At 71.4% G+C, this 57671-nt stretch carries 39 protein-coding genes (1 of these 39 running past the window's edge); 26 read left to right on the top strand and 13 right to left on the bottom strand.

What is annotated here, in order from left to right:
- The 3 genes from FHY02_RS21065 to FHY02_RS21055 all read left to right on the top strand — a co-directional run.
- A protein-coding gene (locus tag FHY02_RS21065; RefSeq protein WP_183926026.1) for a manganese catalase family protein crosses the window boundary here: on the top strand, nucleotides 1–338 show its 3' portion. The gene continues 529 nt to the left of window position 1, outside the view; 338 of the gene's 867 nt are visible here — the last part of the coding sequence; its start codon lies off the left edge, out of view; its stop codon occupies nucleotides 336–338.
- Between the two features lie 164 nt (nucleotides 339–502).
- On the top strand, nucleotides 503–3139 hold the full coding sequence (locus tag FHY02_RS21060; RefSeq protein WP_183926024.1) for a TonB-dependent siderophore receptor: 2637 nt from the start codon (nucleotides 503–505) through the stop codon (nucleotides 3137–3139).
- 179 nt (nucleotides 3140–3318) lie between these two features.
- Complete coding sequence (locus FHY02_RS21055; RefSeq protein WP_183926022.1) at nucleotides 3319–5349, top strand: hypothetical protein; 2031 nt, start codon at nucleotides 3319–3321, stop codon at nucleotides 5347–5349.
- A 150-nt stretch (nucleotides 5350–5499) separates the two neighbouring features.
- Here FHY02_RS21055 and FHY02_RS21050 read toward each other — a convergent pair whose 3' ends face one another.
- Nucleotides 5500–6999, bottom strand: a complete 1500-nt coding sequence (locus FHY02_RS21050) for a tryptophan halogenase family protein (RefSeq protein ID WP_311731902.1) — start codon at nucleotides 6997–6999, stop codon at nucleotides 5500–5502.
- Between the two features lie 266 nt (nucleotides 7000–7265).
- Here FHY02_RS21050 and FHY02_RS21045 point away from each other — a divergent pair, with 266 nt between their 5' ends.
- Both FHY02_RS21045 and FHY02_RS21040 read left to right on the top strand, forming a co-directional pair.
- Nucleotides 7266–9695 (top strand): DUF3772 domain-containing protein, encoded by a 2430-nt coding sequence (locus FHY02_RS21045; protein ID WP_183926018.1) that lies wholly within the window; start codon nucleotides 7266–7268, stop codon nucleotides 9693–9695.
- A 275-nt stretch (nucleotides 9696–9970) separates the two neighbouring features.
- Nucleotides 9971–11923, top strand: a complete 1953-nt coding sequence (locus FHY02_RS21040; RefSeq protein ID WP_183926016.1) for an EAL domain-containing protein — start codon at nucleotides 9971–9973, stop codon at nucleotides 11921–11923.
- 202 nt (nucleotides 11924–12125) lie between these two features.
- Here the strand turns inward: FHY02_RS21040 and FHY02_RS21035 are convergent, their stop codons facing one another.
- Entirely contained in the window at nucleotides 12126–13175 is a 1050-nt protein-coding gene (locus tag FHY02_RS21035; RefSeq protein ID WP_183926032.1) for a LacI family DNA-binding transcriptional regulator, read from the bottom strand.
- Between the two features lie 109 nt (nucleotides 13176–13284).
- On the opposite strand from FHY02_RS21035, the gene FHY02_RS21030 reads away from it, so the two are divergent.
- From FHY02_RS21030 to treY, 8 genes are all read left to right on the top strand, one after another.
- Nucleotides 13285–14499 (top strand): MFS transporter, encoded by a 1215-nt coding sequence (locus FHY02_RS21030; protein WP_260173049.1) that lies wholly within the window; start codon nucleotides 13285–13287, stop codon nucleotides 14497–14499.
- A gap of 40 nt (nucleotides 14500–14539) precedes the next feature.
- On the top strand, nucleotides 14540–15445 hold the full coding sequence (locus tag FHY02_RS21025) for a LysR family transcriptional regulator (RefSeq protein WP_183926014.1): 906 nt from the start codon (nucleotides 14540–14542) through the stop codon (nucleotides 15443–15445).
- Between the two features lie 229 nt (nucleotides 15446–15674).
- Nucleotides 15675–16733: an NAD(P)-dependent alcohol dehydrogenase gene (locus FHY02_RS21020; protein WP_183926012.1), complete on the top strand. Its 1059-nt coding sequence runs from the start codon at nucleotides 15675–15677 to the stop codon at nucleotides 16731–16733.
- A 239-nt stretch (nucleotides 16734–16972) separates the two neighbouring features.
- On the top strand, nucleotides 16973–17362 hold the full coding sequence (locus FHY02_RS22760) for a DUF2934 domain-containing protein (protein ID WP_221190377.1): 390 nt from the start codon (nucleotides 16973–16975) through the stop codon (nucleotides 17360–17362).
- 87 nt (nucleotides 17363–17449) lie between these two features.
- Nucleotides 17450–19552 (top strand): glycogen debranching protein GlgX, encoded by a 2103-nt coding sequence (gene glgX / locus FHY02_RS21010; protein WP_260173048.1) that lies wholly within the window; start codon nucleotides 17450–17452, stop codon nucleotides 19550–19552.
- Complete coding sequence (gene treZ, locus FHY02_RS21005; RefSeq protein ID WP_260173047.1) at nucleotides 19552–21237, top strand: malto-oligosyltrehalose trehalohydrolase; 1686 nt, start codon at nucleotides 19552–19554, stop codon at nucleotides 21235–21237. Before glgX ends, treZ begins: the two co-directional genes overlap by 1 nt.
- A 217-nt stretch (nucleotides 21238–21454) precedes the next feature.
- On the top strand, nucleotides 21455–23341 hold the full coding sequence (malQ, locus tag FHY02_RS21000; protein ID WP_183926006.1) for a 4-alpha-glucanotransferase: 1887 nt from the start codon (nucleotides 21455–21457) through the stop codon (nucleotides 23339–23341).
- Complete coding sequence (gene treY, locus FHY02_RS20995) at nucleotides 23338–25677, top strand: malto-oligosyltrehalose synthase (protein ID WP_183926004.1); 2340 nt, start codon at nucleotides 23338–23340, stop codon at nucleotides 25675–25677. Before malQ ends, treY begins: the two co-directional genes overlap by 4 nt.
- A 430-nt stretch (nucleotides 25678–26107) precedes the next feature.
- On the opposite strand, the gene FHY02_RS20990 is transcribed toward treY, so the two are convergent.
- Nucleotides 26108–26629, bottom strand: a complete 522-nt coding sequence (locus tag FHY02_RS20990) for a ferritin-like domain-containing protein (RefSeq protein ID WP_183926002.1) — start codon at nucleotides 26627–26629, stop codon at nucleotides 26108–26110.
- A gap of 228 nt (nucleotides 26630–26857) precedes the next feature.
- Here FHY02_RS20990 and FHY02_RS20985 point away from each other — a divergent pair, with 228 nt between their 5' ends.
- Together FHY02_RS20985 and FHY02_RS20980 are read left to right on the top strand one after the other, a co-directional pair.
- Nucleotides 26858–27502: a DUF47 domain-containing protein gene (locus tag FHY02_RS20985; RefSeq protein WP_183926000.1), complete on the top strand. Its 645-nt coding sequence runs from the start codon at nucleotides 26858–26860 to the stop codon at nucleotides 27500–27502.
- Nucleotides 27503–27511: 9 nt separating this feature from the next.
- Nucleotides 27512–28525 carry an inorganic phosphate transporter gene (locus FHY02_RS20980; RefSeq protein WP_183925997.1) on the top strand — a complete coding sequence of 338 codons (1014 nt, stop codon included), beginning with the start codon at nucleotides 27512–27514 and terminating at the stop codon, nucleotides 28523–28525.
- A 146-nt stretch (nucleotides 28526–28671) separates the two neighbouring features.
- On the opposite strand, the gene glpK is transcribed toward FHY02_RS20980, so the two are convergent.
- Both glpK and FHY02_RS20970 read right to left on the bottom strand, forming a co-directional pair.
- Nucleotides 28672–30168: a glycerol kinase GlpK gene (glpK, locus tag FHY02_RS20975; protein WP_183925994.1), complete on the bottom strand. Its 1497-nt coding sequence runs from the start codon at nucleotides 30166–30168 to the stop codon at nucleotides 28672–28674.
- An 11-nt stretch (nucleotides 30169–30179) separates the two neighbouring features.
- A complete protein-coding gene (locus FHY02_RS20970; RefSeq protein ID WP_183925991.1) occupies nucleotides 30180–30983 on the bottom strand; it encodes an MIP/aquaporin family protein in 804 nt (267 codons plus the stop codon).
- 110 nt (nucleotides 30984–31093) lie between these two features.
- Here FHY02_RS20970 and glpD point away from each other — a divergent pair, with 110 nt between their 5' ends.
- Both glpD and FHY02_RS20960 read left to right on the top strand, forming a co-directional pair.
- Entirely contained in the window at nucleotides 31094–32638 is a 1545-nt protein-coding gene (glpD, locus tag FHY02_RS20965; RefSeq protein ID WP_183925988.1) for a glycerol-3-phosphate dehydrogenase, read from the top strand.
- Complete coding sequence (locus FHY02_RS20960) at nucleotides 32635–33423, top strand: DeoR/GlpR family DNA-binding transcription regulator (protein WP_183925985.1); 789 nt, start codon at nucleotides 32635–32637, stop codon at nucleotides 33421–33423. The genes glpD and FHY02_RS20960 overlap by 4 nt, the downstream gene beginning before the upstream one ends.
- A 164-nt stretch (nucleotides 33424–33587) precedes the next feature.
- Here FHY02_RS20960 and FHY02_RS20955 read toward each other — a convergent pair whose 3' ends face one another.
- Nucleotides 33588–33986, bottom strand: a complete 399-nt coding sequence (locus FHY02_RS20955) for a hypothetical protein (protein WP_183925982.1) — start codon at nucleotides 33984–33986, stop codon at nucleotides 33588–33590.
- Between the two features lie 91 nt (nucleotides 33987–34077).
- On the opposite strand from FHY02_RS20955, the gene FHY02_RS20950 reads away from it, so the two are divergent.
- Nucleotides 34078–37293, top strand: a complete 3216-nt coding sequence (locus tag FHY02_RS20950) for a helicase-related protein (RefSeq protein ID WP_183925979.1) — start codon at nucleotides 34078–34080, stop codon at nucleotides 37291–37293.
- A gap of 496 nt (nucleotides 37294–37789) precedes the next feature.
- Here the strand turns inward: FHY02_RS20950 and FHY02_RS20945 are convergent, their stop codons facing one another.
- From FHY02_RS20945 to FHY02_RS20935, 3 genes are all read right to left on the bottom strand, one after another.
- Nucleotides 37790–39091, bottom strand: coding sequence for an OmpP1/FadL family transporter (locus FHY02_RS20945; RefSeq protein ID WP_183925975.1), 1302 nt, complete (start codon nucleotides 39089–39091; stop codon nucleotides 37790–37792).
- A gap of 231 nt (nucleotides 39092–39322) precedes the next feature.
- Nucleotides 39323–41650, bottom strand: a complete 2328-nt coding sequence (locus FHY02_RS20940; RefSeq protein ID WP_183925973.1) for a 3-hydroxyacyl-CoA dehydrogenase/enoyl-CoA hydratase family protein — start codon at nucleotides 41648–41650, stop codon at nucleotides 39323–39325.
- A gap of 1 nt (nucleotide 41651) precedes the next feature.
- Nucleotides 41652–42788 carry a thiolase family protein gene (locus tag FHY02_RS20935; RefSeq protein ID WP_183925971.1) on the bottom strand — a complete coding sequence of 379 codons (1137 nt, stop codon included), beginning with the start codon at nucleotides 42786–42788 and terminating at the stop codon, nucleotides 41652–41654.
- A gap of 181 nt (nucleotides 42789–42969) precedes the next feature.
- On the opposite strand from FHY02_RS20935, the gene FHY02_RS20930 reads away from it, so the two are divergent.
- Complete coding sequence (locus FHY02_RS20930) at nucleotides 42970–43557, top strand: alpha/beta hydrolase (RefSeq protein ID WP_183925969.1); 588 nt, start codon at nucleotides 42970–42972, stop codon at nucleotides 43555–43557.
- A gap of 123 nt (nucleotides 43558–43680) precedes the next feature.
- On the opposite strand, the gene FHY02_RS20925 is transcribed toward FHY02_RS20930, so the two are convergent.
- From FHY02_RS20925 to FHY02_RS20910, 4 genes are all read right to left on the bottom strand, one after another.
- A complete protein-coding gene (locus FHY02_RS20925) occupies nucleotides 43681–44679 on the bottom strand; it encodes a sugar kinase (RefSeq protein ID WP_183925967.1) in 999 nt (332 codons plus the stop codon).
- Between the two features lie 53 nt (nucleotides 44680–44732).
- Nucleotides 44733–45146 carry a thioesterase family protein gene (locus tag FHY02_RS20920; RefSeq protein ID WP_183925965.1) on the bottom strand — a complete coding sequence of 138 codons (414 nt, stop codon included), beginning with the start codon at nucleotides 45144–45146 and terminating at the stop codon, nucleotides 44733–44735.
- A gap of 188 nt (nucleotides 45147–45334) precedes the next feature.
- Entirely contained in the window at nucleotides 45335–46702 is a 1368-nt protein-coding gene (locus FHY02_RS20915) for an FAD/NAD(P)-binding protein (protein WP_311731901.1), read from the bottom strand.
- Complete coding sequence (locus FHY02_RS20910) at nucleotides 46699–47787, bottom strand: Gfo/Idh/MocA family protein (protein WP_183925963.1); 1089 nt, start codon at nucleotides 47785–47787, stop codon at nucleotides 46699–46701. The genes FHY02_RS20915 and FHY02_RS20910 overlap by 4 nt, the downstream gene beginning before the upstream one ends.
- A gap of 30 nt (nucleotides 47788–47817) precedes the next feature.
- Between FHY02_RS20910 and FHY02_RS20905 the strand changes: the two genes are divergently transcribed.
- The 7 genes from FHY02_RS20905 (at nucleotide 47818) to FHY02_RS20875 (ending at nucleotide 57459) form a co-directional block, all read left to right on the top strand.
- Nucleotides 47818–48714, top strand: coding sequence for an aldo/keto reductase family oxidoreductase (locus FHY02_RS20905; RefSeq protein WP_183925960.1), 897 nt, complete (start codon nucleotides 47818–47820; stop codon nucleotides 48712–48714).
- Complete coding sequence (locus FHY02_RS20900) at nucleotides 48711–49775, top strand: LLM class flavin-dependent oxidoreductase (RefSeq protein WP_183925958.1); 1065 nt, start codon at nucleotides 48711–48713, stop codon at nucleotides 49773–49775. The genes FHY02_RS20905 and FHY02_RS20900 overlap by 4 nt, the downstream gene beginning before the upstream one ends.
- A 390-nt stretch (nucleotides 49776–50165) precedes the next feature.
- A complete protein-coding gene (locus FHY02_RS20895; RefSeq protein WP_183925956.1) occupies nucleotides 50166–51413 on the top strand; it encodes an MFS transporter in 1248 nt (415 codons plus the stop codon).
- 112 nt (nucleotides 51414–51525) lie between these two features.
- Nucleotides 51526–52686: a glycoside hydrolase family 43 protein gene (locus FHY02_RS20890; RefSeq protein WP_183925952.1), complete on the top strand. Its 1161-nt coding sequence runs from the start codon at nucleotides 51526–51528 to the stop codon at nucleotides 52684–52686.
- A gap of 143 nt (nucleotides 52687–52829) precedes the next feature.
- Nucleotides 52830–54278: a xylulokinase gene (gene xylB, locus FHY02_RS20885; protein WP_183925949.1), complete on the top strand. Its 1449-nt coding sequence runs from the start codon at nucleotides 52830–52832 to the stop codon at nucleotides 54276–54278.
- A gap of 36 nt (nucleotides 54279–54314) precedes the next feature.
- Complete coding sequence (gene xylA / locus FHY02_RS20880) at nucleotides 54315–55625, top strand: xylose isomerase (protein WP_183925947.1); 1311 nt, start codon at nucleotides 54315–54317, stop codon at nucleotides 55623–55625.
- 253 nt (nucleotides 55626–55878) lie between these two features.
- Nucleotides 55879–57459, top strand: coding sequence for an aldehyde dehydrogenase (NADP(+)) (locus FHY02_RS20875; protein ID WP_183925945.1), 1581 nt, complete (start codon nucleotides 55879–55881; stop codon nucleotides 57457–57459).
- Nucleotides 57460–57671 lie beyond the last annotated feature (212 nt).

Here is a 57671-nt window from a genome sequence, read left to right as displayed (position 1 = left end):
GCATGAAGAAGATGCTCCACTTCATGATCGCGCGCGACACGATGCATCAGGAGCAGTGGCTCGCGGTGATCGAGGAGCTCGGCGGCGCCGCGACCCAGCTGCCGATCCCCAATTCCTTCCCGCAGGAGAAGGAGGACCAGGAGCACAATTACGATTTCTTCGTGACGTCGCTCGACGGCAGCTACCCCGAGGGACGCTGGACCAGCGGCCCGAGCATCGACGGGCGCGGCGAGTTCACGGTCTTCCGCAACGAGCCCCTCGGCGGCGAGCCCGACCTCGGCGCGGCACGGCCAGACGGCATGGCGCAGGTCGAGCAGACCGACGCGACCTCGGTCTGAGCCGCACGGCCGGCGCTACCGTTGCGCGCCGGCCACAGCTGCGGCGGGATCGTTCCGATACGGTCCCGTCGCATCTTTGAAATCGATTAACGCCGGCATAGAGTCGCGGTCGACGCCACCCCCATCGAGAGGGTGATGCGACCCACGTTCCTCAGGAGGGGAAGATGCCGCTACTCACCACGCGCCGCGCCGCCCTGCTCGCCGGCGTCGCGCTGCTGCCGACCGCGCCCGCGCTGGCCCAGTCCGTCGCCAGCCCCCCCGCCGCCAATGCCGCCGACCAGACCGGCACGCCCTCCCCCGCGCAGGACTCGCCCGATACGGCTCCCGGTACGGCGCCCGCGGCCGACAACGGCGACGGGCTGCAGGACATCGTCGTCACCGGCCAGACCTCGCGCGACCGTCCGCTGATCACCTCCTCCGCCGACATCACCTACGCCACCCGCGACGACATCGACCGCCGCGCGCCGCGCTCCACCGCCGACATGCTCGAGCTGGTGCCCGGCATCTTCGTCGAGGGCACCGCGGGTGAGGCGTCGAACAACTACTCGGTGCGCGGCCTGCAGGGCGGCGGGCAGCGCTTCGTTCAGCTCGAGGAGGACGGCATGCCGATCCTCTACGGCGGCGGCGGTGCCGACTTCTTCTTCCAGCAGGACCTCACGATCGACCGGCTCGAGGCGGTCAAGGGCGGCTCGTCGGGCGTGCTCACCGTCAACGGCGCGGGCGCGACGATCAACTTCATCTCGAAGCGCCCCAATCAGGAGCGGTTCGAGGCGATCGCGCGCGGCACCTATTATAATTACGGACTTAAGCGCGCCGATCTCTACGTCTCGGCGCCCTTGGCGCAGAACCTCGCCTTCAGCATCGGCGGCTATTACCAGAGCAGCCCGGGCGTGCGGCGCAACCCGTTCGACTATGACGGCTATCGCGTGAAGGCGATGTTGGAATACCGCTTCGACGACGGCGGCTTCCTGCGGCTGTCCGCCAAGCGCGGCGACATGAGCACGGCCTATTACGCCAGCATGCCGTACCGCTACGACAACGGCGAGCCGAGCGGTTTTCCGGGCCTCGACACGCAGCGCGACAATATCGGCGGTGACGCCTTTCGCAACATCGCGGTGCCGGTGTCGACGTTCGTCGAGAGCGACGGCATCCGCAACTTCCGCTACGATCAGGGCATCAAGTCGATCTCGAACCAGTTCCGGATCGATCTCGAGAAGCCGGTGACCGACACGTTCGACGTGTTCCTGCGGAGCCGCTATCTCGACTATTCCTACGACTTCAACGGCCTGTTCCCCGGCTCGGGCACCGGCAACGCCGGTCTGGCGAGCGCGGTGAGCTATTTGACTCCGGGCAGCGGCTCGCCGATCAACGACCTGCTCAGTGCCGGCGCGGTCGCCTTCCCGGCGCGGGTGAGCTTCGGCATCCGCAACCTGCGCACCGGCACGGTGATCGGCGCCAATCAGACGAGCGAGCTCAACGCGCTCAACGGCAACGGCTTCCTCCAGCGCACCACGCTCAACCACGATCGGCTCGACGCGCACGACTTCGGGCTCAACCTGGGCGGGCGCTGGGAATATCAGGGCGGCAGCTTCACCAACTCGCTCACCGCGGGCATGATGTATTACGCCGTCCACCGTCGCCAGAACCAGTCGGCGGTCGCCAGCGTCGTCAACGACGTGCGCAACAACAGCGACATCTACGACATCGTCGCGCTCGACGGCGGCAACAACGTGATCGGCACGCTGAGCGATAACGGGCTGGTCTCCTACGGCGACTGGGGCAACGGCATCCGCGTGCGCGACGACAATGCCGTGTCGCTCTACGCCAACGACGAGCTCGCGATCGGCAAGCTCCGCATCGACGGCGGCATCCGCTTCGAGAACATCCAGTCGACCGCGCGTGACGGCATCGACGCCGCGGCGATCGATGCGGCCAACCGGATCGACGAGGTACGGCCCGGCGTCTTCCAGCAACAGGTGCCGACGGGGGTCGGTGGCGTTGTCCGCTATGTCGGCCCTACCTTCGCGGGCCAATATACCACGCTCAACCGCAGCCAGGAGAAGATCGCCTGGACGGTCGGCGCCAACTATCTGATCACGCCGAACCTCTCGATCTACGCGCGCTACGCCGACGGCTTCCAGACCAACAGCGCCGACCCGATCACCACGATCAAATTGTACGAGGCCGGAATCCGCTACCAGTATCAGCGCTTCTTCAGCGGCTCGGTCACGGTGTTCCGCACCAACTTCGACGACCAGAACTACAATTTCGCCAACCCCGAGAACCCGGCGCAGCAACAGAACATCAACGCCGACCTGCGCACCAAGGGCATCGAGATCGACGCGGTGATCCGGCCGGTGCGCTGGTTCTCGATCGACGGCCAGGCGGTGTTCCAGGATCCGCGGCTCGAGAACCTCCAGCTCGATGGCGCTACCCAGGCGGGCTATGAGGGCAATCGCCCCGAGCGCACGCCCTCCACCTTGTGGACCGTGACGCCGGCGATCCAGCTGCCGAACGGTCTCGGCGACATCTTCGCGCGCTATAAATACGTCGGCAAGATCTTCGCCGATGCGGGCAACGGCGTCGCGCTGCCCGGCTATGGCGTCACCAGCGCGGGGATCAACGTCAACGTCACGCCGCAGCTGCAGGTGAGCTTCAACGCCGAGAACATCTTCAACGTCGTCGGCCTGACGGAGGGCAACCCGCGCCAGGGCCAGACCCAGGCGATCACCCAGGGCTTCTTCTACGCCCGCGGCATCGTCGGCCCGACCTATGGCGGGTCGGTCACGCTGCGGTTCTGAGGACCGGGGCGAGCGGAGAGGATGGGTCGTCCTCAGCCGCTCCCCCGCACTGTGCTCCTGCGCACGCAGGAGCACGGCGACGAGAGCGCGACGGCCGCGATCCTGGGCTCCTGCGTGCGCAGGACCACGGCAACGGCTACAGTGCTGATGCGTCTGCCACCCACAGCCGGAGCCCGATCATGACCCGCGCCGCCCGCCTCCTCGCCGCGCTGCTGCTTGCGGGCAGCGCCGGGGTGGCGCTCGCCCAGCGTCCGCCCGCGCTTGCCTATCAGCTGAGCGAGGGCGACAACCTCAACGCCTTCCTGCGCGACGGCGCCACCGCGGCGCACCTGCTGCTGCGCGAGGGCGCCGAGCCGCGTATCCTCGTCGCCTTCCCGGCGGGCAATAGCGGAGTCGGCCTCTGGTTCGAGCGCACCGCCGCCCCGGTGACGTGGCGGCTCGACCGCGCACCCGCGGCGATCACGCTCGCCGACGCGCGCGGCCGCCCGCTTCACGGCCTCCGCGCCACCGCCAGCGTCGCCGCGCCGCGGCTGGCGCTGCGTCAGGCCGTGCTGTCGAACGTCCGCTTCCTGCGCGACTATCAGAGCGTCGGGCGCTTCCCGCCCGAGTTGGCGGTCGCTCCCCGTTTCGGCCGCGACACCATCACCTACGCGCGCGACCGCGCCGACGGCGCGCCCGGCTACCGGCTCGGCTTGCGCGTGCTCGCCGGCCGGATCGAACGCGGTGCGCTGGTGGCGGGACGCGACGGCCGCATCCAGCTCGAGATCACCGCCGCGACAGGTGACACGCCGCTCACCGGCATCGCGCTGCCCGATCTGCTCAACGCTGACGCCGCCGACGATCCCCAGGCGCGCAATGCCCTGCGCTTCCTCAGCTATCGCGAGAAGTTCCTGGCGGGTTCGTGGCGCTTCGACACCTATTTCGGACGCGACACGCTGATGTCGGTGCGGCTGCTCATGCCCGCGCTCCAGCCCACCGCGATCGAGGCGGGGCTCGGCGCGGTGCTGGCGCGGCTCGCCGCCGACGGCGACGTCGCGCACGAGGAAGGCCTGTCCGAGTTCGCGCTGCTGGAGAATCGCAAGGCCGGGCGCACCGGAGACGCCGCCACACTCGACTATGCCATGATCGACGACGACTTCATGCTCGCGCCGGTAGCCGCCGCCTATCTGCTCGAACACGCCGACCCGGCCCGCGCGCGCGCCTTCCTGGCACGCCCGATCGCGAGCGAGGCGCGTCCGGGCACCAGCGAGCCCGCCGGCGCGGCGCTGCTGCGCAACCTGCGGCTGGTGATCGAGCGCGCGCGCGCCTTCGCCGAGGCACCCGCGGTGGACCGACTCGTCGCGCTGCGCCCCGGCCGCATGACCGGTCAGTGGCGCGACAGCGAGGAGGGGCTCGGGCGCGGGCGCTACCCCTATGACGTCAACGCCGTCCTGGTTCCCGCCGCGCTCGACGCCGCGGCCCGGCTGAGCGCGGCGGGGCTGCTCGAACCGTATGTGAGCCCGTCAGACCGCGCCGGCCTCGCGCGTGCCGCGGCGATGGCGGCGACGTGGCGCGAGCGCGCGCCGGCGCTGTTCCGCGTCGAGCTGCCCGCGCGCGCGGCGGCACCGAAGATCGCGGCCTATGCGCGCACACTCGGCGTCCCCGCCGCGCCGGCGCTGGCAAGCCTGGGTCAGGCGCCGCTGGTCTATCACGCGCTGTCGCTCGACGCGCGCGGCCGCGCGGTACCGATCCTCAACTCGGACGAGGGCTTCGCGCTGCTCTTCGGTGAGCCGCCAGCGGCCGAGCTGGAGCGCGACGTCGCCGCGCTGGCGCGTCCCTTTCCCGCCGGGCTGATGACCGACATCGGCCTGCTCGTCGCCAACCCGGCGCTGGCGGACGCGGCGACGCAGGCGCGCTTCACGCCCGCGGCCTATCACGGCGCGGTCGTATGGTCGTGGCAGCAGGCGTTGTTCGCCGCCGGGCTGGAACGGCAGCTGAAGCGCCGCGACCTGCCCGCCTCGACCCGCGCGGTGCTGACCGACGCGCAGGCACGGCTGTGGCGCGCCATCGCTGCGACGCGCGCGACGCAGAGCTCGGAGCTGTGGTCCTGGGCCTATCGCGACGGGCACTATGCGGTGGTGCCGTTCGGCGCGGGCAAGAAGGACGTCGATGAGTCCAACGCGGCGCAGCTGTGGAGCACGGTCTATCTGGCGGTTCGCCCGCCGCGGTGAGCGGACGGCGCTAATCTCTTCCGTCATCCCGGACTCGTTCCGGGATCCGCTCCTCCGCGCGAGCAACGCTTTCGGAATGCGCGGCCCGGTGGATCCCGGACCAAGTCCGGGATGACGGGGAGGATGAAAGCGGGAGGCGACCAACCATCCTCACCCCATCGCCGCGGCCAGCGCGTCGTCGTGCGTCGGCAGCGTCGGCGCGGCGCGCGCGATCAGCGCGGCGAGCGCGCGCACCTGCTCGATGTTGGCAGCGCCGTCGAGCGCGTCAGCGAGCGGGTGATAGCCCTCGGCCGCGATCCCCTGACCCTCCAGCACCGCCAGCCAGCTCGTCTCGCGGAACAGCTCGTCGGCCTCCAGCATCAGCCGCCCGCCGCGGCGGTACAGCGCCTCGCGCTCCAGCAGCGCGTCGGGCAGTGTCATCGCGCGGCACGCCTCCCACAGCGGATCGGGCTTCCCGCGCTGCGCGTGATAGTGGAGGATCAGAAAGTCGCGGATTCGCTCCATCTCCGCCGCCATCAGCCGGTTGTAGCGCGCCGCGAGCGCCGCATCGTCGCCGCGTTCGGGGAAAAGCGTCAGCAGCTTGGCGATGCCGCTCTGGATCAGGTGGATGCTGGTCGATTCGAGCGGCTCGAGGAAGCCCACCGCCAGCCCGATCGCGACGACGTTGCCGCGCCACGGCTCGGGCCGGGCGCCCGCGGTGAAGCGCAGGAAACGCGGCTCGCCCAACGCCTCGCCGTCGAGACCGGCGAGCAGCGTCGCCGCCGCCTTGTCGTCGGAGAGAAAGGGCGAGGCATAGACATAACCGTTGCCGGTGCGATGCTGCAGCGGGATGCGCCACTGCCAGCCGCCCGCGCGCGCGATCGAGCGCGTGTACGGCAGCGTCGGCCGCGTCGCCGCGCTGGGCACCGCCACCGCGCGGTCGCACATCAGCCAGTGCGACCAATCGTCGTAGCGCGCGCCCATCTCGCCCGCGATCAGCAGCGCGCGGAAGCCCGAGCAATCGACGAACAGCTCGCCCGCGAGCCGCTCGCCGCGCTGGGTGGTGAGCGCGGTGACGCGGCCGCTGCCCGCGTCGCGCTCGACCGTGGCGAGCCGACCCTCGACCCGCACCACCCCGGCCGCCTCGGCGAGCCCGCGCAGATGCGCGGCGTAGCGCCCGGCGTCGAAATGATAGGCATAGCCGAGCGTCGACAAGATCGAACGCTGCTCCGCCGCCGGCTTGCCGAAATGACCGGCGAGCGCCGCCTGCGTGGCCAGCGACAGCGCGGCGAGCGGCAGATCGAGCCCCTCCGCCCGCGCGCGCAGCCAGCGGTGGTGGAAGGCGACCCCCGGCAGCGCCGCGCCATAGTGGCCGAACGGGTGAAAATAGCGGTGCCCCGGCCGCGCCCAGTCGACGAACTCGATGCCGAGTTTGTAGGTCGCCCCCGTGGCCCGCAGGAACGCCGCCTCGTCGAGCCCGATCAGCTGGTTGAACCAGTGGATCGTCGGGATCGTCGCCTCGCCGACGCCCACGGTGCCGATCTCCTCCGACTCGAGCAAGGTGATCTCCACCGAGCGCCCAAGCTGGCGCGCGAGCGCGATCGCCGTCATCCAGCCGGCGGTGCCGCCGCCGAGGATCACCACGCGCCTCACCCGCTCCCGCTCCGCCACACCCGTCTCCCTTCGACGACGGTGTAGGGCGGAACGGCGCCGAGGGGGAGCGGGGAAGCGCAGGATCTCGCGTCGCTGTCGCGCGCCGGATCGGCGCCACCGCCGACGCACGCCTTCGCGACCGCCCCCCATTTCACTGCGCCACTGACGTGATGACGACGGGAAAAGACCGAGTGCGCGCGGAAGAGTAGGCGAGAAGGTGACGCCGGAGGTGGCCCCTCCCGCACTCTGGCCGCGCCCCCGCCCGCTCTGCTATCGCCGCGGCGATGACGTGCTCTCCGCTGTCCGCCCGGGTGCGCGCCGCCGCGCTGTTGCTGCTGGCGCTGCTCGCGCTTCTGCTGGCGCCGCTCGCCGCCGCGCAGGTCGACCCGGTCACCGCCGCCACGGCGCGGCTGATCAAGGCCGAGCGCGAGGTGCGCTCGGTCGACGGCGCGCTCGACCAGTCGACCGACCGCGAGGCACGCGACACGCTGCGCGAGCGGGTCAACGCCGCGCGCGAGGACGCCGCCGCCGCCGCCGACGACCTCACCGACCAGCTCGCGCTCGTCGACGCGCGCGCCGCGCAGCTCGGCCCTGCCGCCGCTGGCGAGGCGGCCGACCTCGCCGCGCAGCGCGCGCGGCTGGCGCGGCAGCGCACCGCGATCGACTCGAACAGCAAGCGCGGCCGGCTGATCGCGGTCGAGGCGCAACAGCTGGTCGAGGAAATCGACCGCACCGAGGCCGAGCAGTTCAGCCAGACGATCGCGGCGCACGTCCCTTCGCCGCTTTCCCCCGGCTTCTGGGGCGCGGTGCTGCAGGCCGCCCCGCGCGACCTGCGCCGGATCGAGGTGGTGGTCACGCAGGCGACGCGCCAGCTCGCCGCCGGCTGGCGCGAGGCGCCGGTCTGGCCGGCGCTGCTCGGGCTGCTCGTCGCGCTGGCGATTGCGCTGCCCGGCCGCGCCGCGGCGGTGCGGATCGGCCTGCGCTTCCTGATCGACGACGCCCCCGGCCATCGCGTACGCCGCTCGGGCAACGCGATCTGGCGCGTGCTGGTCGGCACGCTCACCCCGCTACTGGCCAGCTTCGCGCTGGTGCAGGGGCTGCGCTGGGCGGGGCTGGTGCCCGCGGCGGTCAACGGGCTGGCGGACACGTTCGTGCAGGCGAGCTCGTTCGCGGGCTTCACCGTCGCGGTCACGGGCGCGGTGCTGATGCGCCACCAGCCGAGCTGGCGCGTCGCGCCGATCGCCGACGATGTCGCGGCGCGGCTGCGACCCTTCAGCTGGCTGCTCGCCGCGGTCGCCTTCCTCTCCATCGCCGTCAACGCGTTCAATCAGATCGTCGGCGCGAGTGCCGCGGCGCTGAGCGCGACCCAGGTGCTCGTCGCGCTGCTCCACCTGCTGATCCTGGCCGCCGCGCTGGTCGCGCTCGGCCGGCTGCGCGCGGCGCGTGCGGAGGACGACCAGGCGCCGGCACGCGCCGGGCTGGGCGCCGCCTCGCTGGTGGCCTGGACGGTGGTCGTGGTGGCGACGTTCGCGCTGCTGCTCGGCTATGTCGGGTTGGCCTCGTTCATCGTCCGGATCGTCGCCTGGGCGACCGTGCTCGGCTGCGCCACCTTCCTGCTGATGGCGGCGATCGACGACGTCGCCACCACCGTTTTCGTGCGCGATGGCGGGCTCGGGCGCACGCTGTCACGCGCGCTCGGTGTGCGCGGCGCGCTGATCGAGCAGTTCGGCGTGCTCGCCTCGGGCGTGCTGCGGCTGACGCTGGCGCTGTTCGCGCTGGGGCTGCTCTTCTCACCGTTCAGCGGCGGCAACGGCGTCGCCGCGCTGGTCTCGCGGCTGGGCACGCTGGCGCAGGGCGTGCAGGTCGGCGGCATCGCGATCTCGCCGGGGACGATCCTGCGCGGCGTGGTGGTGCTGTTCGTCGGGCTGGCGCTGGTGCGCGGTTTCATGCGCTGGCTCGAGCAGCGCTATCTGCCCGCCACCGACCTCGACGGCTCGGGGCGCAACTCGGTCAGCCTGGTGGCGCGCTACGTCGGCGTCGCGCTGGCGGTGATCTGGGCGCTGGCCTCGCTCGGTATCGGCGTCGAGCGGATCGCGCTGCTGCTCTCGGCGCTATCGGTCGGGATCGGCTTCGGCCTGCAGGCGATCACCTCAAACTTCGTGTCGGGGCTGATCCTGCTGGCGGAGCGCCCGATCAAGATCGGCGACTGGATCCGCGTCGGCACCGACGAGGGCGACGTCAAGCGCATCAGCGTGCGCTCGACCGAGATCGCGCTGGCCGACCATTCCACGCTGATTGTGCCCAACAGCGAGCTGATCACCAAGTCGGTGCTCAACAAGACGCTGGCGAGCCCGCTCGGCCGCATCCAAGTGCAATTCTCGGTGCCGCTGGACAGCGACGCCGACGAGGTGCGCGCGATCGTTTCCCAGACCTTCGCCGACGAGAGCGCCATCCTCGACGATCCGGCCCCCGCGATCTTCATCGACTCGATCGCGGACGGGCGAATCTTCTTCAACTGCTTCGCGCATGTCGGCTCTCCGCGTGCCGCGTACAGCGCCCGCAGCGCGGTCTTCACGGTGCTGCTGCGCCGTTTTCGCGACAAGGGGATCGAGCTGGGGACGGTGCCGCAGCGGCTCGAGCTGCTCTCGCGCGATCCGGCGAACGGGTTGGGGCGCGCCGAGACGCCGGGCGGGGAGCAGCGCTCCTCGGTGTAGAGCCGCCACGAACGACGCGGTGAGTAACTTCCCCTCTACCTCCGTCATCCCGAACCAAGTTTGGGATGACGGAAGGGTTGGTTGATGCGCCGCATTCCCTCGAAGTGACGTCGGAGCGGGCAGCAGGCTCGCCGTCGCAAGAAGCGCCTGGGCCGTCACCCCGCAGACCGCCTGAATTGGAAGGAATCGCCGTCGCCGCGTTAGTGTATCGTCAGTCCATCCGCTCTATGGATCGCCGCGGGGGAAAGGGCGCGCGCGGTCTGGGGGTGGCGATGGTGAGGCGGCTGTATCGTTGGTACGCCGGGATCGGTGACGATCCGCGGCTGGCGATCGCCCAGGTCACCAACCTCTATCGCCAGGTGCCGCTGCTCTACGGCCTGCTGCTGATCAACTCGCTCGCGGTCGCGGTGACTCACCGCGGCAGTGCGCCCGCGCTGCTCACCGTGACCGTGCCCACGCTGCTCTTCGCCGTCACGCTGATCCGGCTGCTGCGCTGGGCCCGTGCCGGCCGCCGCAGCGTCGCGCCCTCCCCCGCCGCCGCGCGTCGCCAGCTGCGCACGATCACCGCCGCCGCTGCACCGATCGCCACCGCTTACATGGTCTGGTCGCTGCTGCTGATGCGCTACGGCGGCGCGGCGCAGCAGACGCACGCCGCAGTGTATCTCTCGACCACGGTGATGGGCTGCGTCTTCTGCCTGATGTCGCTGCCGCAGGCCGCGCTGCTGGTGGCGACGATGGTCGTCCCCCCCTTCATCGCCGCCTGCCTCGCGCATTATCAGATCATGTTCGCGGTGATTGCCACCAACGTGGCGCTGGTCGTCGCGGTGCTGCTGCGCGTGCTGTTCAACAGCTTCGACTATTTCCGCGACCAGGTCGCGGCGCGCGCCGCGCTGGAGCAGCAGCACGCCGAGCTGGTGCGGCTCAACGCCGAGAACGGCCGGCTGGCGCTGACCGACAGCCTCACCGCGCTGCCCAACCGCCGCCAGTTCCACCATGATCTCGACCTGCTCGCGGCCGCGCGCGACGGCACGCCCTTCGCGGTCGGGCTGCTCGACCTCGACCGCTTCAAGCCGGTCAACGACACCTACGGTCACCAGGTCGGTGACCTGCTGCTCGTCGAGCTGGCGCGGCGGATGCGCGCGATCGCGGGCGGCACCACCACCATCTACCGGCTCGGGGGCGACGAGTTCGGCCTGCTCACTCTGGGCGCGCGCGACGAGGCGGTCGCCGCGGCCGAGTGGCTGTGCCAGAGCATCGCCGCGCCGTTCAGCGTCGGCGAGCTGCGCGTCGCGGTGGGCGGCTCGCTCGGGCTGGCACTCTCGGGCGAGGTGGAGGCGGCGGGCGCGCTGGCGGGCGAGCTGTTCGATCGCGCCGACTATGCGCTCTACCATGCCAAGCGAGTCAACGGCGGCGGCACCTGCGTGTTCACGCCCGATATGGCGCGCGCGATCCGCACCGACCGCGCGATCGAGGCCGCGCTCCAGGCCAGCGCGCTCGACGACGAGCTGCGCGTCGTCGCCCAGCCGATCGTGGCCGCGGCGAGCGGCACGATCGTGGCGGTGGAGTGGCTCGCGCGCTGGCACAGCCCGCTCGTGGGCGAGGTACCCCCGGCCGAATTCATCGCCATCGCGGAGCGCTCGTCGCTGATCCACGAGATCACGCTGGCGGTGTTCCGCAAGGGCTTCGCGGCGGCGCGCGCGCTACCGGCCGAGCTGGCGCTGTCGTTCAACCTCTCGGCGTGCGACCTGCATTCGCCCGCGACGATGACGGCGATCGAGCGCGAGATCACCGCCTCGGGCGTGGCGGCCGAGCGGATCTGGATCGAGGTGACCGAGACCGCGGTGATGCGCGACCCGCCCGCGGCGGCGCGCGCGCTGGCGCAGCTGCGTGCGCGCGGCATCAAGGTGGCGCTCGACGATTTCGGCACCGGCCATTCCAGCCTCAGCAACCTGCACCAGCTGCCGCTCGACAAGGTGAAGATCGACCGCAGCTTCCTCGCCGACGACGAGGCCGCGCGCGGCTGGGCGGTGGTGGCGGCGGTGGTGGCCCTGTGCCGCTCGCTGGCGCTGGAATGCGTGGCGGAGGGCGTGGAGACCGAGGCGCAGCTCGACGCGCTGCTGCGGATCGGCTGCGGCGCGGTGCAGGGTTATCTGTTCTCGCCCCCGGTCGAGGCGGAGGCCGCCGCGACGCTGGTGCGCGAGTGGGAGCGGCGGCGCGAGGCGGCTTGAGGGAGGATGGGTCGGCGGAAGATGGCTCGGCACCCTCTCTCTTCGCCGTCATCCTGAACTCGTTTCGAGATCCACGGCGCCGGGCACCTGAGGCGTGAGGCGCCTGCGAAGCGGTGGATCCTGAAACGAGTTCAGGATGACGCCAGCGGCGGGTGGGTCGTCCCGGCTGCGCTTGGACAATTTCTATCGACGACACCTCCCCTCATCGCGGCGCCGCGGTCGAGGCGCGCACCTTGAGCTCGCCCGCGATCACCACCGGCGCGGCGGGTCGGGCCCGGCCGCCGAGCTGCGCGATGATCAGCTCCACCGCGCGCGCCGTCACCGCCGCGATCGGCTGCTCCATCGCGGTGAGCGGCGGGTGCGCGAAGCGCGCGATCGGCGTGTCGTCGAAGCTCACCACCGACAGGTCCTCGGGCACGCTGAGGCCACGCTCGCGCGCCGCGGCGAGCACGCCCAGCGCCATCTGGTCGCTGCTCGCCAGGATCGCGCTGGGCGGCACCGCCGCGCCGAGCAGCGCGTGCGCGGCCGCCTCGCCGCTCGGGAAATCGAAGTTGCCGACCGCGAGCAGCCCGTCGCAGCTCGCGCCGGCCTCGCGCATCGCGCCGCGCCAGCCGTCGGCCCGCTGCGCGCTGGTGGTATAATCCTCCGGCCCCGCGACGAAGCCGATGCGGCGGTGGCCGAGCGCCAGCAGGTGCTCGGTGGCGCGCCGCGCCCCCGCCTCGTCCGCCATCGACAGCGCGATGCCGGTGCCGCCGCCCTGCGCGCCGATCCGCGCGAAGGCGATGTCGTGCCGGTCGAGCAGCTCGGCGATGAGCGGGTTGTCCGAGTGCGGCGGAGTCAGGATCACGCCGTCGGGCTGGAGCGCCGCGATCGTCGCGGCGAGCTCGCGCTCGATCCGGTCGCTGTGCGTGTCGACCAGCTCGAGCAGCAGGCGATAGCCGTGGCGCGCGCAGGTCAGCATGCCGCCGAGCAGCATCTGGTCGACCCAGTCGGTGCCCTGTCGCGCGCGCCAGTCGCTGATCGTCCGCTCGCGATCGTTGAGCGCCAGGATCAGATAGCTGCGCGAGCCGCCCATCCGCTGCGCCGCCAGTGAGGGCACATAGCCCAGCCGCGTTATAGCCTCGCGCACGCGCTCGGCCATTGCCGGGCGCACGTTGGGCTCGTTGTTGATGACGCGGCTGACGGTCTGCAGCGACACGCCGGCGTCCGCCGCGACATGCTTGATCGTGACCGTCTGCCGCCGCCGTGCCATCCCCGCTCCCCCGATCGCCGTCGCCCGGCGGCGCCTGCCATAGCCAAGCGCGCGGCGCCCCGCCATCGCGTTGAGGTCGAGGGTGGCGCGTCGGTCGCGGAGCCCTATCATGCGCGTGTCCATGGCCGTTCCCGCTCTTCCCCGCCCCGCGCGTCCGGCGTGGTTCCTGCTCGCTTTCGCGCTCGCCAACATGGGCGGGGTGATCGCCTATCTGCCGCTGCTCACGTTGCTGCTGCCGCTCAAGATCCACGCCATCGCGGGGGACGCGCGCATCCCGCTGCTGAGCCTCACCGCGATCCTGGGCGCACTCGCGGCGAGCGCGGCCAACATCGTGTTCGGCTGGCTCAGCGACCGCTCGGTGGCGCGCGGCGGCGGGCGGCGGCGCTGGGTCGCGGGCGGGCTGGTCACCACGGCGGCGAGCTACGCGCTGGTCGCCTCGGCCTCCACCGCGGTGACGATCGTGGCGGCGGTGGTGCTGTTCCAGGTCGCGGTCAACGCGGTGCTCGCGCCGCTGCTGCCGATCATGGCCGACGAGGTGCCCGACGCGCACAAGGGCCTTGCCGCCGGGCTGATCGCGCTCGGCAACCCGGTCGCGGCGCTGCTCTCGGCGGTGCTGGTGGCGGACGAGGGGCTCGCCGACGCGACCCGCCTCGCGGTGGTGCCGCTGCTCGCGGCGCTGGCGCTGCTGCCGCTGCTGCTGCTGCGTGGCGACGGCGGCGCGGACGGGACCGCGCCCGCGACCGCACCGCTCCTGCCACGCCGCGACCTGCTGATCGCCGCGGTCGCGCGGCTGCTGATGCAGCTCGCCACCGCGGCGCTGTCGCTCTACCTGCTGTACGTGTTCGAGAGCATCGCGCCGGGCGAGCGCCAGCTCGTGCTCGCGCGCCAGGTCGGCACGCTGCTGACGATCTGCTACGTCATCCCGCTGCCGCTCGCGCTGCTGGTCGGGCGCTGGTCCGACCGCGTCGGGCGGCGCCAGCCCTTCCTCGTCGCCGCCGGGCTGGTCGCGGTGGCCGGGCTGGGCACGATGGCGCTGGCGGCCGGCACCACCGCTGCGGCGATCGGCTTCGCGACCTATTCGGTCGGCTCGGCGGTGTTCCTCGCGCTCCACTCGGCGTTCGCGCTGCAGCTGCTGCCCGACCCGCGGCGGCGCGGGCGCGACCTCGGGCTGCTCAACCTGACCAACACGCTGCCGGCGCTGCTCGGCCCGCTGCTGACCTGGACCTTGGCGACGCCGCGCGACTTCGCGCTGCTGCTGACGGTGCTGGCGGTGCTCACCGCGCTCGGCACCGGCGCGGTGACGCTGGTGCGCGCGCGGCGCTGACGCGGTTGCCAGCACGGCGGCGAGGTCGCACATCGGCGTCATGTCCACCGCCCGCGGCGACCTGCCCGATCTCAGCTACTTCCTCGTCATCGCGCGCCACCTGAGCTTCGCGCGTGCGGCGGTGGAGCTGCGCGTCACCGCTTCGGCGCTGAGCCACTCGATGAAGGCGCTCGAGGCGCGGCTGGGCGTGCGGCTGCTCCACCGCACCAACCGCAGCGTCACGCTAACCGCCGCGGGCGAGCAGTTGCGCGACTCGATCAGCGACCCGCTGCGCGCGATCGACGGCGCGATCGAGGCGCTCAACCGGTTCCGCGACGCGCCAGCGGGGCGGATCCGGCTCAACGTGGTGGTCGACGCGGCGCGGCTTCTGCTCGCGCCGGTGCTGCCCGGCTTCGTCGAGCGCTACCCCGATATCGAGGTCGACGTGGTCGCGAGCAACCGGTTGGTCGACGTCGTCGGCGAGGGGTTCGACGCCGGGATCCGCTACGGCGGCACCGTGCCCGAGGACATGATCGCGCTGCGGCTCTCGCGCGACATCCGCTGGGTGGTGGCCGCGGCGCCGGCCTATCTCGACCGCTTCGGCACGCCGGCGCACCCGCGCGAACTGGCGCAGCATCGCTGCGTGCGGCTGCGCCAGGGCGCCGGGCGCATCTACCACTGGGAGTTCGAGCGCGGCGACGAGGAGTTGGCGATCGACGTGCCCGGCGCGCTGACGATCGACGATACCGATCTCGGCCTGACGCTGGCGCGCGGCGGCGCGGGGCTGATGTACGGGCCCGAGCCGGTCTTCGCGGGCGCGCTGGGCGAGGGTACGCTGCGGCTGGTGCTGGAGGACTGGGCCGCGGTCGGTGGCGGCTATCACCTCTATTATTCGAGCCGCCGCCAGGTGCCGACCGCGCTGCGCCTGCTCGCCGATCACATCCGGGAGAGGCGGCCGCTGGGGTGAGTAGCGTCTCGATGTAGCCGGTCCGTGCTCCTGCGCACGCAGGAGCCCAGGCTCCCGAACGCTGCGCTTGTAGCTCTGCGCTCCTGCGTGCGCAGGAGCACACGGGAAGGCACCGCTGAGCGATCCTCATCACCGCGTTGAACGCACGTCCCGCCTGCGCTGGCGCCGCCGCGGTCCTATCTGAGGCCCGCGCGTCGCCAGGCGCGCCCACTTCTGAAGGGGAACAATCATGGCCACCAAAGCCTATGGCGCGACCGCCGGCGACAAGCCGCTCGAGCCGATGGATATCACTAGGCGCGAGCTCGGGCCGCATGACGTCCAGATCGACATCGCGTACTGCGGCGTCTGCCACTCCGATCTCCACCAGGTGCGCGGCGAGTGGGGCGGCACGCTGTATCCCTGCGTGCCGGGCCACGAGATCGTCGGCCATGTCACCGCGGTCGGCGGCGAGGTGACGAAGTTCAAGGTCGGCGACACGGTCGGGGTCGGCTGCATGGTCGACAGCTGCCAGCATTGCGCCTCGTGCGACGAGGGGCTGGAGCAATATTGCACCGGCGGCGGCTTCGTCGGCACCTACAACGGCCCGACCGCGGACGCGCCCGGCCACACGCTCGGCGGCTATTCGCAGGCGATCACCGTCTCGGACAAGTTCGTGCTCAAGATCTCGCACCCCGAGGAGCAGCTCGCCGCGGTCGCGCCGCTGCTGTGCGCGGGCATCACCACCTACTCGCCGCTGCGCCACTGGGGCGTCGGGCCGGGCAAGAAGGTCGGCATCGTCGGGATCGGCGGACTCGGGCACATGGGGGTCAAGATCGCGCACGCGATGGGCGCGCACGTGATCGCCTTCACCACTTCGGAGACGAAGCGCGCGGACGCCCGGGCGCTGGGCGCCGACGAGGTGATCAACTCGCGCAACAGCGAGGAGATGGCGGCGCATGCCGGCAGCTTCGACATGATCCTCAACACCGTCGCCGCGAGCCACGATCTCGACGCCTTCACCGGCCTGCTCAAGCGCGACGGCACCCTGGTGCTGGTCGGCGTGCCCGAGCATCCGCATCCGTCGCCCAGCGTCGGCACGTTGATCTTCGGCCGCCGCGCGATCGCGGGCTCGCTGATCGGCGGCATCGCCGAGACGCAGGAGATGCTCGACTTCTGCGCCGAGAAGGGCGTCACCGCCGACATCGAGATGATCCGCATCCAGCAGATCGACGAGGCCTATGACCGCATGCAGCGCAGCGACGTGAAGTACCGCTTCGTGATCGACAACGCGACGCTCGCGGAGGGGTGAGGTGCTAAATCCTCCCCGCTCGCGGGGAGGGGGACCGCGCCCGAAGGGCGTGGTGGAGGGGGTTCTCCACGAAGCGCAGCACTAGCGGAGAGCCCCCTCCACCATGCTGCGCATGGTCCCCCCTCCCCGCCATGCGGGGAGGATCTGCCGCTCCCCCGCAACGATTTTCTCAACCCCCTTGCGACGATCCCGCGGTTCGGGAGTTACAGCCGCGGAAAACCGGGAAAAAGGGAACGGGCATGTCGGACGATCGCGAGGGACAGATCCGCGAGCGCGCTTATCGCCTCTGGCAGGACGAGGGTGAGCCGCACGGCAAGCACGACGAGCACTGGCATCGCGCGCAGCAGGAATTCCCCGGCGAGCAGCCCGCCGCCACGCCCGAGCCGCAGGACGGCAGCGACACGCCCGCCGTCACCTCCGGCGACGAGACCACCGGCGCCGAGCTGACCAAGCCGCTCGCCAACGAGCCGGCGGACTCGCCCGCCACCACCATCCCCTCAGGCAGCCCCGAGGCCGGGGGCACCGCCAGCAAGGCGCCGCGCGCGCGTGGCGCGAAGGCCGCCGACTCCAAGGTGCCGGCTGCCACCGCAGCACCCAAGCGTCCGGGACCGCGCACCAAGCGCGCCTGAGGCGCGCCGCGGCGCCCCTCCCCGGCGCGAGACACTTTCCCTCTTCGGCCGCGGCAGCGCGGCCTCTCTCCTGTCGGGAGCATGATGTTGCACGACCTGCCGGACCGGCTGTTGCCGGGATCGCCCTATCCGCTTGGCGCCACGTTCGACGGCGAAGGCGTCAATTTCGCGGTCTTCTCCGCCAACGCCGACGCGATCGAGCTCTGCGTGTTCGATCCCGCGGGCAAGCGCGAACTGCGCAAGCTGATGCTGCCCGAGTGCACCGACGAGGTGTGGCATGGCTATCTCCCCGATGTCGGGCCGGGACTGGTCTACGGCTATCGCGCGCACGGCCGCTACGCGCCCGAGGAGGGGCACCGCTTCAACCCCAACAAGCTGCTGCTCGACCCCTATGCGCGCCGCATCCAGGGGCAGATCAAATGGACTGACGCGCTCCACGGCTATCGCATCGGTCACCGCCGCGAGGACCTGTCGTTCGACAAGCGCGACAGTGCCCCCGCCATGCCCAAGGCGATGGTGGTCGACGATCACTGGGACTGGTCGCGCGACCGCCGGCCGAACACGCCCTGGTCGGAGACGGTGATCTACGAGGCCCACGTCAAAGGCCTCACCAAGCTGATGGAGCTGGTCCCCGCGCGCGAGCGCGGCACCTATGCCGCGCTGGGCCATCCCGCGGTGATCAAGCACCTCCAGCGCATCGGCGTCACGGCGATCGAGCTGCTGCCGATCCACAGCTTCACGCAGGACCGCTTCCTGCAGGAGAAGGGGCTGCGCAACTACTGGGGCTATAACTCGCTCGGCTTCTTCGCGCCCGAGCAGTCGTACATGGCCTCGGACCATCAGGACGAGTTGCGCCGCGCGGTCCACCGGCTCCACAAGGCGGGGATCGAGGTGATCCTCGACGTCGTCTACAATCACACCTGCGAGGGGTCCGAGCGCGGCCCCACCCTCTCCTGGCGCGGGCTGGACAATGCCAGCTACTATCGCCTGGTCCAGGACAACCCGCGCTACACGATCAACGACACCGGCACGGGCAACACGCTCAACATGAGCAAAGCGCGCGTGATCCAGATGGTCGCCGACTCGCTGCGCTACTGGGCGACCAGCTTCGGCATCGACGGCTTCCGCTTCGACCTCGGCCTCACGCTCGGGCGCGAGGACTATGGCTTCGACCCCGGCGCGGCCTTCTTCGACGTGCTGCGGCAGGATCCGGTGCTCGGCCGGCTCAAGCTGATCGCGGAGCCGTGGGACGTCGGCCCGGGCGGCTATCAGCTCGGCAACTTCCCGCCCGGCTTCGCCGAGTGGAACGACAAGTACCGCGACACGGTGCGGAAGTACTGGCGCGGCGATCCGTCGCAGCGCGGCGACCTCGCGGCGCGGCTGTCGGGCTCGGGCGACCTGTTCGACCGGCGCGCGCGGCGCCCCTGGGCCACGGTCAACCTGCTCTCGGCACACGACGGCTACACGCTCGCCGACACGGTGATGTACGAGGGCCGCCACAACGAGGCCAATGGCGAGGACAATCGCGACGGCCATTCCGAGAATTACTCGCGCAACTGGGGCGCCGAGGGACCGACCGACGATCCCTCGATCAACGACGCCCGCGGCCGCGTGATGCGCTCGATGCTGACCACGCTGCTCGCCTCGCTCGGCACGCCGATGCTGGTGGCGGGCGACGAGTTCGGGCGCACGCAGGGCGGCAACAACAACGCCTACTGCCAAGACAATGAGATCAGCTGGCTCGACTGGACCGCGGCGGCGAGCGAGGACGGGCAGCGCCAGATCGACTATACCGCGCGGCTCACCGAGCTGCGCCGGCGCTATCCGGTGCTGCGCGCCGCTACCTTCCTCTACGGCCAGGACTCACCGGGCGAGGGCATCAACGACGTCGAGTGGTGGAACGAGCGCGGCGAGCGCATGACCCCCGAGGACTGGGACAATCCCGAGGGCCGCGCGCTGATGATGCGCCGCGCCACGCGCACCGAGGACGGCGAGGTCGAGGCGATCTCGCTGCTGCTCAACGCCAGCGCCGACCCGATCACCTTCCAGCTGCCCGCCCCGCAGGTGCAGCGCGTGGTGCTGCTCGACAGCGCCAAGCCCGAGCAGGGCGAGATCGAGGTGGACGACCACTACGAGGTCGCGCCGCAGGGCGCGGTGCTGCTGACCTGGCGGAGCGCGTTCCCGTCATGATGGCCTGGGGCCCCGAGCCGATCGATGGCGGCGGCACGCGCTTCCGCCTGTGGGCGCCCGACGCCGCGGCGGTGACGCTCGAGCTCGCCGACGGTGCGCCGGTCGCGATGACCGCGGGCGAGGACGGCTGGTACGCCGCCGAGGCGCCGGTCGGTGCGGGCGCGCGCTACCGCTTCCGCGTCGGCGACCAGGCCGTGCCCGACCCGGCGTCGCGCCGGCAGGACGGCGGCGTGCACGGCTGGAGCGTCGTCACCGACACCCGCTTCGATTGGCAGCACCCGCAGTGGCGCGGGCGGCCGTGGCACGAGATGGTGATCGTCGAGCTCCACGCCGGCGCGCTCGGCGGCTTCGCCGGGATGACCGAGCGGCTCGCCGACATCGCGGCCAGCGGCGCCACCGCGATCGAGCTGATGCCGCTGGGCGCCTATGGCGGCGAACGCGGCTGGGGCTATGACGGCGTGCTGCCCTACGCGCTGCACGAGGCCTATGGCACGCCCGACGCGCTGCGCACGCTGGTCGACGCCGCGCACGGGCTCGGGCTGAGCGTTTTCGTCGACGTGGTGTACAACCACTTCGGCCCCGACGGGAATTATCTCGGGCTCTACGCCAAGAGCTTCTTTGATGAGGCCGTCCACACGCCCTGGGGCGGCGCGGTGAACGTCTCGGCGCCGCCAGTGGCCTGCTATTTCGTCGACAACGCGCTGATGTGGCTGCGCGACTATCGCGTCGACGGGCTGCGCTTCGACGCCGTCCACGCCATCGCCGACGACGATTTCCTCGACGCCATGGCGGCCGAGCTGCGCGCCACGCTGCCGGGCCGCCACGTCCATCTCGTGCTCGAGAACGAGCGCAACGACGCCGCGCGACTCAACGACGGCGGCTATGACGCGCAGTGGAACGACGATTTCCACAACGTCCTCCACGTGCTGCTCACCGGCGAGACGAGCGCCTATTACGGCGACTTCGCCGATCGCCCCGCCGAACGGCTGGCGCGCTGCCTCGCGGAGGGCTTCATCTACCAGGGCGACCCCTCGCCCAACCACGACGGCAAGCCGCGCGGCACGCCGAGCAAGGGCCTGCCGCCGACTCGCTTCGTCGCCTTCCTCCAGAACCACGACCAGGTCGGCAATCGCGCGATGGGTGAGCGGCTGACGCTGCTGACCGCGCCCGACAAGCTGCGCGCCGCGACCGCGCTGCTGCTGCTGTGCCCGCAGGTGCCGCTGCTGTTCATGGGCGATACGGACGGCAGCGAGACGCCGTTCCTGTTTTTCACCGACTTCCACGACGAGCTCGCCGACGCGGTGCGCGAGGGCCGGCGCAAGGAGTTCGCCAAGTTCGACGCCTTCGCCGACGAGGCGGCGCGCGAACGCATCCCCGATCCCAACGCGGCGAGCACGTTCGAGCGCTCGCGCCCCGAGCCGGGGCCGCAGGCGGCGGCGTGGCGCGCGCTCTACGCCGACCTGCTCGCGCTGCGCGCCGAGCGGATCGTGCCCGGGCTGGAGGGTACGACCTCGCTCGGCGCGCGCGCCATTGGCGCGGCGGCGGTGGAGGCGCGCTGGCGGCTCGGCGACGGCACCACGCTGGCGCTCGCGCTCGACCTCGGTGACGATCCCGCGCCGCTGCCGACACCCGAGCGCGTGCTGTGGCGCGAGGGCGAGCGCTTCGTCGCCTGGGTGGAGGCATGAGCTTGGGGGCGGCCTCCTCCGGCTCGGCGGGTGGGGCAACGCTCCCCCCTCCTCCGTCATCCCGGACTTGTTCCGGGATCCACCCCTTCGCGCACCCCGCCGCCCCTGAGTTCGCGGCACGGTGGATTCCGGACCAGGTTCGGGATGACGGCAAGGGGTGGGGTGACGTCAGGGACGACATTATCGCGCGCCTCCCTCCCCGCCGCGGCCCCCTCGCATGACCGACCTCGCCGCCCGCGCCGCCGCTGCCGGCCTCGTCCGCGACTGGGAGGACGCCGACGGCAACGCGCAGCGCGTGCCCGACGACGTGCTCGCCGCCGTCCTCGACCGACTCGACCCGACGCCGCCCGAGACCCCCTTCCTCTCCGCCGACGCGGACACCGCGATCGATCTCCCCGCCGACGCCAGCGGAGCGGTCGAGCTCCACTTCGAGGACGGCGGCCGCGCCACCCCGAAGCGCGACGCCAGAGGCCGGCTCCCCCCGCTCGACCGCCCCGGCTACCACCGCTTGCTCGTCGGCGACCGCGCGTACACGCTCGCGCTCGCACCGCGGCGCTGCCCTGAGCCGCCACCGCGCAGCTGGGGCGCCGCGGTGCAGATCCCGGCGCTCCAGTCGCGCGAGCGCCGCGCGTTCGGCGACGCGGGCGCGCTGGTCGAGGCGGCCGAGGCGTTCGGCCGCGCCGGCGCGCACGCGCTCGCGATCAGCCCGACGCACGCGCTCTTCCCCGCCGACCCGACGCGCTTCAGCCCCTATGCGCCGTCGACGCGGCTGTTCCACAACGTCCTGCTCGCCGACCCCGGCCTCATCGGCGTGCCGCTCCCCCCGGCCCCCGCGCCGCCACTCATCGAATGGGAGAGCGCGGCGCGCGAGCGGCTGCAGCAGCTGCGCGGCGCCTATGACCTCGCCGGCGAGGCGGCGCGCTCGGCCGCGCTCGCCTTCCGCCGCCAGCGCGGCGTCGCGCTCGAGGCGCACGCGCGCTTCGACGCGCTCCACGCGCGGCTCGGCGGGCGCGGCTGGCAGGACTGGCCGAGCAACTATCAGGACCCGACCTCCGAGGCGGTGATCCGCTTCGCCGCCGAGCACGCCGACGATGTCGCCTTCTACGCCTTCCTCCAGTGGCTCGCCGATCTCGGCCTCGCCACCGCGCAGCGTGCCGCGCGCGAGCGGATGCAGGTCGGGCTGATCGCCGACCTCGCGGTCGGCATGGACGGCGGCGGCAGCCACGCCTGGGGCGCGCGCGACGAGCTGCTCACCGGCCTCACCGTCGGGGCCCCGCCCGACCCGCTCGGCCCCGACGGGCAAAATTGGGGGATCACCGCGCTCGACCCGTTCGCGCTCGAGCGCACCGGCTTCCGACCCTTCGTCGAGACGCTACGCGCGACGCTGGCGCACGCCGGCGGCATCCGCGTCGACCACGCGCTCGGGCTGCAGCGCCTTTGGGTCGTCCCGGAGGGCGAGAGCGCCGGGCGCGGCGCCTATCTCACGATGCCCGGCGACCACCTCCGCCGCATCCTCGCGATCGAGGCGCAGCGCGCCGGCGCGCTGGTGATCGCGGAAGACCTCGGCACCGTCCCGCCCGGCTTCCGCGACGAGCTCGCGCGGCGCTGCATGCTCGGCATGCGCGTGCTGCCATTCGAGCGCGATGCCGACGGCGGCTTCACCGATCCCGCCGGCTGGGACGAGATGGCGGTGGCGATGACCGGCACGCACGACACCCCCACGGTGGCCGGCTGGTGGAAGGGCCGCGACATCGACTGGGCGTGGAAGCTCGGCCGCCGCTCGCGCCATGCCAGCGCGGCCGGGGACAGGGCGCACCGCGACGAGGAACGCGCCGCCTTGTGGCAGACGATGGGCGGGACCGGTGCGCCGCCCGCGCAGCCCCCGCTCGACCGCGTGCTCGCGCACGTCGCCGCCGCGCCCGCGCCGCTCGCGATCGTGCCGGTCGAGGACCTGCTCGGCGAGGAGGAACAGCCCAACCTGCCCGGCACGGTCGACGAGCACCCCAATTGGCGCCGCCGCCTACCCGCCCCCACTGAGCAGCTGCTCGCGCAACGCGACGTCGCGCGCCGCACCGACCTGCTCACCGCCGAAAGACACGGATGACCCCGCGCGCCACCTATCGCTTCCAGTTCCACAAGGACTTCACCTTCGCCGACGCGGAGGCGCTGGTCCCGTACCTCGACCAGCTCGGGGTCAGCCACGTCTATGCCTCGCCGATCACGGTGGCGACGCCGGGCTCGACGCATGGCTACGACGTCACCGACTCGACCCGGATCAACCCCGAGCTCGGCGGCGAGGAGGCGTTCCGCTCGCTCGTGGCCGCGCTGCGCGCACGCGACATGGGCGTGATCATCGACATCGTCCCCAACCACATGGGCGTCGCCGGCGGCCACAACGCCTGGTGGACCGACGTCCTCCAGCGCGGCCCCGACAGCCCGCACGCGCGCGTGTTCGACATCGACTGGCGCCAGCGGATCGTCCTGCCCGTGCTCGGCGCGCCCTTGTCGGAGGCGCTGGGCAACGGCGACATCGCGGTCGAGCGTGCCGGTGACCGCTGGGAGGTGGTGGCCTATGGCGAGCACCGCTTCCCGATCCGCGACGAGGACCAGGACGGCGCCGAGACCAGCCCGCTCGCCCCGCTGCTCGAGCGTCAGCATTACCGCCTCGCTTACTGGCGCACCGCCAACGATCAGCTCAACTGGCGGCGCTTCTTCACCATCAACGAGCTCGCCGGCGTCCGGGCCGAGGACCCCGCGGTGTTCGAGGCGACGCACGCGCTCTACTTCCGCCTCCACGACGAGGGGCTGATCGACGGTGTCCGTGTCGACCATGTCGACGGGCTCACCGACCCGATCGGCTATTGTCACCGGCTGCGCGAGCGGCTCGGCGACGATGCCTGGATCATCGTCGAGAAGATCCTCGGCGCGGGCGAGCCGCAGCCGCACGGTTGGGCGATCGACGGGACCAGCGGCTACGACTTCATGGAGCAGGTCACCGCGCTGCTCCACGATCCCGCCGGCGCGGAACCGCTCGGCGCCTTGTGGGAGGAGATCAGCGGGCGCAGCGCGACCTTCGAGCCAGAGGAGTTCCAGGCGCGCCAAGACCTGCTGTCGTGGCAGTTCGCCGGCCAGCTCGACGGTTGCGTCGCGGCGTTCAACGCGCTCGCCGCGAGCGCGCCCGGCGGCGATGGCGTCACCCCCGCCGCACTGCGCCGCGCGATCGAGCGGCTGCTATGGGTCTTCCCGGTCTATCGCACCTACGGCACTGGCGACGCCGCGCCCGCCGGAGACGAGGCTGTGCGCGCGCAGGTCCGCGCCCGCGTCGCCGAGCTGATCCCGCCGGGCGAGGCGCCGATCACCGACCTTGTCCTCGCCTGGCTCGCCGGCGACGGCCCCGGCGATGCGGCTTTGGCCGCCGAGGCGGTGCGGCGCTTCCAGCAGCTCTCCGCGCCGATCGCGGCCAAGGCGGTGGAGGACACCGCTTTCTACCGCTACGGCCGGTTGCTCTCGCGCAACGACGTCGGCTTCGACGCCGAGACCTTCGCGATGCCCCCCGCGGCTTTCCACGCGGCGATGGAGGAGCGCGCGCGGGCGGTGCCGCACGCGATGCTCACCACCGCGACGCACGACCACAAGCGCGGCGAGGACATGCGCGCGCGGCTGGCGGCGGTGAGCGCGCGGCCGGAGGCGTGGCGCGCGTTCGCGTTTCGGTGGGTGGACGAGGACGAGGCGGTCGATCCCGCCGACGCCTACATGCTGCTCCAGACCTTGGTCGGGGCGTGGCCAGACAATGGGCCGGGCGACGGCCCCGGGGGCGACTTCGCCGAGCGCGTGAAGGGCTGGCAGCAGAAGGCGTTGCGCGAGGCGAAGCTGCGCTCGTCGTGGGAAGCGCCCGACGAGGCCTACGAGGCCGCCGCGGATGCGCTGCTCGACCGCTGGCTCGCCGACGCGGCGTTCGTGGCGGCGGTGGAGGACATGCTCGCCGAGCTGCGCCCGATCGCGGAGGCGAACACGCTGGCGCAGGTGCTGCTGCGCTACACGCTGCCGGGCGTGCCCGACCTCTACCAGGGAACCGAGTTGGCCGACCTCTCGCTGGTCGATCCCGACAACCGTCGGCCGGTCGACTATGATCGGCGCGCGCGACTGCTGGACGCCGCGGCGCCGGCGAAGCTGCGGCTGATCGCCGAGCTGCTGTCGCTGCGGCGCGCGCACCCGGCGCTGTTCCGCGACGGCGACTATGCCGCGGCCGAGGTGAGCGGCGCGGGTGCCGCGCACCTGCTCGCCTTCGAGCGCCGCGGCGATGGCCGGACCCTGCGCTGCGCGGTGGCGCTGCACGGGGCGAGGGACTGGGGCGACACGCGCGTGCGCTACGACTCGGGCGAGGAGATGGCGGCGAGCGCGCTGTTCGCCGCATCGCCGGTGACGGTCGCGGTGGTGTGAGCGGGCTGAGTAGCGGGACCTAGATCCTCCCCGGCACGGGGAGGGGGACCATGCGAAGCATGGTGGAGGGGGGCTTCCGCAGGCGCTGCGCTCCGGGGAGAGCCCCCTCCACCACCGCGCTGCGCGCGGCGGTCCCCTCCCCGTGCCGGGGAGGATTGGCGCCTCGACTCACCGCTGTCCTACACTTGGGCGGCCTGTCACATACGCGCGGCTCTGTCTCATCGTCGCCGGCCGCGATCGCGCCCGGCGACGCCCGTTAACCAAGATCACCGCGCCGCCCGCGGACTCAACATTCGCGCGAACCGCGCCAGCGACTCAACATTCGCAACATTCGCGGCCGCCGCCGCCCCGACCGGCAGGGCGAAACCCCAGTTCCGCCGTCACTTGGCCGAACGCGCCGTCACCGCGCGAACATTGAGCCCCGCCCGCCTTAGTGGCTCGCCGTCTCTCCCGCGGCGCGGCGCTCGACATATTTCAGCGTCAGCTCGGCATTGTGCTCGTCGACCCAGGCGGCCATCGCCAGCTCCTCGTTGAGCGACGCGGTCAGCAGCGACACCGGCTGCTGGAAGCCGCCGGCGTCCGCCAGCGTCAGCAGCGACTTGTAGCTCGCCGCCTCGAAATTCTCGAAAGCGAAATTGGCGAAGCTGTTCTTGAGGATCTCGTCGGGCGCGAACACGTGCGCCAGCGCCGCCATATTGCCGGTGAACGACAGCGCCGCGTCCTTGAGCACCGAATGGGTCTCGCCGAAGCCGGCGAGGATCTCCTCCAGCCGCTGGATCTGCTCCTCCGTCTCGGCACGGTGCATGCGCAGCTGCGCGGCGACCTCCGGATAATTGGCGAGGTGGTCGAGCTGACGGTCGATGAGCGCGAGCGCCTGATGCTCGACTCCGTGCGCGTTCTTCAACCCGGTCACGAACACCGACTGGACCGTTTCGTTGGAATAGCTTGGCATGCGTCTCTCCTTGCTCCCCCGATCAAGCTGGTGCGGCGCGGGATGTTCCTTTAAAAACAATGGCTTTGATGCAGGTTATCGGTTTTCGGGACGAAACCGCCGATGGCGCTGCAACCCAAGTGTCACATGTCTCGGCCATGGCGCCGCTCGGTTTTGCTTGGCGCCGCGCGCAACTCGTGCTTCGGGCTATCGGGACGGGAAACACCTTCGGGTGGGGATGGGAGTTCGATGTTCGCTTGGTTCCAGCGTCTTCTGCCGAGGACGGGCAATTTCTTCGAGATGTTCGAGGCGCACGCCGTGACCGACCTGGCGGGCGCACGCGCGCTCGCCAAGCTGGTCGGCGGCGAGTGCGATGCTGCGGCGATGATCGCGGAGATCATCGCCCACGAGCACCGCGCCGACGACATCACCCGTGACGTGCTCAAGACGGTGCGCTCGACCTTTCTGACGCCGTTCGACCGCGGCGCGATCGCAACGCTGATCGGCGCGCTCGACGATACGGTCGACGAGATGCAGGCAGCCGCCGCCGCGATCGACCTCTACCAGGTGCGCGAGTTCGCCCCCGAGATGCGCGAGATGGCCGCCGCCGCGGTGGAGGCGGCCGAGCTCGCCGTCGCGGCGATGCCGCTGCTGCGCGACGTCAGCCGCAACGGGCAGAAGCTGCACGACTTCACCGAGCAATTGATCCGCATCGAGGGCCGCGCCGACGAGATGCACGCCGCCGGGCTCAAGCGCTCGCTCGGCGAGTTCGGCCGCACCGATACCTTGCGTTTCGTGGTGGAGCGCGAGCTGTACAAGCATCTCGAGCGCGTGCTCGACGCCTTCGAGGACGTCGCCGACGAGATCGATGGCATCGTCATCGACCACGCCTGAGCCGCGGCCATGCACGAGCTCGCCTTTCCGCTGCTGGTCGGCCTCATCCTGGTCGCGCTGGCGTTCGATTATCTGAACGGGCTGCACGACGCCGCCAACTCGATCGCCACCGTGGTGGCGACACGGCTGCTGTCACCGGTGCAGGCGGTGGTGTTCGCCGCCTTCTTCAACTTCGCCGCCTATTTCCTGACGCTGGCGGTGCCGAGCCTCCACGCCGTGGCCGAGACGATCGGCAAGGGGCTGATCGCGCAGGAGGTGGTGACCCCCGCCGTGATCTTCGGCGCGCTCGGCGGGGCGATGACGTGGAACGTCATCACCTGGCTCAAGGGCATCCCCTCGTCGAGCAGCCACGCGCTGGTGGGCGGCCTGATCGGTGCGGGCGTGGCGCATGCCGGGCTGTCAGGCGTGAAATGGGCCGGGCTCAATAAGACGCTGATCGCGATCGTGCTCTCGCCGACGATCGGGATGTTCCTGGCGATGCTGGTGATGCTGCTGTCGAGCTGGGCGCTGCGGCGCCGCACCGCCAACCAGGCGGAGCGTTCGTTCCGTGTCCTGCACCTGATGTCGTCCGCCGCCTACTCGCTCAGCCACGGTCTCAACGATGCGCAGAAGACAATGGGGATCATCACCGTCCTGCTCTACTCGACCGGCTACCTGACCGGGCCGTTCGAGGTGCCGCACTGGGTCGCGATCAGCTGCTATGTCGCGATCGGGCTCGGCACGATGACCGGCGGCTGGCGGATCATCGAGACGATGGGCTCGCGGATCACGCGGCTGTCGCAGCACCAGGGGTTCAGCGCCTCGCTGGCGGGGTCGATCGTGCTGTTCGGCGCGTCGACGCTCGGCATTCCGGTGTCGACGACGCATACGATCACCGGATCGATCATCGGCGCGGGCGTAGCGCGGCGCGCCACAGCGGTGCGCTGGGGCGTGGCCAAGAACGTGGTGGTGGCGTGGGTGATCACCATCCCTGCCTCGGCCGCCGTGGGCGCGCTGGTCTACTCCCTGACCTTGCTGTTCTGAACCGCTCGACAGGTCGCTACGCCATGTGCTTCGAGGCGGCGCTTCGACGAGCTCAGCGCCTTCTCAGCATGAACGGTGCCTCCGTCGTCATCCGGTCGCGCTGAGGAGAGGCTGAGCCTGTCGAAGCCTCGTCTCGAAGTGCCCCCTCACCCCGTGGTCAGCGTCTTCGCCACGGCGACCTTCCACCCCGCCACCAGCCGCTCGCGGTCGGCCGCGGCCATGCGCGGCTCGAAACAGTCGCGCCGCGCCCAGGTGGCGCGCACCGCGTCAAGGTCGGCCCACACTCCCGTCGCCAGGCCGGCGAGAAAGGCGGCGCCCAGCGCGGTGGTCTCGAGATGCACCGGCCGTTCCACCGCCACCTCGAGCAGGTCGGCGAGGAACTGACACAGCCAGTCGTTCGCCGCCATGCCGCCGTCGACCCGGATCGTGGCGGGCGCGGCGCCGCCGTCGGCGATCATCGCCGCGGTGAGATCCATCGTCTGATAGCCCACCGCCTCCAGCGCGGCGCGCGCGAGGTGGGCCTGGGTGGCGCCGAGCGTCAGCCCGAAGATCGCCCCGCGAGCGTCCGGGTCCCAGTGCGGCGCGCCGAGACCGACGAACGCCGGGACCATGTAGACGCCGTGGCTGTCGGGCACCTGAGTCGCCATGTCGTTGGTCTCGCGCGCGTGGGTGATGACGCCGATGCCGTCGCGCAGCCATTTCACCGCCGCGCCCGCGACGAAGATCGAGCCCTCCAGCGCGTAGGTCATCGCGCCCTCGAGCCGATAGGCCGGCGTGGTCAGCAGCCGGTGCTCCGACTCGATCGCCTCGGCGCCGGTGTTCAGCAGCAGGAAGCAGCCGGTGCCATAGGTCGACTTGGCCATGCCGATATCGAAACAGGCCTGGCCGATCAGCGCGGCCTGCTGGTCGCCGGCGATGCCTGCTATCGGGATCGCCTCGTCGAACAGTCCTTCGGCGGTGTGGCCGAAGACGCGGCTGTTGTCGTGCACCTCCGGCAGCAGCGTCATCGGCACGTCGAAGAGCCGGCACAATTCCTCGTCCCAGCGCTGCGCGCGGATGTCGTAGAGCAGGGTGCGGCCAGCGTTGGTGACGTCGGTGGCGTGGACCTGCCCGCCGGTCAACCGCCACAGCAGGAAGCTGTCGATCGTGCCGAACGCCAGCTCGCCGCGCTCCGCCCGCTCCCGCGCGCCCGTGACGTGATCGAGGATCCAGGCGAGCTTGGTGGCGGAGAAATAGGGGTCGATCAGCAGGCCGGTCTTGGCGCGCACCGCCGGCTCATGCCCGGCCGACTTGAGCTCGGCGCAGAGCCTGGCGGTGCGGCGGTCCTGCCAGACGATCGCGCGGTGGATCGGCTCGCCGGTCGCGCGATCCCACACCACCACCGTCTCGCGCTGGTTGGTGATGCCGATCGCGGCCACGCCCGCCGCGCCGACACCGCTCTGCGCCATCGCGTCGCGTGCGACCTGGAGCGTGTCGCGCCAGATGTCCTCGGGATCGTGCTCCACCCAGCCGCCCTCGGGATAATGCTGCGCGAACTCGGTCTGAGCGGTCGCGACCGGGCGCGCGTCGCGGTCGAAGACGATCGCACGGGTGGAGGTGGTGCCCTGGTCGATCGCCAGCACGTGGTTCTTCGTATCGGCCATGATCCCTCTCCTCAGCGCCGCCGCGGCAGATACGGCTTGACCAGGAATTGATAGAGCCCCGCACCGACGACGCCACCCACCAGTGGCCCCGCGATTGGCACCCACCAATAATGGTCGGGCCCGGGGAAGGCGGACTCGCCCCAACCCAGCAGCCAGCAGAACAGCCGTGGCCCGACGTCGCGCGCGGGATTGATCGGCCAGCCTTCGAGGAAGCCCGCCGAGGCGCCGATACACGCCACCAGCAGGCCGATGATCAGCGCGCTGGCATTGGCCATCGGCGCGGAGGTGTTGAACTCGTCGGTGATGGCGAAGATGCCGAGCAGCAGGATCGCGGTGAGCACCACCTCGTCCCAGAAGGCGTGGACCGCCGTGATGTGCAATCCCGGCGCGGTGAAGAACACGCCCGCCGCCCCGCCCTGCGCGCGGGTGAGCGCGTGGCTCGCATTATAGGCGTCGATCACCGGGCCGAAGAGCTGGTAGACCAGCGCCGCGCCGATCATCGCGCCAACCACCTGCGCCACCACGTACGGCAGCACCTTGCGGCGCGGGAAGTCGCGGAACAGCGTCAGCGCCAGCGTCACCGCCGGGTTGGCGTGCGTGCCCGAGACCGCGCCGGTGACGTAGATCGCGATCGTTACCGCGAGACCCCAGGCGATGCACACGCCCCAGTAAGCCGTGGCATAGGGGCTGGGGTCGTACAGCGTGATCATCGCCGCCGCCGAGTCGCCGAGCGTGATGATGATCGCCACCGCGAGCATCTCCGAGATCAGCTCGCCGCGCAGCGTGCTGGCCACCGGCGCCGCATCCTCCGCCATGTCCCTCTCCCCGCGGCCCTGGTGACCGTTGCCGACTTTTGTCCGCCGGGTTCGAACGAACGTCAACATCTTCGTTTGAAGTCTCGGATGCCGCGGCTCATATTCGCGCCATGGCGAGCGGGAACGAGACACGCGACGGTTTCGACACCGACATCTTGGTGGTCGGCGGCGGCATCAACGGCGCCGGGATCGCGCGCGACGCCGCCGGGCGCGGGCTTCGCGTGACGCTCGTCGAGCAGGACGATCTCGCCGCGCACACCTCCTCGGCCTCGACCAAGCTGATCCACGGTGGGCTGCGCTACCTCGAATATGGCGAGGTGCGGCTGGTGCGCGAGGCGCTGATCGAGCGCGAGCGGCTGTGGGCGATGGCGCCGCACATCATCTGGCCGCTGCGCTTCGTGCTGCCGCAGACGAACTCGCCGCGCCCGGCCTGGATGGTGCGCGCGGGGCTGTTCCTCTACGATCATCTCGGCGGGCGCGAGCGCCTGCCCGCGACCGAGACGATCCGCCTCGCGAACGATCCGCGCGGCGACGGGCTGCGCCAGCGCGGCCGCGCCTTCGTCTATTCCGACTGCTGGGTCGAGGACAGCCGATTGGTCGTGCTCAACGCGCGCGACGCCGCCGACCGCGGCGCCACCGTCCTCACGCGCACCCGCCTGGTCGACGCCGCGCGCGCGGGCGGCGGCTGGCGCGCGACGCTATTGGGCGTAAGCGCGGACGCCGGCGGCGAGCGCACTCTCACCGCGCGCGCCCTTGTCAACGCCGCCGGGCCGTGGGTCGCCGACATCTTGTCGCGCGTGCCGCACGCGCGCGACGACCGAGGGGTTCGGCTGGTCAAGGGCAGCCATATCGTCGTGCCGCGGCTCTACGCGGGCGACCACGCCTTCATGCTGCAGAACCCCGACCGCCGCATCGTTTTCGCCATCCCCTATGAGGGCGCGTTCACCCTGGTAGGCACCACCGACGAAGCATGGGAGGGCGCGCCCGGCCGTGCCGCGATCGCGCCGCACGAGACCGACTATCTGCTCGAGACGATCGCGCGCTACTTCGAGGCCCCCGTCACGCGCGAGCAGATCGTGTGGAGCTACGCCGGCATCCGGCCGCTGTACGACGACAAGGCCGCCAGCGCTTCGGCGGTGACGCGCGACTATGTGCTCGACCTCGATCGCGGCCCCGCCGGCGCCAACGAGAACGCGCCGATGCTGAGCATCTTCGGCGGCAAGATCACGACCTATCGCAAGCTCGCCGAGCACGCGATGGCGGAGCTGGCCGAGACCTTCCCCGAGGCCGGCAGCGCCTGGACCGCGGGTGCGACGCTGCCGGGCGGCGACTTCCCGGCAGAAGGATTCGAGCCACTCCTCGACTCGCTGACGCGCGACTATCCCGCGCTCGACCGCGCGCTGCTGCGCCGGCTGGCGCGCGCTTACGGCACGAAGGCACACGTGTTGCTCGGGACGGTGCGTTCCGCCGCCGACCTAGGCGAGGAGTTCGGCGCTGGTCTGACCGCGCGCGAGCTCGATTATCTAATCGCGGACGAGTGGGCACGCACCGCCGAGGATGTGCTCTTCCGCCGCAGCAAGCTCGGGCTCCACGTCCCGCCGGGCACCGCCGATCGGGTCGACGCCTATCTCGCGCGCGCCCTGGCGCCGGCGTGAGCGGGGACGCGCCCGACGGCGGCGACCCCGCCGCCGAGCGCCACCGCCGCATCCTCGCGCTGGTGCGCGGCGCCGGGCGCGTGACGGTCGAGGACCTAGCCGCGCGTTTCGAGGTCACCCCGCAAACGATCCGGCGCGACCTCAACGTGCTGGCACGGCGCGCGCTGTTGTCGCGGGTGCATGGCGGGGCAATCGTGACCTCCGGGGTCGACAATCTCGCTTATGCCAAACGCCGCGGCGTCGCGACCGGCGCCAAGGCGGCGATCGGCGCCGCCGCCGCCGCGTTGATCCCGAACGGCGCGTCGCTCTTCATCAATATCGGCACCACCACCGAGGCGGTCGCGGGGCAGCTGGTGGCGCACCGCGACCTGCTGGTGATCTCGAACAACCTCAACGTCATCGATCTGCTGGACGGGCATGACGGGATCGAGCTGGTAGTGGTCGGCGGTCAGGTGCGCCGCGGCGACCGCGCGGTGGTGGGGGCGCTGGCGATGCGCTTCATCGAGAGCTTCAAGGTCGACGTCGCGCTGATCGGCGCCTCCGCGATCGACTCGGATGGCAGCCTGCTCGACTTCGCCGCCGACGAGGTGCAGGTCACCCAGACGATCGCGCGCAACGCGCGTCAGGTGATCCTGGTGGTCGACGGGTCCAAGGTGGGGCGCGCGGCGCCGGTGCGGGTCGGGCGGCTCGACATGGTGGACTATCTGGTCACCGACCAGCCACTTCCGGAAGAGCTGCTGCGCGCCTGCCACGAGCATCGCGTGCAGGTGATCGAGGCGGGGTGAGTCACGTTGCCGCGATTTTCCAATGCCTCGGCGTCATCCTGAACTCGTTTCAGGATCCACTGCGCCGCGAACATGTCGGCCGCTGGTACGCGGCGCGGTGGATCCTGAGACGAGCTCAGGATGACCCTAGTTGGTAGGATGACGCTAATCGGTAAGTTAACCCCTCACCGCCGCGCCGGACCCTTCACATAGGGCACGAAATCACCGAGCCGCAGGATCGGCCGCGGCACGCGCGAGAAGCGGTCGACGACCCGGATCTGGTCGTTGCGGCACAATTGGCCGCCGAAGCGCTCGGTGACCAGCACGTCGTCCCATCGCATCGTGTCGAGCCGGCCGATCGGCACGTTCACCCAGATGCGGCGGCCGTTGCCGTAGACGATCGCCTTGCCCGAGATGATCCGCTGCGAGTCGTTGGTGGTCGGGGTGATGCAGCGCACCGCGGGCTCGGCAGTGCGGCCCTTGAGCAGCTCGGCCAGCTCCGCGTCCGGGGTCTTGCGCTTCGCCGACGCTGGTGCCGCCGCGAGCAGCGCCACCATCGCCATCGCCACGCTCGCTCTCAGCATCGTACCACCTCGCGCCGCCTATCGTCCGCAGAGCAAGGGAACGCCGCCCCCGCAGGCTCGTTCCGCCCCCTAACTTCAGGGGTTTAGCCGAATGACCGAGACAGAGGCGGCAGCGCTCCCCGCGCTGACCGACCCATTGCCGACGCCGCAGCTGGGCGTCGCCGAGAGCGCCGCCGCGCTGGCCGAGCTACTCGGCGAACGCGACCTGTTCGTCGCCACCGTGGACGAGGCGCGCGGTCTCTCCCTGGCGCATGCGCTCGCCGCCGCGATGCCGGATGCCTGCGTCATCTTCTGCCCCGGCAGCGACGCCCTGCCGGGCGAGAAGGCCGCCGCCTCCCCCGCCAACGTCGGCCAGCGTGTCTCAGCGTTGCGTCGGCTGCGGCTGTTGACCAAGAACAAGAAGGGCGAGCGACCGCGCCTTGCCTGCATCACTACCGGCGAGGCGCTGGCGCGCGCCTATCCCTCCCCCGCGGCGTTCGAGGCCGAGCCGCCGACGGTGAAGCGCGGGACGGCACTCGATCTCGCGGCGCTCTACGACGGGCTGATAGCGATCGGCTATGTCGCCGACGAGCGCGTCGACGAGCCTGGCGAGGTGGCGCTGCGCGGCCAGGTGCTCGACGTCTTCCCCGCCGACGCGCCGCAGCCGCTTCGGGTCGAGGTGGCGGAGGGCAAGGTCGTCGGCCTGCGCAGCTACGACCCGGCGGACCAGCGCACGACCGAGGAGCTGGACGAGCGCGAGCTCGGGCGCGTGTCGGAGCCGGAGGTAACCGCGTCTTCCGCAGAGAAGTCCGGCACAACCACCACCCTGCTCGATCATCTCCCCGACGCGCTGGTCGTGATCGGTCCTGCGGCGGAGGAGCGGCGGCGCCGCTTCCTCGCGCTCGCCGCCGACACCGCCAAGAGATCGCCGCATCGTACGCTCGCCGACGTGGTCGACGAAGCGGCCTGGACAAAGGCACTCGCCGCACGCGACCAGGCCAGCGTCGATCGGGCTGGTGACCCGCCGCCGCGCTTCGTCGAGCACAAGGCGCCGCTGCGCGCCTTTGCCAAGCTCGCGCGCGCCGCACGTGAGGAGGGCGACCGGGTGGCGCTGCTCGGCAGCGAGCGCGACCTGCGCTTCCTGCGCCGTCGCGTCGCCAAGGCGCTCAAGGACGAGATCGCCCCGGTCAACTCCTTGGCCGAGGTCGCCAAGGCGAAGAAAGGCGCGCTCGTGGCACTCGCGCTGCCGGCGGACCGCGGTTTCCGGCGCGACGGCGTGGTCGCGGTCGCCGCCGCTGACCTGCTCGGCAGCCGCGCCGAGCGCGAGAGCCTCGCCACCGCCCCCGCCGACCTCGTCTTGTTCGAGACCGGCGAGATCCGCGTCGGCGACGTCGTTGTCCACGAGGAGCATGGCATCGGCGTCGTGCTCGGGCTCGAGAGCCTGCCCGGCGAGGACGACGGCGACGCGATCAAGCTGGGCTATGCCGACGACGGCGTGCGGCTCGTGCCGGTCGCCGAGGCCGATCGCATCTGGCGCTACGGCGCCGACGCGGACGCAGTGACGCTCGACCGGCTCGACGGGTCGAGCTGGCAGAAGCGCCGCGGCGAGATCGACGCGACCATCGCCGAGAGCGCGCGCCAGCTCACCGAGGTGGCGCGCGAGCGCGAGGCGCGCGAGGCGCCGGTGCTCGAGCCTGACGCCGCCGCCTACGAGCGCTTCGCCGCCGGCTTCGCCTTCACCGAGACCGCCGACCAGGCGCGTGCGATCGAGGCGGTGCGCCACGATCTCGCCTCGGGCCGGCCGATGGACCGGCTCGTCATCGGCGACGTCGGCTACGGCAAGACCGAGGTGGCGCTGCGCGCCGTCGCGATCGCCGCGCTCGCGGGCAAGCAGGTCGCGGTCGCCGCGCCCACCACGGTGCTCGCGCGCCAGCATCTGGAGAGTTTCGCGCGCCGGTTCGAGCCGCTCGGGATCGAAGTGGCGGGCCTGTCGCGGCTGAGCAGCGCGGCGGAGAAGAAACGCGTCAAGGCCGGGCTCGCCGACGGCTCGATCCGGGTCGTGATCGGCACCGGCGCGGTCGCGGGCAAGGGCGTCGACTATCACGACCTCGCGCTGGTGGTGATCGACGAGGAGCAGCGCTTCGGCACCGCCGACAAGGAGAAGCTGCGCTCGCTCTCCGCCGGCCACGTGCTGACGCTGAGCGCGACGCCGATCCCGCGCACGCTGCAGAGTGCGCTGGTTGGGCTGCAGCAGCTCTCGATCATCGCCACCCCGCCCGCGCGGCGCCAGCCGATCCGCACCGCGGTGGGCGACTTCGAACCGGAGACGCTGCGTGCGGCGCTGCTGCGCGAGCGCGCGCGCGGTGGACAGAGCTTCGTGGTGGTGCCGCGGATCGAGGACATGGCGGGGATCGCCGACAAGCTGGCGCGGCTCGTCCCCGAGCTGTCGCTGGTGCAGGCGCACGGCAAGATGCCCGCGGCCGAGATCGACGAGGCGATGGTGCGCTTCGCCGGCGGCGACGGCGACGTGCTGCTCGCCACCAACATCATCGAGGCGGGGCTGGACGTGCCGCGTGCCAACACGATGGTGATCTGGCGCGCCGACCGCTTCGGTCTGTCGCAGCTCCACCAGCTGCGCGGGCGCGTCGGGCGCGGGACGCGGCGAGGGCATGTGCTGCTCGTCACCGATCCCGAGCACGAGATCGCGCCCCGCACCCTCAAGCGGCTGCGCACGCTGGAGGCGTTCGACCGGCTCGGCGCCGGCTTCGCGATCAGCGCGCGTGACCTCGACATGCGCGGCGCGGGCGACCTGCTCGGCGACACCCAGGCGGGGCATATGAAGCTGATCGGGATCGACCTCTACCAGCAGCTGCTCGAGGGCGCGCTGCGCCGCGCGCGCGGCGAGGAGGTGGAGCGCTGGACGCCCGAGCTGCAACTGGAGGTGGGTGGCCGGCTGCCCGAGAGCTGGATCCGCGACGAGGAGATCCGCGTGACGATTTACGCGCGGCTGGCGCGGATCGACGAGGGCGAGGCGCTCGACGCGCTGGAGGAAGAGCTGGAGGACCGCTTCGGCGCGCTACCAGAGGAAGCGCGGACTCTGCTGGCGGTGGCGCGGCTGCGGGTCGACGCGCGCGCGGCGGGGATCGCGGCCGTGGTCGCGGGCCCGGCGGCGATCGCGCTGACGCCGCGGCCGGGCGTGGAGGTGGACGCCGCCGCGCATGGGCTGGAGGCGAAGGAGCGCCGGCTGCTGCTGCGCGAGCGGATCGACTCGCCGCATGAACGGCTGGACCGCGCCGGCGCGCTGCTGCGCGAGCTGGCGGGGGAGTGAGGGGGCGCTTTACGCCCACTCCCGCCTCGCGCGTGAGATCCATCCCGGCGCGACCGTGCTCCGGCGAACGCCGGAGCCCAGGGCCGCAGGAGCGACGCTCGTGGCTCTGGGCTCCTGCGTCCTTAGGAGCACGCCGCTGATCCATCAAAGATGGATCAGACCCTAAGCAGCACACCTTTCGCGCTGAGGAGAGGCTGAGCCTGTCGAAGCCTCGTCTCGAAGCGCCGCCACCCCAGAAGCGACGCTGCTTCGAGACGGCATTTCGACGAGCTCAGTGCCTCTTCAGCACGAACGGTGACGGGCGTTCCAACGCGCGAAGCCTTGGTGGAGCATGCCCATCATGGCCTATCGACTCCGTTCGCGCTGAGGAGAAGCTGAGCCTGTCGAAGCCTCGTCTCGAAGCGCTGTCACCGCGCGCGGAACGCTGCTTCGAGACGGCACTTCGACGAGCTCAGTGCCTCCTCAGCACGAACGGGCAGCGTCTTTTCCCCGAACCTCAGAACCGCACGCGCCCGCCCGCCGAGAACACCAGCGCGCGCGCGTCGGTCAGCGTACCGTTGACCAGCACCGGAGTCTGCGCCGCCGTCCCGGCATAGGCGGCGGTGGTGCGGTCGATCGTGGTGTCGGCGAAGTCGACGTAATTGCCCGCGAGGTCGAGCGAGAAGCTCGGCGTCACGTCGAAGGAGGCGCCCAGCGCGTAGTTCCAGCGGTTGGCGTCGGGTACGCGCGCGTCGCGCTCGCCGTCGCGCGTCGGAGTCAGCGCCCGCTGCACGCCGCCGCGCAGCGTCAGCCGCGGCGAGACCGCATAGTCGATGCCGCCGGCGTAGCTCCACGTGCTGCGGTAGTTCTCGGGCAGCGCGGCGTTGACCGGCGCGCCGAGGCGGATCGCGTCGAACTTCTCCCAGGTGTAGCGGATCGTCTGCGCGTTGAGCGTCAGCGCTGGCGTCACGCGGAAGCGGCCGCCGACGATCACCTGCGCGGGCGTGGAGAAGCTGGCGTCGACGCCGTTGATCTCGCGGTTGTTCGCCGCGAGCGGGCCGAGCAGGCCGCTGACGGTCAGGTCACCCTTCAGGTTGTGCTTGATCGCCGACTTGTAGCTGACGCCGACGGTCGCCCAGTCATTGTGCATCTGGAAACCGGCGCTCCAGCCCACGTCCCAGCCACCCCCGGCGAGCTTCTGGCTGCCGTCGGGCAGCGCCGCGGCCAGGTTGGGCAGCGCGTTGGTGAGGCTCGCCTCGGCATGCTCGACGTTGGCGGCGCCGCCGACGCGCAGCCAGTCGGTCACCGCGACGGCGACCGAGGGCTGGATGTCGAAGGTGCGCAGATAAGTACGGTCGGCGCTGTAGCGCGCCCAGCTGTCGCCGCTGTAGTCGGTGGTAAAGCTGTACGGCGAGGTGACCGCGAGGCCGACGGCGATCCGGTCGGTCAGCGGCACCGCGACCGCGCCCGAGGGCAGCACGCCGTTGTTGATCGGATCCTCGGAGGTGGAGTCACCGCCGACCGGCGCGAAGGTGCCGCCGGGGCGGCGGATCAGCGTGTTGCTGTTGGTCACCTTGCCCTTGGGGAGGATCACCGAGGCGCTGACCGTGGCTTCGGCACGTTCCTGCCCGCCGATCGCCGCCGGGTTCCACCACAGCGAGGCCGCACCGGTATCGGCCGCCTCGCCCGAGAAAGCGCGACCTGCGGCGCGCGCGGCCTGCTCCTGAAGGTAGAAGGCCTGGGCGTGCGCAGCACCGGCGCTCGCCAGCGCGCCCGTGGCGGCAGTGACGATCAGGGCCAGCTTCTTCGACGGGGACATGGGCGAACCTCTCTTGTGACGTTTTCTGTGATCTGCCTGCGGCCAGGTCGGCTGAACGCGCGGTGAAGGAAAATGTAAGGTGGCGTGGACGGTTTAACGTTCTCAGTAACTTACGTCCCCCACTTCCGTGATCCCGGACTTGACCCGGGATCCATCGTGCCACTCACACCACGCTTGTTGCGTCCGCGGCACGATGGATCCCGGCTCGAGGCCGGGTTGGCGGAGAGCGCGCTAGTTGCGCAGCGGCTTGCCGGTCATCAGCATCGCCTCCACCCGCGCGTGCGTGCGCTCGTCGCGCGCGCTCTCCAGGAAGGCGGCGCGTTCCAGCGACAGCAGCTGCTCCTCGCTGACCGCGTCGACCAGATCGGCCTCGCCCCCGGTCAGCACCTCGGCGAGCCGGCCCGCCACCACCACGTCATAGTCGGTGGCGACGCCCTTGCGGTGGAAGTCGGCGACCGCGCCAGCGATGCCGACACGCCCGCTCTCGCCCGGCAGACGATAGACCGGCGGCTCGGGCGGCTGGTAGCCGTCGACCAGCGCCAGCGCGCGCGCCTTGGCGTCGGCGAGCAGCCGGTCGCGGTTCATCGTCACGCCGTCGCTCGCGCGCAGGAAGCCCATCTCCCTGGCCTGCGCCGCGGACTTGGAGACCTGCGCGGTCGAGATCAGCTCGAACGCCTTCATCACCGCGGGCATCGGACCCCTGGGTATCGTCGGCAGCTTGGCGAGCCGGTCGAGCAGCTCGCCGTGCCCGCCCCAGCCCGGCACCAATCCGACGCCGCACTCGACCAGCCCGACATAGCTCTCGGCGTGCGCCTGCACCGCGTCGGAGTGGAGCAGCACCTCGCAGCCGCCGCCCAGCGCCAGCCCCGAGGGCGCGCTCACCACCGGGAAGGGCGCGTACTTGAGTGCCTTGAACGCGCGCTGTCCGGACGCGACCAGCTTCTCCACCTCGCCCCAGGCGCCCGCCTTCACCGCGAACAAAGCAAGCCCGAGATTGGCGCCGGCGGAGAAATTGCTCCCCTCGTTGTAGATCACCAGCGCCTTGAAGCGGCCCGGCACCAGCGCCACCGCCTGTTCGATCAGCGCCGCGACCTCGCCGTCGAGCGCGTTCATCTTGGCGGTGAACTCGAGGCACAGCACGCCGTCGCCGACGTCCCACAGCGCCGCCGAGGCGCTGGTCGCGACCGGCGCCGAGCGACGCTTGACGTCCTCGAGCAGCAGCACGCCCTCGGCGCGCGGCACGTCGTGGTACGCGCCATCGCCGCCGAGGTACTGCCGCACCCCGCCTTCGACGCGGTAGAACGGCCGGTCGCCGGCGGTGTCGAGGATCGCCGGCACGGCGCGGCCCTCGGCGCGCAACCGCTCGGCGAGCCTGCCGGGCCCAAGCCGGTCGATCAGCTCGAACGGGCCGAACTTCCAATTGTAGCCGAGCTTCATCGCGTCATCGATCGCGACCACGTCGTCCGCCGCCTCGCCGACCAGCATCGCGGCGTAGCTCAGCACATTGCCGAGGATCGTCCAGGCATAGTCGCCGACCTTGCCCGGCGCCGTCACCAGCGCGGCCAGATCTTTCTCCGCCGCGGGCGGCAGCGCGGCCGGCTTCTGCTCGGGGCGATAGTCGCCGCTGGCGAGATCAATAGCCAGCTTGGCACGGCTGCCGTCGGGGCGCTTGTCCAGCCGGTAGAAGCCGCCCTTGCCCTTGCGACCGGTGAAACCCTCGGCGATCATGCGATCGACCAGCGGCAGCTCGCGCACCGTCGCGAAGTACGGGTCGCCGGCGGGGAGCGTCGCAGACAGACTCTTCGACAGCAGCGGCATGAGGTCGATCCCGACGAGATCGATCAGCCCGAAGATGCCGGTCTTGGGCACGCCCATCGGGCGCCCGCCGATCTGGTCCGCTTCCTCGACCGTCAGTCCCTGGTCGAGCGCGGCGTTGACCGCGACCGCGAGCCAGTAGGTGCCGATGCGATTGGCGATGAAGCCCGGCGTGTCCTTCGCGCGGACGATGCGCTTGCCCATGAAGCGGTCGACGAAGGCCTCGACCTTCTCCGCCACGGCCGCGTCGGTGTGTGCGCCTCGCACGATCTCGATCAGCCGCATGTAGCGCGGTGGATTGAAGAAGTGGGTGATCAGGAAGTCGCGCCGGAACTGCTCCGAGCGGCCCTCCACCAGATGGCCGAGCGGGATCGTCGAGGTGTTCGACGACACCGCGGTGCCGGGGCGCTTGAGCTGCTCGAGCCTTGCGTAGAGCGCCTGCTTGATGTCGAGCCGCTCGACGATCGCCTCGACGATCCAGTCGCACTCGGCGACGCGGTCGAGATGGTCGTCGATGTTGCCGGTCTCGACCAGCCGCGCCGCGGCGGCCGACATGAACGGCGCGGGCTCGGTCTTGAGCATCTTCGCCACCGCGCCCTTGGCGACCGCGTCACGGTCGGTCGCGTCCTTGGGCACGATGTCGAGTAGCAGCACCGGCACGCCCGCGTTGGCAACCTGCGCGGCGATCCCAGCGCCCATCACGCCCGCGCCGATAACGCAGACCTTCTTCACAGCCTCGCTCATGTCACGCGCGCTCCAGCACCGTGGCAATGCCCTGCCCGCCGCCGATGCATTGCGTCGCCAGCGCGTAGCGGCCGCCCTCGCGCTCGAGCAGCGCCGCCGCCTTGCCGACGATGCGCGCGCCGGTGGCGCCGAGCGGGTGGCCGATCGCGATCGCGCCGCCGTCGAGGTTGATCGTCTCTTCTTTGAGGCCCAGGTCGCGGATGCAGGCGATCGCCTGGCTGGCGAAGGCCTCGTTGATCTCGACGACGTCGAGATCGCCCGCGGCGATCCCGGCGCGCTCCAGCGCCTTCCTCGAGGCGCCGATCGGCCCCAGCCCCATCGTCTCGGGCGCGCAGCCGGCGACACCGACCGACACGATCCGCGCCAGCACCTTGAGCCCGTGCTTCGCCGCGAACTCTTCGGAGGTGACCAGCACCGCGCTGGCGCCGTCGGTGAGCGGCGAGGAAGTGCCCGCGGTGACCGAGCCGTCGGCGCTGAACGCGGGCTTGAGCCCGGCGAGTACCTCGGCGGTGGTCTCAGGGCGGATGATGCCGTCCTGCGTCACCTCGCCCTTCTTCGTGCGGATCGGCACGATCTCCTCGGCGAGCCGTCCCTTGGCGCGCGCCGTGGCCGCCTTCTGCTGGCTGTTCACCGCGAACGCCTCCTGCTCGGCGCGCGTGATCTGATATTGCTGCGCGACGTTCTCAGCGGTCTGGCCCATCCCCATGTACGCGCCCGGGCTCTTGGCGGCGAGCTCGGGGCTGGGCAGCGGGTTGTAGCCGCCCATCGGGATGCGGCTCATCGACTCGAGCCCGGCACAGATGAACGCCTCGCCCGCACCGATCTGGATCTGCCCCATCGCGATATGGATCGCGCTCATCGACGAGCCGCAGAAGCGGTTCACCGTCATGCCGCCGACCGACAGCGGCAGGTCGGCGAGCAGCCCGACGAGGCGCGCGACGTTGAGCCCCTGCTCGCCCTCAGGGAAAGCGCAGCCCAGGATGATGTCCTCGATCGCGGCGGGATCGACCTTCGTCTTCTCCAGCAGCCCGCGGATCACCTGCGCGGCGAGGTCGTCGGGGCGGACCCGCGCCAGCTCGCCCTTGCCCGCGAGCTGGAAGGGCGACCGGGCGTAGCCGGCGATCACGACGTTGCTCATCTCATACCTCTCGAGTCCGAGTTCGTTGGATGCCGCTTACGTCAACGTCAACGCACGCTCAAGCCGCGATCGGCTCGCTTCGCTGCGATGATAGAAGAACTGCTGCGATGCCAAGTGCATCTGGACTCGTCTCCGCGATCGGATAGCCTAGCCTGCGAACGCCGATCCGTGGGAGACGATCATGTTCGCCATCGCCGACTCGGGGCCGTTCGCGGTGCTCGCGATCAACGACTCGGCGCGACCCGTGCCGACCTGGAAGACGATGTTCGGCTGGCCCGCCGATGATCCGCGCGCGCTGCCGCTGTCGGTCCGCTCGCGCGCCGACCGCAAGATCTGGGCGGCCAAGGTCGACCAGGCCGTGTGCGCGACGCAGCGGCCGGTGCTGCTGATCGCCGACGGGCTGGGCTGTGCCGCGAGCGCCTGGTGGGGGCGGCTTTCGCCCGCCGACTATGTTTCGCGGATCGCGGGCGCGCTGCTGTTCGCCCCACGCGGCGAGGAGACCGGCGCCGACGGCGATCCCGGCCTGTTCGCCTCGCCGGGTACGCCGCTGCCCTTCCCCTCGGTGGTGATCCAGCCGCAGCACGACGAGGCGGCGATCCGCTCGACGCTCGACGCCTGGGGCAGCCAGCTCATCGCCGGGCGGCGGGTCCGCAGCGTCGCGGACGAGCGCGGCGCGTGGCAGCAGGCGCAGCGCTTGTTCCTGCGCGTGACCCACCAGGTCGCGGCGCACGAGGTCGCGCGTGCCGAGGCGCTGATCGGACGACGGTAGCGGACGCCCGCCGAGCCGCTGGATCCGTGCTCCTGCGCGAGCAGGAGCACAGAGCCGCGGCGTGGGCGTGACTATCACTGGGCTCCTGCGTGCGCAGGCGCACGGCGCGGTGCGTTCAGGCCCCTACCGCCGCACGTCCAACTCACCGCTGAGGAACGCGTCGAGGTCGCTCTCGCGGAACAGCCCGGCGTCTCCCGGCAGCGAATGTTTGAGCGCCGCGAGCGCCAGCCCGCTCCGCGCCGCCGCCGCGGCGCCCTCGCCCCGCCGCAACGCGTGGAGCACGCCGGCGGCGAAGGCGTCGCCACCGCCGATCCGGTCGACGATCCCGGCGAGCACCACTTCCTCGCTCGCGACCGCCCCCTCGCGCGTGTCGATCCGCGCCGAGAGCCGGTTGAGGTCGACATGCTCGACGTGCCGCGCGGTCGAGGCGATCGTCCGCAGCGTCGGGAAGGCGTCGAAGGCCGCCTCGGCAGCGCGCCGCGGATCACCGGCGAGATCGTCGCGGCCGAGCAACAGCGCGACGTCGCGGTGGTTGCCGAACATCAGGTCGGCGTGGCGGACGATCTCGCCGAGGATCGCGCGTGGATTACCGTCCCAGCGCGCCCATAGCTTGCCGCGCCAATTGCCGTCGAATGAGACCGCCACTCCACGCGACGCCGCCGCTTGCGCCACCGCTACCGCGCTGCGGGCTGGCACCGGACCGAGCGCGGGGGTAATGCCCGAGAGGTGGAGCCGGTCGACGCCGTCGAGCAACCGGTCCCAGTCCCACGACTCGGCCGGCGCCTCGGCGAAAGCGGAGTGAGCGCGGTCGTACACCACCTCGGTCGCGCGCAGCCCCGCGCCGGTGGTGGCGAAATAGAGCCCGATCCGCTCGCCGCCGAGCGCGACATGAGAAACGTCGACCCCGTGTGCGCGCAACGTGCGGAGCGCGGCGCGGCCGAGATCATTATCGGGCACGCGGCTGGCGAAGGCGACGTCATGGCCGAGGCAGGCAAGCTGGGTGACGACATTGGCCTCGGCACCCGCGACCCAGACATCGAGCCGCGGCGACTGGAGCAACAGCTCGCGCCCCGGCGGCGACAGCCGCAGCATCACCTCGCCGAACGCCAGCAGTCTGCCCATCGCTCTCCCCTAACCCGTTGCGCCGCCGTGTGTCGGGGCTCGGGACAGCGACGTCAACCGCGCGCGGTGCCGGGCTCGGCGACGAAGCGCGCGATCACGTCCTTGGCGAGACGCGCCGGGCGCTGCGTCGCGGCGTCGAGACAGCACCACACGCTGCTCACCTCGGCGACGATCTCCTCGCCGCGCTTGAACAGGGTGCTGAAGAAGGTGCGCGCGCCCTGCGCCTTCTCCGCGATGACCTCGGCGACGATGCCGTCCTCAAGAAAGGTCGGGCGGCGGTAGGTGATCTCGTGCTTGAGCGCGACCCAGAGATGCTGCGCCACCGCCTCGGGCGGCGCGACGCGCTCCCAATAATCCATCACCGCGGCCTGAACCCACTTGAGATAGACAGCGTTGTTGACGTGGCCCATGAAGTCGATGTCCTCGTCCGCGACATGGACGGGATATTCGTGCGCGTGCGCGGTCATGAGTCGGTCTTCCAGTGACGAGCGCGGAGCGTACGGGATCGCGCCGCGCCGCACAATCCGCGCCTGACCCGCGCTGCACTGTTATGATGCGGCGGTCCGGGCGCTTCCATGCTCCCGAACGCGGACGTTGCCGGCGTTGACGCCGCGCTTGCGGCTCCAGGCTCCTGCGCCCGCAGGAGCACGGCTCCTCACAGCCCCTCGCCGCCGACCCATTGCGCGTTGGCGAGGCGGCGCGCGAGCGTCCAGTTCTGCTGCCGGATATCGGGCACCGCCACTACCTCCCAGAGCTCGCCGCGCGTCATCGGCCCGATACAGTAGAGCCGGTCGCTGATCCCGCCGTCGGCGGCAACGACGCGCGACTGGCGGTCGACGTCGAGGCCGATCCGCAGCGCGTCGGGCCGGATCATCCCGGCGGCGAGCAGCTGGCGGATCAGCGGCTCGCGCGAGCGCAGCAGATCGCCCTGCGGTCCGGTGCAGTTGACGATCCGCGCCGCGCGCGTCGTCGTCACCGCCTCACCGCCGCGCGCACGCCAGTGCAGCAGCGCGTGCGTGCCGTCCGCCTCGGCCGCCACCAGCTTGCCCGCGGCGAAGCGCAAGCGCCCCGCCTCGACCAACGCGTGGATCCGACCCGCCACCGCGGGGGCGAGCCGGTGGCGGTGCACGTCCCAATAAGGGCGCAAGTGGCGGAGGAAGCGCGCGCGCGTCGTCGCGTCGGCGCTGCCCCACATCATCTGGGTCACCGGGCGCAGTTCGTCGACAGCCGCGCGCCAGCCGATCGCCTCGGTGCGGTCGCGCACCGCGCGCACCAGCGCCGAGAGCGTCGCCGCGGGCCGCTCGCTCAGCCCCGGTCGCGGCGCGCCGTCGGCGTGGCGGCGCGGCACCAGCCCGCGCCGCGACAGCGCGAGGATGCGCCCGCGGAACCCCGCGGATTCGAGCAGCAGCGCGGCATCAATTGCTGTCAGCCCGGTGCCGACCAGCACCACCTCGTCGTCGTCGGACAGCCCCTCGGCGATGTCGCCGGACCAGGGGTCGGCGCGGTAGCAGTCCTCCGGCAGCGTCGCCGGGTCGAGCCCGGGCGGGCTGTGCGGCGGCAGGTTGCCGAGCGCGAGCACCGCGACATCGGCCTCGACGCGCCCGCCCTCGGCCAGCGTCAGCGCGAAGCCGCGCGAGTCGCAGTCGAGCGCGCAGACCTCGCCGGTCACCAGCGTCAGCCGCTCCGGATGCGCCGCGGCGGCCTCCTCGAGCATCGCGCGGAGATAGCGGCCGTAGGTCTTGCGCGGGACGAAGGTGGCGCGGTCGCCCAGCCGCTCGCGCTCGAGCCAGCGGACGAAATGGTCGGGGTCGTCGGGCAGCGCGCTCATGTTGCCGGCGCGGACGTTGAGCAGATGCTCGTCGTGCGCGGCGCTATAGGCGACGCCGCGCGCGACCTGAGCGGGGCGTCGCTCGATCAGCGTCGCGCGAGGGCCATCGTGGCGGACGAGGTTGATCGCGAGCAAGGTCCCCGAGAAGCCGCCGCCGACGATCGCGACATGGTCGCCCGGCTGCACCAGCGTCACAGCCCCAGCTCCCGCATCTCGACCACGCGATGCTCGCGCGCGCTGATTTCGGCGGCGACGCCGATCGCGACCGCGCGCAGCCCGTCTTCCGCGCTCACCTGCACCGGCGCCTCGCCGCGCACCGCGGCGGCGAAGGCGAGATGCTGGTAATAGGTCGCCCCCTCGTGGCTGCCGGCGGCGTGCGCGACCGGGTCGATCGCCACGGTCGTTCGCTCCACGCGCTTGGCGTTGCCGAAGCCAGTGCGCGGCGAGAACACCAGCTCGCCCGGCGGGATCAGCACGTCGAGCCGCGCGGCGTCCCCGGTGGCGCTCATCTCCTCCTGGTGCTCGGCGCCGTCGGCGAACATGCAGAGGTCGAGCAGGGCGCGGACGCCGTTGCTGAAGTCGACCGTGGTGTAGCTGTTGTCGATGATGTCGGGGCGCTCGCAGCCGTAGCGCTCGTCCAGGTGGTTGACGTCCATCGCGCCAGAGCAGTGAACGCGCACGGGCTCGGCGCCGGTGATCACACGCATCAGGTCGAAGAAGTGGCAGCATTTCTCCACCATCGTGCCGCCGGTGTTGCGGGCGAAGCGGTTCCAGTCGCCGACCTTCTTGAGGAAGGGGAAACGGTGCTCGCGGATCGACAGCATGCGCAACGCGCCGACGCGCCCGGCGTGCACCTGCGCGATGAACGCCGCGGCCGGCGGCATGAAGCGATATTCCATGCCGGTCCAGAACGGCGCCGCGCGCGTCGCTGTCCGATCGACGATCCAGCGCGCATCGTCGAGCGTGGTGGCGAGCGGCTTCTCGCACAGGATCGCGGCGTCGGTGGCGAACAGCGGCTCCAGCACGGCACGGTGGGTGTGGTTGGGCGAGGCGATCACGATCGCGTCGACCTGGGCGTCGCGCGCCAGCGCCTCGGCCGAATCGTAGGCGGTCGCGCCCGCTGCGGCCTCGCCGAGCGCGTCGCGCGCCCAGTTGAGCGAGGTCGGCACCGGGTCGGCGAGCGCGACGACGCGCGCGCCGGGCACCAGCGCGATGTTGTGGAGGTGCTCGACCCCCATCATCCCCGTGCCGACCAATCCGTACCTGATCTCGGCTACCATCACGCCCGCCCCTGTGCCATGCCGCCGCGGATGACGACGCTGCGCCTATCGAACCAACCGCGCCCGCTCGGCAAGAGCGGGCTGACCGTCTCACCGCTCGCCTGGGGCATGTGGCGCCTCGCCGGCGAGGACACCGCGCCGGTGCGCGCGCTGATCGATGCCGCGCTCGAGGCCGGGATCTCGCTGTTCGACACCGCCGACATCTACGGCGCCGACGTGCCCGCCGGCTTTGGCTCGGCCGAGCAACTGTTCGGCCGCGCGCTGGCCGAGGATCGTGCGCTGCGCGACCGTATGGTGATCGCGACCAAGGGCGGCATCCGGCCCGGCGTCCCGTACAACTCGAGCGTCGACTATCTTGCCGAGGCGTTCGACGCCTCGCTGCGCCGCCTCGGCGTCGAGGTGGTCGACCTCTACCAGGTCCACCGCCGCGACTTCCTCACCCACCCGCAGGAGGTCGCCGCCGCGCTGACCCGCATGGTGGAGAGCGGCAAGGTGCGCGCGCTGGGCGTCTCCAACCATTCGGTGCACGAGCTGGAGGCGCTCCAGTCCTTCCTCGCGCAGCCGCTGGCGAGCACGCAGCCCGAGTTCTCGCCGCTGCGCGCCGCGCCGCTGTTCGACGGCGTGCTCGACCAGGCGATGCGGCTCGACCTCGCGGTGCTCGCCTGGTCGCCGCTCGGCGGCGGGCGGCTGGCCGACCCGTCGCACCCGGCGGCGCGGCTGCTCGCCGAGCAGGGCGCCGCGTTCGGCGTCGACGCGGCCACCGCGGCGCTGTCCTGGGTGATGGCGCACCCCGCGCGCGTGATCCCGATCATCGGCTCGCAGAACCCGGCGCGCGTGCGCGCCGCCGCGGACGCGTACAAGGTCGAGTGGACGCGCGCGCGCTGGTATGCAGTGCTCGAGACCGGCATGGGGGAGAAACTGCCATGACGCGCCCGCCTTGCGAGGTAAGCTGGTTCTCGGCGTTGTGCGACGACGATTACGAGTTCCTCGGCGTTCCGGACGAGCGGCTGCGCTCGTCGTGGGAGCATTGCCGCGACATCGTGCTCCAGGCCGAGACCGGCGGGTTCGACAATATCCTGCTGCCGTCGGGCTACACGCTCGGGATCGACACCACCGCCTTTGCCGCGGGCATCGCGCCGCTGCTGCGCCGGCTATGGCTGCTGATGGCGGTGCGTGTCGGCGAGAGCTGGCCGCCGCAGCTCGCGCGCCAGATCGCGACGATCGACCGGATGCTGGGCGGCCGGCTGACCGTCAACATCATCTCGAGCGACCTGCCGGGCGAGACGCTGGAGAGCGCGCCGCGCTACCGCCGCACGGTGGAGGCGATGCACATCCTGCGCACGCTGCTCGACGGCAAGTCGCTCGATCACCAGGGTGAGTTCTGGCAGCTCCAACTCGACCCGCCCGGCATCACCACCACGCTGGGGCGCTGTCCGCTGCTTTATTTCGGCGGCCTGTCGGAGGCGGCGCGCGACGCCGCGGCCGAGCAGGCCGACGTCTATCTGATGTGGCCCGACACGATCGAGGGCGTGCGCGGCATCGTCGCCGACCTGCGCGCGCGCGCCGCGGCGAAGGGGCGGACGCTGCGCTTCGGCTATCGCGTCCATGTCGTGGTGCGCGAGAGCGAGGCCGAGGCGCGCGACGCCGCGGACCGGCTGCTGTCGCGGCTCGACGATGCCACCGGCGCCGCGATCCGCGCGCGCTCGCTCGACTCGCAGTCGGCGGGGGTGCGGCGCCAGGCCGAGCTGCGCGAGGGCAGCGACGACGGCTATGCCGAGGCCAACCTGTGGACCGGGATCGGGCGCGCGCGCTCGGGCTGCGGCGCCGCGATCGTCGGCGACCCCGATCAGGTGCTCGCCAAGCTGGAGGCGTATCGCGCCGAGGGGATCGATGCCTTCATTCTCTCGGGCTACCCGCACGCCGCCGAGGCCGACCTGTTCGCGCGCCACGTGCTGCCGCGGCTCGACCACGCACCGCTGGCGCGCTAGGGTGGTGCGGCAGGGTGCGCGGGCACGGGGAGTGGCGGAATGGGCGCCTTGGCCCCGCCCTCCCCTCCCGCTCCGTTATTCGAGGCTCCTCCGTCATCCCGGACTTGTTCCGGGATCCACCGTGTTCCGAGCGCAGCGGTCGTCGAGCCCATGGGCGGGTAGCCCCCGGAACAAGTCCGGGGTGACGGAGGACGTTCGCGGACGAGCCGTATCGCCGAACTGGGACAAGCCGGCTCACCTTGATGCCGCTTACACCCTCGCCCGTCACGCCGGGCTTGACCCGGCATACATGGCGCCGCGTACACAACAGGCGTGGAGCGCGCGGCACCATGGGCCCCGGCTCAGGGCCGGCGTGACGAGGAGGGGGGCGATCGTACCGGCCCGCGCCAGATGACCCGCAGCCTCGCCGACCTCGGCTCCGCCCGTCGCTCCCTCCTCTTCGCGCTCGTGATCACCGCGGGCGTGCTCAACCTCGTCGACCGCCAGATCATCGCGGTGCTCAAGCCGCAGATCGCCGCCGACCTCCACTGGAGCGACGACGATTACGGCACGCTCGCCGCCTGGTTCCAGGCCGGTGCGGCGGGCGGCTTCCTCGTTACCGGCTGGATCGCGGACAAGCTCGGGGTGAAATGGGCCAACCCGGTCGGCGTCGCGGCGTGGAGCGTCGCCGCGCTGCTGCACGGCTGGGCGCGCACCACGATCGAATTCGTGCTGGTCCGCGTCACGCTAGGCGCCACCGAGGCGATGGGCACGCCCACCGCCACCAAGACCGTCGCCGCGGTACTGCCCGCCAACTGGCGCTCGGCCGGCTTCGGCGTCAGCAACGCGGCGAGCAGCCTCGGCGCGATCCTGGCGCCGCTCGCCATCCCGGCCGCGGCGCTGCTGCTCGGCTGGCGCGGCACCTTCGCCGCCGCCGGCGTGATCGGGCTCGGCTGGGCGCTGGCCTGGCTGGTCGCCACGCGTGGCCTGCGGCTGGACTCGCCCGCAATGGTGCCGGGCGCGTCGGCGCCGGTCGACTATGGCCCCATATTGCGCGAGCGGCGAACGTGGGCGGTCGCGGGCGCCAAGCTGCTGTCCGACGCGACCTGGTGGCTGCTGCTGTTCTGGCTGCCCGATTTCTTCCACCGCCGCTTCGGGCTGAGCGGGGTCGAGCTCGGCGTGCCGCTGGCGCTGGCTTATGGCGGCGCCGCGCTCGGCTCGCTGCTCGGCGGCGGGATCGCGACTCGACTGCTCGCACTCGGGCATCGCGCCTGGACGGTGCGGCGGGGGGTGATGCTGGCGGCGGCGCTGTGCGTACTGCCCGTGCCGCTCGCGCTGGCGACCGCTAGCTATCCTGCCGCGGTGGCGCTGATGGCGCTCGCGCTGGCGGGGCATCAGGCCTTCTCCACCAACCTGTTCGCGCTGATCGCCGACATCGTGCCGCAGCAGAAGGTCGGGCGGGTCACCGCCTTCGGTTCGTTCAGCGGCAATGTCGGGGGTGTGGTGATCTCGAAGGTGGCGGGCGTGGTACTCGCGGCGGGGCTCGGCTACCTGCCGCTGCTGCTTTTCGCCGCGGTATCGTACCTGCTCGCGCTGGGCTGGATCGTGCTGCTGCTTGGCACCGCGCTGCGGACCGGGCGTGCATCGTCCCGTGCCTGATCGAACGCCGCACTTTCGCTCGATCAAAGCTGTTGCGCGGACCGCATGGTAGCGCTAACTATCTCACCGACGCGGGCGAAGATCCGCTGCGAACCGAGAGGAGTACGCCCGAATGCGCCCATCCCGATCCACTGTCCGCCGGCTGCTGCTCGCCGCGCTCGCGCCGCTGCCGCTGATCGCCTGCTCGTCGCAGGAGAGCGGCTCCGCCGCCGCGGGCAACAACGCGACCGCCGAGACCGCCGGCTGGGACCAGGAGCGCGCGCCGGACGGTCGGTCGTATCTCTCACAGCCGCTGGTGCGCGACATCTACACCGCGGATCCCTCCGCGCACGTCTGGCCTGACGGTAAGCTGTACGTCTATCCCAGCCACGACATTCCGACCGAGACCAAGGACGACGATCTCGGCAACCAGTACGCCATGCGCGACTATCGCGTGCTGCGGCTCGACGAGCCCGGTGGCAAGGTGACGGTCGGCCCGGTCGCGCTCGACGTGAAGGACGTGCCCTGGGCCTCGCAGCAGATGTGGGCGCCCGACGCGGCCTTCAAGAACGGCACCTACTACCTCTATTTTCCGGCGCGCGACCGCACCAAGGATCGCAACGGCCTGGGCGCGTTCCGCATCGGCGTCGCCACCTCGAACAACCCGATGGGCCCGTTCAAGGCCGAGCCCGAGGCGATCAAGGGCAGCTACTCGATGGACCCGGCGGTGTTCACCGACGCCGACGGCACCTCGTACATGTATTTCGGCGGCATCTGGGGCGGCCAGCTTCAGCGCTGGAAGGACGGCAAATACGATCCCAACGGCAGCGATACCGATCTGAAGCAGGACGACCAGCCCGCGCTCTCGGGCAAAGTCGCCAAGCTCAACGCCGACATGAAGAGCTTCGCCGAGACCCCGCGCGACGCGGTGATCCTCGACGAGAAGGGCAAGCCTGTGCTCGGCGGCGACCATGAGAAGCGCTTCTTCGAAGCGTCGTGGGTCTTCAAACGCGGCGGTCAATATTACTACACCTACTCGACCGGCGACACGCACTTCCTCAACTATGCGATCGGCAAGACGCCCTACGGCCCGTTCACGTACAAGGGCCATATCCTGGAGCCGGTGCAGGGCTGGACCACGCACCACTCGATCGTCGAGTGGAAGGGCAAATGGTGGCTGTTCTATGCCGACACCCAGCTGTCGGGGAAGAACCACCTCCGCAACGTCAAGATGACCGAGCTGAAGTTCAACCCGGACGGCACGATCCCGACGATCGACCCGTTCGTGAAGTGAGGCGCGCGGCAGTACGTCCAAGCTGTTCCCCGGCTAAGGCCGGGGCCCAGTTACGGAACGTGCGGGCTGACTCGCTGCCGCCTTCCCACCTGGATCCCGGCCTTCGCCGGGGCACGACCAACGCATCCGAAGGCTAGAATACCATGTTCCTCGGCATCGACATCGGCACCTCGGGCGTGAAGGCGGTGGTCATCGACCCCGCGGGCGCGATCGTCGCGCAGGGTACCGCCGCGCTCACGGTTCAGCGCCCGCACCCGCTCTGGTCCGAGCAGGACCCCGAGGCGTGGTGGCAGGCGACCGAGGCGGCGGTGCGCGCGCTCCCCGCCGAGGTGCGCCGCTCGGTGCGCGGCATCGGGCTCGCCGGCCAGATGCACGGCGCGACCTTGCTCGGTGCCGACGACCGCGCGCTGCGTCCCGCGATCCTGTGGAACGACGGCCGCTCCTTCGCGGAGTGTGCGGAGCTGGAGGCCAAGGCGCCCGAGCTGCACCAGGTCGCCGCCAACCTCGCCATGCCCGGCTTCACCGCGCCCAAGCTCCTCTGGGTCGCGCACCATGAGCCCGAAGTGTTCGCCGCGATCCGCACCGTGCTGCTGCCAAAGGACCATGTCCGGCTGCGCATGACCGGCGAGAAGGCGAGCGACGTGTCCGACGCCGCTGGCACGCTGTGGCTCGACGTGGCGAAGCGCGACTGGAGCGACGACCTGCTCGCCGCCACCGGGCTCAGCCGCGAGCAGATGCCGCGCGCGGTCGAGGGCAGCGACGTCGCCGGCACGCTGCGCGCCGAGATCGCGGAGCGCTGGGGCATGGACCAGGTGCCGGTCGCGGGCGGCGGCGGCGACAATGCCGCGGGCGCGGCGGGCGTCGGCGTGGTCAAGGACGGCGACGCTCTGCTGTCGCTCGGCACCTCGGGCGTGATCTTCGTCGCCACCGCCGAGCTGCGCGCCAACCCGGCGGCCGCGGTCCATGCCTTCTGCCACTGTCTGCCGAACCTGTGGCACCAGATGGCGGTGCATCTCTCCGCCGCGGTCTGCGTCGACTGGGCGGCGCGGCTGATCGGCGCGGCGGGGGCGGCCGAGCTGTTCGCGCGCGCCGAGTCGGCGGGCGTCGGCAACGGCCCCGAGCTCTTTCTCCCGTATCTCTCCGGCGAGCGCACCCCGCACAACGACGCGCAGGTGCGCGGCGGCTTCCTGCGGCTCGACCATGACACCACGCCCGAGCGGCTCGCCCAGGCGGTGCTGGAGGGCGTCGCCTTCGCGCTGGCCGACGGCGTGCGCGTGCTGCGCGAGTCGGGCACCGCGGTCGAGCGGCTCTCGGTGATCGGCGGCGGCGCGCGCTCGCGCTACTGGGGCGAGACGCTCGCCGCCGCGCTCGAGGTCGAGCTCGCCTATCTCAAGGGCGGCGAGGTCGGCCCGGCGATGGGCGCGGCACGGCTGGCGCAGCTCGCGGTCGACGGCGGTACGCCCGCCGAGGTCTGCGTTGCGCCGCCGGTCAGCCACGTCGTCGCGCCCGATCCCGCGCTGGTCGACCGGCTTGCCCCCAAACGCGCCGCCTTCCGCGACGCCTACCCCCGCATCGCGCCGCACGCGGCCTGATCTTACCCACGAACCACCACGCCAAGGAGCGCCTGCATGGCCACCGACTTCTTCGCCGACATCCCCCAGATCAAGTACGAGGGGCCCGACAGCGACAACGAGCTCGCCTATCGCTTTTACGACAAGGACCGGGTCGTGCTCGGCAAGCGCATGGAGGACCACCTCCGCTTCGCCGCCTGCTTCTGGCACACCTTCTGCTGGCCCGGCTCGGACGTGTTCGGCGGCGGCACGTTCAACCGCCCGTGGCACGCCGGCGCCAACGACAGCGCCGCCGCGGCGCAAAAGCGTGAGGTGGCGTTCGACTTCTTCGGCAAGCTCGACGTGCCCTATTACTGCTTCCACGACGTCGACGTGATGGCGGACGCGCACGGCGTCGCCGAGCATCGCCGCTACTTCGCCGAGGCGGTCGACCATCTCGAGAAGCTGCAGGCCTCGTCGGGCCGCAAGCTGCTGTGGGGCACCGCCAACCTGTTCAGCCACCCGCGCTTCGCCGCCGGCGGCGCGAGCAACCCCGACCCTGAGGTCTTCGCGTTCGGCGCGGTGCAGGTGCGCGACGCGCTGGAGGCGACGCATCGGCTCGGCGGCCAGAACTACGTGCTGTGGGGCGGTCGCGAGGGCTATGAGTCGCTCCACAACACTGATCTCAAGCGCGAGCTCGACAATCTTGGCCGCTTCCTCAGCCTCGTCGTCGAGCACAAGCACAAGATCGGCTTCGACGGCACGATCCTGATCGAGCCGAAGCCGCACGAGCCGACCAAGCATCAGTACGACTTCGACACCGCCACGGTGTACGGCTTCCTCAAGCGCTACGGGCTGGAGAACGAGGTCAAGGTCAACATCGAGGCGAACCACGCCACGCTCGCCGGCCACACCTTCGAGCATGAGATCGCCACCGCCGCCGCGCTCGGCATCTTCGGCTCGATCGACGCCAATCGCGGCGACCCGCAGAACGGCTGGGACACCGACCAATTCCCCAACTCGGTCGAGGAACTGACGCTGGCGATGCTCGAGATCATCCGTGCGGGCGGCTTCACCACGGGCGGGTTCAACTTCGACGCCAAGGTACGCCGCCAGTCGATCGACGCAGCCGACCTGTTCTACGGCCATGTCGGCGGCATCGACACGGTCGCGCGCGGGCTGCTCAACGCGGCGAAGCTGATCGAGGACGGCCGGCTCGACTCGATCAAGCGCGACCGCTACGCCGGCTGGGACGGCGCGTTCGGCCAGCAAGTGTCGTCGCTCGACCTCGCCGGGATCGCGGACCTCGCCGAGCGTGAGAATGTCGACCCGCGCCCGCGCTCTGGCCAGCAGGAGCGGATCGAGAACCTGCTCAATCGCTTCATCTGAGAGAACGGCGGGGCGGCGTGGGTCACGCCGCCTCGCCATGGTGACGGGACGTTCGCCGAAACTTGACTATCCCCGGCGAAAGCCGGGGTCCGGTTGGGAACGCCGTGGTAGCACCCACAAGCGTCCCCCACCTGGGCCCCGGCGTTCGCCGGGGAACAAGGTTGCGGTGAAGGCGGCGAACCTACCCAGGGTTGCGCCCCCTCCTACCGCCGCCTAAATATGTCCGACTAATTCCCCAGAGCCGAGGAAATTCATGATCGACGGAGCGATGCTGATCGGTGCCGAGTTGCGCCAGGCCGAGGCGCGGTTCACCGCGGTAGACCCGGCCAAGGGCGCGCCTCTCACCCCGACCTTCTCCTCCGCCGGTCCCGACGCCGTCGCCGACGCCTGCGAGCTCGCCGCCGCGGCCTTCCCGGCCTATGCCGCGACCGCGCCCGAGGACCGCGCCGCCTTCCTCGAGGCGATCGCCGACGAGATCGTCGCGCTCGGCGACCAGCTGATCGAGCGCGCGCAGCAGGAGAGCGGGCTGCCGCGCGCGCGGCTCGAGGGTGAGCGCGGCCGCACCGTCGGCCAGCTCAAGCTGTTCGCGCAGGTGGTGCGCCAGGGCGACTGGCTCGACGCCACGATCGACCCCGCGCTGCCTGACCGGCAGCCCCTTCCCCGCCCCGACCTGCGTCGCATGAACGTCGCTGTCGGGCCGGTGGCGGTGTTCGGCGCCTCCAACTTCCCGCTCGCCTTCTCGGTCGCGGGTGGCGACACCGCTTCGGCGCTCGCCGCGGGCTGCCCGGTGGTGGTTAAGGGCCATCCGGCGCACCCGGGCACGGGCGAGCTGGTCGCGCGCGCGATCCGCGCCGCGGTCGACAAGGCCGGGCTGCCCGCGGGGGTCTTCTCCTATCTGCCGGGCGAGACCAACCGGCTTGGCGAGGCGCTGGTCGCCAGTCGCCGCATCAAGGCGGTCGGCTTCACCGGCTCGCGCGGGGGCGGGCTCGCGCTGGTGAAGATCGCGGCCAACCGCGCCGAGCCGATCCCGGTCTATGCCGAGATGTCGAGCATCAACCCGGTCGTCATCATGCCGCACGCGCTCGAAGCGCGCGGCGAGGCGCTGGCGCCGGCCTATGTCCAGTCGCTGACGATGGGCGCGGGGCAATTCTGCACCAATCCCGGCCTCGTGCTCGCGATCGCGGGCGAGGCGCTCGACGCCTTCGTCGCCGCGGCGGGCCGCGCGCTGACCGAGAGCGCGCCCGCGACCATGTTGTCGCCCGGCATCCACGCCAGCTTCGAGCAGGGCGTCGAGGCGCTGGCACGTCACAGCGCGGTGACGACGGTGGCGCGCGGCAAGGTCGGCGAGGGCGTCAACCAGGCGGTCGGCGCGCTGTTCCGCGCCGACGCGGCCAGCTTCCTCGCCGATCGCGCGCTCGGGCACGAGGTGTTCGGCTCGTCCTCGATCGTGGTGGCATGCCGCGACATGGACGAGGTGCGTCAGGTCATCGCCAGCCTCGAGGGCCAGCTCACTGCGACGCTCCACCTCGACGCCGAGGACGAGGCGGAGGCCAAGACGCTGATACCGGTGCTCGCCGATCGCGTCGGTCGCATCCTGGTCAACGGCTGGCCGACCGGGGTCGAGGTGAGCCACGCGATGGTCCACGGCGGGCCCTTCCCCGCGACCAGCGACGGCCGTACCACCTCGGTCGGGACCGCGGCGATCTACCGCTTCCTGCGGCCGGTGAGCCTGCAGAACCTGCCCGCGTCGCTGCTACCTGAGGCGTTGTCAGACGCCAACCCCTGGGGCGTGGCGCGACGGCTCGACGGCAAGCGCGAGGCGTCGCCGCGGTAAGCTGTGGGTCGGGGTGGAACACGGGAGGGCGGCCTTACGAGGCCGCCTTTTTCGTTGGTGGGGCATTCACGCGGAGGCGCGGAGGCGCGGAGCGGGCGCACGGTGAGCGCAGTTGTTCCGCGCGCGGTCCCGTGAGCTGGCGCGGCGCCCTCACCTCCTGGCGTCATCCTGAGCTCGTCTCAGGATCCACTGTCCCGCAGGCGCCACGGCCA

It is taken from the genome of Sphingomonas sp. BK069 (assembly GCF_014193405.1).
GTDB lineage: Bacteria > Pseudomonadota > Alphaproteobacteria > Sphingomonadales > Sphingomonadaceae > Sphingomonas.
This window is presented reverse-complemented; position numbering and strand designations above follow the sequence as displayed.

Excerpts from the sequence above, each read along its gene's own strand:
- FHY02_RS21060 (WP_183926024.1), top strand. The coding sequence starts at position 503 with ATGCCGCTACTCACCACGCGCCGCGCCGCCCTGCTCGCCGGCGTCGCG.
- FHY02_RS21055 (WP_183926022.1), top strand. The coding sequence starts at position 3,319 with ATGACCCGCGCCGCCCGCCTCCTCGCCGCGCTGCTGCTTGCGGGCAGC.
- FHY02_RS21045 (WP_183926018.1), top strand. The coding sequence starts at position 7,266 with ATGACGTGCTCTCCGCTGTCCGCCCGGGTGCGCGCCGCCGCGCTGTTG.
- FHY02_RS21035 (WP_183926032.1), bottom strand. The coding sequence starts at position 13,175 with ATGGCACGGCGGCGGCAGACGGTCACGATCAAGCATGTCGCGGCGGAC.
- FHY02_RS21030 (WP_260173049.1), top strand. The coding sequence starts at position 13,285 with ATGCGCGTGTCCATGGCCGTTCCCGCTCTTCCCCGCCCCGCGCGTCCG.
- FHY02_RS21025 (WP_183926014.1), top strand. The coding sequence starts at position 14,540 with ATGTCCACCGCCCGCGGCGACCTGCCCGATCTCAGCTACTTCCTCGTC.
- FHY02_RS21020 (WP_183926012.1), top strand. The coding sequence starts at position 15,675 with ATGGCCACCAAAGCCTATGGCGCGACCGCCGGCGACAAGCCGCTCGAG.
- FHY02_RS22760 (WP_221190377.1), top strand. The coding sequence starts at position 16,973 with ATGTCGGACGATCGCGAGGGACAGATCCGCGAGCGCGCTTATCGCCTC.
- treZ (WP_260173047.1), top strand. The coding sequence starts at position 19,552 with ATGGCCTGGGGCCCCGAGCCGATCGATGGCGGCGGCACGCGCTTCCGC.
- malQ (WP_183926006.1), top strand. The coding sequence starts at position 21,455 with ATGACCGACCTCGCCGCCCGCGCCGCCGCTGCCGGCCTCGTCCGCGAC.
- treY (WP_183926004.1), top strand. The coding sequence starts at position 23,338 with ATGACCCCGCGCGCCACCTATCGCTTCCAGTTCCACAAGGACTTCACC.
- FHY02_RS20990 (WP_183926002.1), bottom strand. The coding sequence starts at position 26,629 with ATGCCAAGCTATTCCAACGAAACGGTCCAGTCGGTGTTCGTGACCGGG.
- FHY02_RS20985 (WP_183926000.1), top strand. The coding sequence starts at position 26,858 with ATGTTCGCTTGGTTCCAGCGTCTTCTGCCGAGGACGGGCAATTTCTTC.
- FHY02_RS20980 (WP_183925997.1), top strand. The coding sequence starts at position 27,512 with ATGCACGAGCTCGCCTTTCCGCTGCTGGTCGGCCTCATCCTGGTCGCG.
- glpK (WP_183925994.1), bottom strand. The coding sequence starts at position 30,168 with ATGGCCGATACGAAGAACCACGTGCTGGCGATCGACCAGGGCACCACC.
- FHY02_RS20970 (WP_183925991.1), bottom strand. The coding sequence starts at position 30,983 with ATGGCGGAGGATGCGGCGCCGGTGGCCAGCACGCTGCGCGGCGAGCTG.
- glpD (WP_183925988.1), top strand. The coding sequence starts at position 31,094 with ATGGCGAGCGGGAACGAGACACGCGACGGTTTCGACACCGACATCTTG.
- FHY02_RS20955 (WP_183925982.1), bottom strand. The coding sequence starts at position 33,986 with ATGCTGAGAGCGAGCGTGGCGATGGCGATGGTGGCGCTGCTCGCGGCG.
- FHY02_RS20950 (WP_183925979.1), top strand. The coding sequence starts at position 34,078 with ATGACCGAGACAGAGGCGGCAGCGCTCCCCGCGCTGACCGACCCATTG.
- FHY02_RS20945 (WP_183925975.1), bottom strand. The coding sequence starts at position 39,091 with ATGTCCCCGTCGAAGAAGCTGGCCCTGATCGTCACTGCCGCCACGGGC.
- FHY02_RS20940 (WP_183925973.1), bottom strand. The coding sequence starts at position 41,650 with ATGAGCGAGGCTGTGAAGAAGGTCTGCGTTATCGGCGCGGGCGTGATG.
- FHY02_RS20935 (WP_183925971.1), bottom strand. The coding sequence starts at position 42,788 with ATGAGCAACGTCGTGATCGCCGGCTACGCCCGGTCGCCCTTCCAGCTC.
- FHY02_RS20930 (WP_183925969.1), top strand. The coding sequence starts at position 42,970 with ATGTTCGCCATCGCCGACTCGGGGCCGTTCGCGGTGCTCGCGATCAAC.
- FHY02_RS20925 (WP_183925967.1), bottom strand. The coding sequence starts at position 44,679 with ATGGGCAGACTGCTGGCGTTCGGCGAGGTGATGCTGCGGCTGTCGCCG.
- FHY02_RS20920 (WP_183925965.1), bottom strand. The coding sequence starts at position 45,146 with ATGACCGCGCACGCGCACGAATATCCCGTCCATGTCGCGGACGAGGAC.
- FHY02_RS20910 (WP_183925963.1), bottom strand. The coding sequence starts at position 47,787 with ATGGTAGCCGAGATCAGGTACGGATTGGTCGGCACGGGGATGATGGGG.
- FHY02_RS20905 (WP_183925960.1), top strand. The coding sequence starts at position 47,818 with ATGACGACGCTGCGCCTATCGAACCAACCGCGCCCGCTCGGCAAGAGC.
- FHY02_RS20900 (WP_183925958.1), top strand. The coding sequence starts at position 48,711 with ATGACGCGCCCGCCTTGCGAGGTAAGCTGGTTCTCGGCGTTGTGCGAC.
- FHY02_RS20895 (WP_183925956.1), top strand. The coding sequence starts at position 50,166 with ATGACCCGCAGCCTCGCCGACCTCGGCTCCGCCCGTCGCTCCCTCCTC.
- FHY02_RS20890 (WP_183925952.1), top strand. The coding sequence starts at position 51,526 with ATGCGCCCATCCCGATCCACTGTCCGCCGGCTGCTGCTCGCCGCGCTC.
- xylB (WP_183925949.1), top strand. The coding sequence starts at position 52,830 with ATGTTCCTCGGCATCGACATCGGCACCTCGGGCGTGAAGGCGGTGGTC.
- xylA (WP_183925947.1), top strand. The coding sequence starts at position 54,315 with ATGGCCACCGACTTCTTCGCCGACATCCCCCAGATCAAGTACGAGGGG.
- FHY02_RS20875 (WP_183925945.1), top strand. The coding sequence starts at position 55,879 with ATGATCGACGGAGCGATGCTGATCGGTGCCGAGTTGCGCCAGGCCGAG.